Below are 57671 nucleotides of genomic sequence, written 5' to 3' on the forward strand. Positions count from 1 at the left end.
GCCGAGATGACGTACTCCAGGCTGGTGATTCCCGACGACAGCGCCCGCTCGACACCTCGCAGGTTGGCCACCAGCGCCGAAAACTCGATCTCCGGATACATCTCGGCCAGGCCGCGGACGTGGGTCGCCACCTGATCGGCATCTGCCAGCGCGGGCACCGCCGAGGGGAGACGAACGCGGTGGCCTCGATCCGTCGAACCCCGGTTCGCACGATGGCGTCGAGGAACCGGATCTTCTGGTCGATGTCGATCGGTTCCTCGATCTGAAGGCCGTCACGAGGACCGACCTCTCGGATGTTCACCCTGCTTGGCAACGTCGCGTTGCTCACACTGTCCACCTTCCAACAACAAGTCGCTCTTGATCATTCAGCGTACGGACGATACTGCCGTTATGCTGCCGTCATCAGACTGCAACCAATCAGGCAGGTATCCAGATGGCGAGAACGAGACCCAATGAGGTCGACTTCGAATTCAACGACATGGTCGGGTACATGATCCGCGTGTCGCAGCAGGTGCATTATTCTTTGTGGAGCGCCTCAGATCAGGTCAGCAGCCTGACCTCACCCCAGTTCGCTGTGCTCCATGCATTGTCGCGTGAGGAGCCCCTGGACCAGACCGAACTCGGCGAGCGGTCCTCGCTCGACCGTTCGACTCTGGCGAACATCGTCACTAGGCTAGCTGACCGTGGTTTCGTGGCGCGTACACGAGACAAGGACGACGCTCGCCGCAATCTGATCGTGATGACACCTGAGGGTCGCCGTGCTCACCGCATCGCGACCCAGGGCGCATACAAGATCAATGAGGAGCTGCTGGGATCGCTCACCGAGGAGGATCGTGCTGCCCTGCTGCGGATACTGGGGATCTTGATCAGAGAGCACCGCGATCCGTCCGCATAGGATGTGAGCGGGGAAGGCATCGCGCGCCCCGCGACCCCTTCGGCCTCTAGGCGAGCCGGAAGGGGTCACGGGGCTCCGGATGGGTGTCCACCCAGACCGTCTTCTCCTCGGTGTATTCACGCATGACCTCGATGCCATTCTCTTGGCCTAGGCCGCTGGCCTTTAGACCGCCGAAGGGGGCGGCATAGGAGACCCGGCGGTAGCAGTTGACCCACACCGTGCCCGCCCGAACAGCGTTGACCATCCGTTGCGTCCTGCCGAGATTCGTGGTCCAGACAGCCGCCGCCAAGCCATACGGCGTGTCGTTCGCCATCTCGATCGCCTGCTCCTCAGTCGAGAACGGGATAAGCCCTGTGACGGGCCCGAAGATCTCCTCCCTCGCCAGCTCCATCGACATGTTCACATCGGCGAACACGGTCGGTGCCACGTGGAATCCCTTCTCGCTCGGTGCCGTGTCTGGTCGCCCACCGCCGGTCACGAGCCGCGCCCCCTGGACTTGAGCGGTACTGATCCGGCCCAGCACCGCTTCGTACTGGCGGCTCCAGGTGAGAGCACCCATCTCGGAGTTCCAATCGAACGGGTCGCCGATGCGGATGGCCTCGACCCGTCTCACGAGTCTGGCCAGTACCTCGTCGTAGACCGACCGGTGCACCAGCACCCGAGAGCCGGCCGTACACATCTGACCACCTGCCGCGAAGGCGCCCGACAAGATGCCGTTCACGGCCAGATCCAGGTCCGCGTCATCGAAGATGATATTGGGGGACTTCCCACCGAGCTCCAACGACACGCGAGTGAGATTGTCGGCTGCAGAGCGCATCACGCTCCGCCCTGTCGCGGTCGATCCGGTGAACGCGATCTTGTCGACTCCCGGATGCGCGGCAAGCGCCGCGCCCGCCTCTCGCTGTCCGGACACGACGTTCACCACACCCGCGGGAACTCCCGCACGTTCAACCACCCTGGCGAACTCCAGCGTTGACACCGGCGCCACTTCGGAGGGCTTGATCACGACCACGTTCCCTGCCGCCAATGCAGGAGCGAGCTTCCACAGCATCAACAGGATCGGCGAGTTCCACGGTGTGATCGCCGCGACAACTCCGACGGGACCCGGCACCGTGTAGGCGAAAGTCTCGGGCATCGGTACCGGGATCGTGCTGCCCCGATGGCTCTCGGCGAGCCCGGCGAAGTAGTAGCACCAGCCGCTGAAGGCACGGGCGAGACCGATGGTCTCCCTGACGACCTTGCCGGTGTCCAGGAGCTCATGCACAGCCAGTCGCTCGATGACCTCGGGCTTGGCGAGCTCATCGCCGAGCCGACGCAACACCGCTGCGCGCTCCGCCGCGCTCGCCTGTCCCCACCCTCCGTCGAAGGCCCTCCGCGCGGCGCGCACCGCTGCGTCGACATCGGCCGCGTCGGCCTCCGCGACCTCAGCCCAGGGTTCACCCGTGGTCGGGTTGGTAGAGGTGAAGGTGCGGCCCGATCGTGACTCGACCCACCTCCCTCCGATGAAGAGACCGTAGCGAGCGACCCCGTCGTAGGGATTGCTCAATACCGGCTGCTCCGCGGGGTCGCTCATTCGGTTCCCTTCGTCTGGGCTGGAGACGATCCTGATGCTGATCGACAGATGTCGTCGACGAGACCGTCACTGTCTGCGATCTCGGCCAGGATCGCCTGGTTGTGCTCACCGAGCAGCGGCACCTCGCCAATCGGAGCGGTCGGGTCTGCTACGGGCGTGCGTGGCAGAGGAACTCCGGATGGAGTGGTGGCCCACAGTCCCATTGCCTCGAGTTGAGCGTCGCCGATCAATGAGCCGATCGATCGGACCGCTGACGCTGGAACCGTGGCCCCCATCAGGCGTTCGACCACCACGTCGGCCGGCACCTGAGAAATACAGGCCTCGATCTCAGCGATCAGCTCGAGACGATTCCGATTGCGCGACGCGTTGTCGGCGAATCGAGGATCCTCGATCAACCGCTCGGCCCCCAGGGCCACCGCTGCCCGTCGCCACATCGGATCGCTGTTGACCCCGATCATGACCATTCCATCCGCCGCTCGAATGGCCTGGTAGGGCGCGAAGTTGTGCTGTGCGGTGCCCAACCGCTTCGGCTCCACGCCGGCCAGACGCGCCGACAGCAGATGATGCATCATGTAGCCGATTGCCGTGCCCAGCAGTGTCATCTGCACCCGCTGACCTCGTCCGTCACGTTCGCGCTGGAGCAACGCTGCGACGACCCCCAGAGCAGCCCAGGTACCGGTGCCGACGTCCACCACCGCTCCACCCACCCGGGCAGGCTCGCCATCGGGATAGCCGGTGAGCTCCATCAAGCCGGAGTAGGCCTGGATGACGGCATCGAATCCGGCCACACCAGCCAGCGGACCGACATCGCCGAAGGCATTGACACTGCAATAGACGAGACGTTCGTTGATCGCCGAGAGATCCTCCCAGCCCAGTCCCAGCGTCGCCGCCTTGCCGGGCCGCATGCTCTCGACGAAGACGTCGGCCTCGGCCACCAGTCGGTGGATCGTACGACGACCCTCGGCGGTCTTGGCGTCGATCACGATCGACTCCTTGCCGCGGTTGAACGCGGAGAAAACCGTCGAAACGCCCGTCTCATCCCGCGGCGTCCACTCTCGCGAGATGTCGCCGCCCGGCGGCTCGACCTTGATCACTCTGGCGCCGAGGTCGGCGAGCATCAAGGTGGCCGACGGCCCGGCGATGTTCACCGTCAGATCTACGACGGTGACTCCCTTGAGCGGGGCGAGACCGTCGAGGGCCGTATCCATCATGCCCCGTCTTCCCGCAGTCGATCGAACCGTCCCGGTGAACGAGTACCGATGGCGTCTGCCGGCCACTGGCGCGGCGGCCACTTCACCGAACCCCCGGACCCGGTCGCCGGGTAATCATGGGCCCGACTGATCGGTACGTCGATGACATACACCGTCCCTGACGCGACGCCGCGCGCAACGGCCGCATCCAGCTCGCCGGCATCCTCCACCCGCTCACCCTCAGCACCGTAGGCACGTGCGAGGGCGGCGAAGTCCGGGTTGTTGAGCTCGGTCCACGCGGACTGGCCGTAGAGGTGGTTCATGAAGCTGCGATTGGCGCCGAGGCTGGAGTCGTTGAACACGACCACAGTGACCGGGATGTTCTCGCGCAACGCGAGGGCGATCTCGTTGTACGAGTAGCCGAAGCCACCGTCGCCGACACCAACGACGACATTGGACTCAGGACTGGCTAGCTTGGCTCCCAACGCCATCGGCAGCCCCGCCCCGAGCACGCCCGCGCCGAAGGTGGTCACGAGCCGACGGGAGCGCTCGGTGGTGGTGCCCTGGAACACCCACGCGAGGTTATTGCCGGTGTCCGTGGCGATGATGTCTTCGGGGCGCAGCGCCGATTCGATCGCCGACGCAACCCGCCAAGGGCTGATCGGGCTCTCGTCTGATTGGCTCCGCTCCCGGACCGTCGCCTGCCACTCCTTCTTCATCTGCGCCGCTCGCTGGTGGTGCGGTCGGTCCTGGTAGGGAAGCTCCCTGAAGTCCGCATCGCCACGCGTGGCCTCGATGAGCTGCCTCAAGACCGTCCGGGCGTCGCCGATCATGCCGATCTCGGGGAAGTAGAAGTTGCCCAGCTGGGCAGCGTCGGTGTCGACATGGATCAGTCGGCCCGGAAGGGGCGCGGTGTAGGACTGGCTGTAGCCCCATTCCGAGAGTCTGGTTCCGATCGCCAGCACCACGTCCGCTTCGGCCATCCAGTCGTTGGCACAGCGGGTCCCGATCGGGCCGTTGGAACCCAGGGAGAGCGGGTGCGACTCTGGCAAGATGCCCTGCGCGGTGTGCGAGGTCGTCACCGGCAGGCCGATCAACTCAGCGAGCTCACGAACCTCATCGTCTGCGCCGGAGGTGACCGCGCCGCCGCCGACCAGCAGCACAGGTCGCTCGGCGTTGACCAGCAGGCTGATCGCAGCTCGGATCTGTTCGGGGTCCGCACCGGCACGGTACGTCGGCGAGGGGAATCCGGTGGGGATCTCCATCTCAGCGACGTCGACCGTGAGGTCGAACGGAATGTCCACGAACGTGGGTCCCGCCGGTGCGCCGTGAGCCCGCTGGAACGCTCGGTTGATCAGCTCCGGTATCCGGTCCGGACGCTCCGCCCTGGTCGCCCAGCGGGTGACTGGAGCCAGCGAGTCGACGTTCGGCATCTCCTGCATCGCCTCACGCGTCTGGAACGCGCCATCGGTGTTGAAGCCGAGATGCACCGAGGGGATCCTCGAGTACAAGCCCTCATAGAGAGCCATGGGGATCATGAGCGTGCCGCAGGTGTGCCACAAGCCGGCGGCGGCGCCCCGGCCCTTGACGAAGTTGTACCCGTTGATCAGGTGCGCCCCACCCAACTCAGTCGTTGGGTTGATGGTCCGCATTCCCTTGCGCCCGCGTGTGGCGTCGGCCAGTTCTTGCGTGGTGTGCCCGATGTAGCCGACCAGCAGATCAGTTCCGCAGGCCTCAAGGGTGTCCAGGATCGCGTCCGCTCCTCGTATGAGAGCCATCAGTCCTTCTCCTCTGCGTGATATCCAGCGGGTGCGGCCAGGATGGCGTCACCTCTGCGCACTGGAATGTGGGGTCGAGATCTCCTCTCGACCGGGGATGTAGAAGTGCTCAGCGACCTTGATAGGCAGGCGGGCGGCGCTCGGAGAACGCGGCGATGCCCTCGGCGGCGTCATCGGTGAACTTGAGCATCCGGAGCATGGTCTCCTCGAGGCGCAGGCCCGACGTCCGGTCCATGTCACGGGCGCGGATCGCCAGCTCCTTGCACGCCTGGACCGCGAGGGGCGGGAGCTCGGCGAGCCGCCGCGCGTAGCCCAGGGCCGTCTCCAGCAACTCCTCGGCAGGCACCACCTTGTTGATAAGGCCCCATCGCAGCGCCGTCTCGGCGTCGATGGGCTCACCCAGGAGCAGCATCTCCATGGCGATCGGGTGCGGAAGCTGTTCGAGAAGTCGCTGTGTGCCTCCGTTCGCAGGAAGGAGTCCGCGTTTGACCTCACTGAGAGCGAACGTCGCATGCGAGGCCGCCACTCGCAGATCGGTCGCCAGGAGGAGGGTCACGCCGCCACCCATGCAATACCCGTTGACCGCGGCGATCACAGGCTTGTGCACCTCCAGGCCCTTGTTCAGCAACTGGCCCTTCTGGGTGTTCCAGAACTCTGAGAGGTCTCCGGGCGAGCCCACGAACGACTTGAGGTCGGCTCCCGCCGTGAACGACTTCTCACCGGCGCCAGTGATGACGGCGGCACGGATGTCTCCGTCATCGCGAACACGGATCCACGCCTCCGAGAGGGCCTGGTAGGTCGCGCCGTCCATCGCGTTCATCCGCTCGGGCCGGTTGATGGTGATCGTCGCTACGCCCTGGTCTAGCTCGAAATCCAATGACATGAGTCGCGTCCTTACTAGTTCTCGTCGTTGTCGGCGGCCATCGACCGGGCCGCGATCCGTTCAGCCATTGCGATGAGCGGACCGTCGACCATGCGTCCCTCGAAGCTGCTCACGCCGGCTCCATCGAGCGCGACCGTGGCGAGGAGTCGCGCTGCCCAACCCTCCTGGACCTCCGTGGGCCGATAGGCCGCTCGGATCTCCGGGACCTGTGCCGGATGAATCGCGACCTTCGCAGCAAAGCCCATGGCCACGGCATCCGCAGACTCCGCGCGCAGTCCATCGAGATCCTCGATGGCGTGGTAGACGCCATCCCAGGCCTGTACTCCAGCAGCACCCGCGGCAAGAAGGATCCGGCTGCGCGCATATGTCACGTGCGGTAGATAGCCGCCATCGGCTCGACGACTGCTCCACCCGCCGAGGTCGGCGGTGAGGTCCTCGCCACCCCACATCAGGGCGACGCAGTTCTCGACTGCGGCGATGGAATCGGCTGCCTGTACTCCGCGGGCCGTCTCGCAGAGCGCGATGATCCGCCACGGCGCCAGCTCCTCGACGTCGCCGGCCGCCTCGGTCTTGGGAAGCATCAGGAACCGGAGAGCCGAGTCAGCCAGCATCTCTAGGTCGGCTAGACCCTCCTCGGTGCTCGGTGGGTTGATCCGCACCACCGTTCGCTCGGGTGGGAGCAGGTGGATGACGTCTCGGAGCATCTCCCGCGCCGCCTGCTTGCGCTCGGGAGCGACAGCGTCCTCCAGGTCGACGATGAGGACATCGGCACGACTCAGCGCCTTGTCGTACCTGTCCGGCCGATCGGCAGGGCAGAAGAGCACGGCCGGGCACGGCGGGGGCGACACGGTCGCACCTGTCGCCGACACCGGCCCCGATCGCGCGATACCCATCGCTCAGCCCTGCTCGACCTTCGTCGGGCACGGCACTGCGCCCTCGGTGCTCACGGAAACGCGGAGACTCCCACCCAGACCATCGATCGTGACCTCGATCGAGTCCCCGTCCTCGACCGGGCCGACCCCGGCAGGCGTACCCGAGGTGATGACGTCCCCGGGTTCCAGTGTCGTGATCGACGAGGCGTAGCTGACCAGGTCGGCGATACCCCAGATCAGCCTTGCGGTGGAGGAGTCCTGTCGGACGGTCTCGTTGACCCGGCAGGAGAAGGTCAGACTCTCCACTCCGGGGAGCTCGTCCAACGTCACGATCCAGGGCCCCATCGGGGTGAAGGTCTCGAACGACTTGCGAGTGGATCGATCCTCACCGCCGCGCATGGTCATGTCCAGGAGTGCGGTGACGCCGAAGACGTGGTCGAGCGCATCGGACTTGCTGACATGTCGAGCACGTCGACCGATCACGACGGCGACCTCGCCCTCCTGATCGAACCGCCGATCGAGGTAGGGGAGCTGCACTTGCCCGCCGTGCCCGATGACCGACGTGGGCGCCTTGAGGAAGAGGCCGAGGCCAGAGACCTGAACAGCCTCGTCCATCTCGAGCTGGTGATCGCGGTAGTTCACCGGGGCCGCGAAGATCTTGCCGGGGTCCGGTACCGGAGCCATCAGAGTGACGTCGCTGAGCGCGGTCGGGTCGAGAAGGTGGGGGTTCTGCTCGCCTTCGCTCCAGGCATGGATGAATCGCCGCATCGCGCTCGACTGGCCAGGCGCAGCTGGAGGGAACTGGGAGACCTCGCGGACTTGTCCTGCTGCGACGAGTCCGACTCGGCCATCATTGAAACTGGCTACACGCACGGCTGGCTACTCCTTCGAGCTCGGGAGAACGGTGGGGGTGTTCGGCTGCTCCGCTGGTCTGGGCGTTCACAGCGCCTCCTCGCGATAGAGGTTCAATGCCTTCATCACCGGTGTGTTGGAGTAGGCGAAGATGACCGCGTCCTCATCACGGGAGGCGTTGCGGTGTTGGTATGACGACCATCCCGGGATCACGAAGACGTCGTTGGGGTGCCAGTCGAGCGTGACGTCGCCCACCTGCGTCGTGCCGTGTCCTCGGACCACGTGGCAGATCACGCTGGGTGTGTAGCGACGTGGACGACCGACGAACCCCGGCCGGAGCCGCTGGACCTGACATCCGATCGTCGGCAGAACCGGCCCGCCGTTGAGTGGATTGGTGTATTCCAGCGCGACACCATCGTGTTCGCAGCCGTCTACATCGTCACCGATCGCCGCGAGCGCGCGCTCGGTCTCGGCCCACGGATAGTTGCCGATCGGCGTGTTGGGTGAGTCGCGATGCAACCACGTCGGGTTGAGCCGCCCGTGAATGTACTGACGCGTGGACGCGTCATCAGCGACGGTTGATTCCTGGAACTCATCGGGATGCCGCTCATAGAATCCAGCTTCGAGGAGATTGACAAGCGGATAATCGAGGCCGTCGAGCCACATCATCGGCTCATCCGCTGGATGGAAGTGGTCGTGCCATTGGAAGCCGGCTGTCATGAGGAGGTCGCCGGGTCGCATATGCACCCGCTCACCATCAACGGTGGTGTAGACGCCCGAGCCTTCGATGACGAATCGGAAGGCATTCGAAGTGTGCCGATGCGCGGGCGCCTGCTCACCGGGGAGCAGGATCTGGATACCGGCATAGAGCGTGTTGACTGTCGCCGGCGGTTCCTGCAAGCCAGGGTTCACCAACATCAACACCCGCCGTTGAGCATCTTCGATAGGTAGGTGCTCGGCGAAGTACATCGCGTACTTACGCAGCGATTCGTAGTGCCACACCGTCGGAACCGCGACCGACTTCGGCTCGGGCCGGAACAGATCCCCGAGGTATCTCCACAGCGGCGCAGCACCCTCCGCCGCTAGGCCTCGGTAAGCATCTTCATTGTTCGTGATCATCGTCATCTAATGGATCCCTGGTCGCTGTTCGCTGTTCGGCAGGACAGATCTGAGGACATAGCGCAAGGCGCCTAAGACATCGGCAACAGGAGCCGGACCACGTAGGTGGCGACGCGTTTCCCTTTATCGGTGTCTGGCCGATCTCCCCGCCAACGGCGACGAAGTCGGGCGCTTCCGGGCCATGCCGCGGCCAGTCGCGCTATTTCGTCAGTACACGGAGTATTCTAAGGTGGACAACCTGCAACGTCAATGCGCAAAGCCGAGGAACCCATGACCTTCGAACAATCCGACCAGCCCTCCGCCCAGGCGACGGAGGTCCGGACCGGCCCGCTCTCTTCCCTGCGAGTCCTGGAGCTCGGCTCTGTCGTCGCGGGTCCTTTCGCCGGTCGGCTTCTTGCCGATTACGGCGCTGACGTCATCAAGATCGAGGCCCCTGATCGCCCCGATCCGCTACGTGACTGGGGACAGGAGTCTTATCACGGCCACCGCCTCTGGTGGACTGTTCACGCGCGCAACAAGCGTTGCATCACCCTTGATCTCCGTTCGGGCCGGGGCCAGGACATGTTCTTGGATCTCGTGTCCGTCGCCGACGTAGTAATCGAGAACTTCCGTCCGGGCACGCTGGAGCGATGGAATCTCGGTTGGGAGCGTCTCTCCTCGGTGCGCCCCGGCCTAGTTCTCGCTCGGCTGTCGGGCTACGGTCAAACTGGCCCCCACGCGTCCCGGCCTGGTTATGCCTCGGCCGCTGAAGCCGTGGGAGGCCTGCGAGCCATCAACGGCTACCCGGGGAAGCCCCTCCGCGGATGGCCATCTCGTTGGGAGACTCGCTCGGCGGCCTATTCGCCACGCAAGGCATTCTGGCCGCCCTCCTGCACCGTGACCGCACTGGCGAGGGGCAGGTCGTCGATATCGCTTTGACCGAGGCGTGTCTGGCCCTGACCGAGTCAATGATCCCCGAGTACGACAAGGTGGGACGCATACGTCGGCCAGGCGGCAGCCGTCTTGACGGCATCGCCCCGTCCAACCTTTTCCGGACCGCCGACGAACGCTGGGTCATCGTGGCCGCCAACCAAGACACCGTCTTCGGCAGGCTCTGCAACGCGATGGATCGGCCTGACCTAGCGACGGATCCACGGTTCATCGACCATCAGGCACGGGGTCAGAATCAGGACCAAATTGAGGAAATCATCGCGGCCTGGGTGTACGAAAAGACCGCGGCCGAGGTGACCGCGATCCTCCACGAGGCAAGTGTTGTAGTCGGTGGAATCTCTGATGCCGCCGACATCATCAAAGACCCCCAGTTCGCTGCCCGAGGAGCACTGGTCTCTCACTACGACCAACGGTTCGACGAAGCGGTGCTCGGTCCGGGCATTGTGCCTCTCTTCTCCGCGTCACCCGGTTCAGTGCGATGGGCCGGACCACCTGAGCCTGGCAGCCATAACGTTGACGTCTATCGGGACCTGCTCAGCCTGGAGGAGTCCGATCTCACTCAACTCTCTGCAGACGGCATCATCTGAGGGTTCGCCAAAGGACACACGCAACTTTCTCAAGGTAGTCCCGCTAGGCCACGCCTTTTACACTGCCAACACGACTGGCTCAGCATCCGAGAAGAGTGCGCTCCATCAGTGATCGATCCGACACCGGAATCAGAACGTGGGTGTGCGACATTAGGCTGGACGCGTCCAACTCCACTCTGCAACGGAGCAATCTCCCCCTCGCAGCGAGCCCGGCGGGGGCGCGTGCTGTCGGTCGTAAACATCATGCCCGCACTGGCCCGGCTCAGGCATCGGAACAAAGTCGTCACAGTCCGCAACGTTCGCACTCGTCCTGGCCCTACTGCGCATAGGGCATGAAGTTGGATCTTGTTGGCCGATGCATGACAGCTTCAGCGTGCGCGGCCGAGCACTGCATGCCAAGCCGGGCGCAAGGTTTCAGGCTGGGTCGGCTTGGGCAACATCGGGCATCAATGCCTCCTGAAGCGGGAACGGTTCCTAGACAGCTCCACTCCACACCCGGGAGGCCTTCGCCCATCTGCGGGTCAAACGGAGTGTCGTCACAGCGCGGGACCGATCTGCTCGGGCATGACAACTAGTTGTAGTTGCTCATGACGTTGGTGACACCCGCCGGAAGGCGTGAGGCCGGGGCTGGTTGCCGGCGGCGCTGTGGGGTCGATGGTAGTTGTAGTGCAGGTTCAAGGTGGCGATCGCGTCGCGGCGGTCGCGGGCCTGGTCTGAGTTGATGCCGTGGATGCGCCACCCGCCGCCCTCAGGGATGCGGCCGACCTTCTTCACATCGATGTGGATCATGTGCCCGGGCCACCACGCCTTGATGGTGCCGGGCTTGCGCAATGGTTCGCCGTCGAGGTCGAGGTGGTCGAGTCGGTGCAGGCCGAGCTTGTGGAGCCAGCGGGTCACGGTCGCGACCGAGATGGTGATGTCGCGGACCGCGAGCTCGCGCACGATCCGGCGTGCTGACCACTTGTTCTTCCGCATCACCGCGATCTGCTCGACTACCGCCGTCGGGGTCTGGGTCGGGCGATGAGCAGGTGCACTCGAGCGGTCGTCAAGGCCGGCTTCGCCGTGCTCGCGGTAGCGGGCCACCCACTTGCCCAGACGCTGGCAGGAGGCGCCTGCTTCGGCGGGGATGTGCGCGATCGGGCGGTGGCGGCAGCGCAGCACCAACCGCAAACGGCCTTCAGGGGTCAGCGGGGCATTACGGTGGGTCCCAGGGCAGGTCCTTGGTATCGGCGACGGTTGTCTTGGTCGATTTCCATCTTTGCCGCCGGGGACCTGCCCCTCCCTCACGACCTACAGCCCGGTGACACCAACCTCATGAGCAACTACAACTAGTACTCTTCAACCTGGCGATCTACGTATGCTCGCCGACAGCGTGCGAGATCAATTAGGCCGGTCGCTGCGTTCAGTCCGAGGTTGGGTGCGGGCCATGTATCTGGTTCGGCGGCCCGATGAGTCGAGATGTGGCGAGGGGAGATGCCGCCGCGCCACATGGCCAGCCGCGACTACTCATCGGTGTGACTGGGCCGACCCGGAATGGTCCGTGGGGCCGTGATCCAGACGCCGGCAAGAGCGAAGGCGTTGAGCGAGCCGCAGTCGCGCCCCGATCGTGCGACGACGCGTGACCCGACACAGAGGTGAAGGAGAGCGGTGAAATCCTGTGCCGAGCGCACAGGGTTGGGCGCACGTGTCCGCCTGTATGCAAACCGACCGCGAGTCGTGAAGTGGGACAGTCCCGCCCCGGTCAATCCAACTCAAGCACCAGGTCCCCGCCGTCGACCGCGTGCGTGCCGCTGAACGCCAGCCGTCGCACCACACCCGCGAACGGCGCAGTGATCGAGGCCTCCATCTTCATCGCCTCGATGGTAGCGACGGTATCGCCGGCGGCGACCTCGTCGCCTTCGGCGACACTGACGGTGACGACGCCTTGGAAGGGGGCGCCGATGTGGCCGGGCCGGGCGAGGTCGGCCTTCTCCGCGACAGCGACCTCAGCGGAGACGGCGCGGTCGCGGACGGAAATGGGACGGATCTGACCATTGAGGCGAGCCAAGACCGTGCGGTAGCCGCGTTCGTCGGGCTCGCTGATGGCCTCGAGTTCGATCAAGACCCGCTTGCCCTCGTCGATGTCGACGGCATGCTCGGTCTCGGGCTGGAGGCCATACAGAAACTCCGCCGTGGGTACTACGGACAGATCACCCCAGCGGGCTTGGGCCTCGGCGTACTCCCGAGTCGGTCCGGGGAAGAGTAGCTCGTTCAGCGTCCCGCGGCGCTCGGAGACCAGTCCGGCTTGGGCCTCGGGTGAGAGCTCTGGAATCGGTGGGGTCCAGGGGCGGCCAGCGATTGCCTTGGAGCGGAACGGCTCGGGCCAGCCGCCGGGTGGGTCGCCGAGCTCGCCGTGGAGGAAACCAACGACCGAGGCCGGGATGTCGTACGACGACGGATCAGCCGCAAATGCCTGCGGGTCGGCGCCGGTCGCGACCAAGGCGAGGGCGAGGTCGCCGATCACCTTGGACGACGGGGTGACCTTCGGGACACGGCCTAAGATGTCGTTGGCCGCGGCGTACATGTCCTCGATCTGTTCGAACTTCTCACCGAGACCGAGCGCGATCGCCTGCTGGCGCAAGTTCGAAAGCTGACCGCCGGGGATCTCGTGGCGGTACACGCGCCCGGTCGGGGCAGGCAGCCCGGACTCGAAGGGCGCGTAGAGACGTCGAACCGCCTCCCAGTAGGGTTCAAGCGCACTGACGGCCGCCAGCGACAGACCGGTGGGGCGCGGCGAGTGGTCGGTCGCGGCCACCAACGCGGACAGCGGCGGCTGGGACGTGGTTCCGGCCATTGAGGCGGTGGCAGCATCGACCGCGTCGACGCCGGCCCCGATGGCCGCCGCGAGGGTGGCGAGCTGGCCGCCGGTGGTGTCGTGGGTGTGGAGGTGGACCGGCAGGGCGAAGCGTTCCCGTAGCGCGGTCACCAGTGTCGCAGCGGCGGGGGCGCGCAGCAGCCCGGCCATGTCCTTGATCGCCAACACATGCGCGCCGGCATCGACGATCCGCTCAGCCAGGCGAAGGTAATAGTCGAGCGTGTAGAGGTGCTCGCCCGGCGAGGACAGGTCACCTGTGTAGCAGAGGGCAACCTCGGCGACCGAGATACCGGTCGCCCGGACCGCTTCGATCGCGGGCCGCATCTGCTCGACGTCGTTGAGGGCATCGAAGATCCGGAACACGTCGATGCCGGTACCAGCAGCCTCCTCGACAAAGGCATCGGTCACTGCGGTTGGGTACGGCGTGTAGCCGACCGTGTTTCGGCCACGCAGTAGCATCTGCAGGCAGATGTTCGGCACTGCCGCGCGGAGCTTGGCCAGCCGGTCCCACGGATCCTCGGAAAGGAAGCGCAGCGCGACGTCGTACGTCGCGCCGCCCCAGCACTCCAGCGACCACAACTCGGGCGTCATCCGGGCGACGTGACCAGCTACGCTGACCAGGTCGTGAGTGCGCACCCGGGTAGCGAGGAGCGACTGGTGGGCATCGCGGAAGGTGGTGTCGGTGACGGCGACGCTGCGGCGGGCGCGCAGCTCGGCTGCAAAAGCCGCGGGCCCGACCGCGAGCAACCGCTGCCGCGAACCGTCGGGTCCATCGATCGCGAGGTCGAGGGAGGGCAGCTTAGCGACCGGCGCGACAGAGACGTCGATCGCGCCATACGGCTGGTTGACTGTGACGTCGGCCAGGTAAGTGAGCAGTCGGGTGCCACGGTCGCCCGACGCACGCGCGGTCAGTAGCTGCGGATGGGTCTCAATGAACGACGTCGTCACAGTACCCGTGGCCGCGGTTGCGAAGTCAGGGTCATCGAGCAGTGCCTGCAGGAACGGGATGTTGGTGGCCACACCGCGGATTCGGAACTCCGCGACGGCGCGGCGCGCCCGCGCCACGGCGTCCTCGAAGGTGCGGCCACGACAGGTCAGTTTTGCCAGCATCGAATCGAAATGTGGGCTGACCTCGGCGCCGGCGAAGGTCGTACCGCCGTCGACCCGCACACCCGCGCCGCCCGGCGAGCGGTACGCCGTGATGGTGCCCGTGTCGGGACGGAAGCCATTCGCTGGGTCCTCGGTCGTGATCCGGCACTGTAGTGCCGCACCCCGCAGCCGGACGCTGTCCTGCGACAGCCCGAGGTCGGCGAGGGTCTCGCCAGAAGCGATCCGCAGTTGGGCTTGGACCAGATCGATGTCGGTGACCTCCTCGGTCACCGTGTGCTCGACCTGAATCCGCGGGTTCATCTCAATGAACACGTAATTGCCGGCCGGGTCGAGCAGGAACTCCACCGTGCCGGCGCACGAGTAGCCGATCTCGCGGGCGAAGCGCACCGCGTCGGCGCACATCCGGTCCCGCAGCTGAGGGTCCAGCCCGGGAGCTGGGGCGATCTCGACGACCTTCTGATGTCGCCGCTGCACGGAGCAATCCCGCTCGAACAGGTGGATGACCGAACCGGCGCCGTCGGCCAGGATCTGCACCTCGATATGTCGCGGGTCGACCACCGCCTGCTCAATGAAAACCGTCGGGTCGCCGAACGCACCGTCCGCCTCGCGCATGCAGGTCTCGATCGCCTCGCGCAGTTGAGCTCGATCGTCGACTCGGCGCATGCCGCGGCCGCCACCACCCGCGACCGCCTTGACGAACAGGGGCGCCGGGATCGCTTCAGCCTCCGCGACCAGGGCGTCGACGTCGGTCGAAGGCGCGACCGAGGCGAGCGTCGGCACGCCCGCCGCCTTGGCCGCCGCGATCGCCCGCGCCTTGTTGCCGGTCAGGGTCAGCACCTCGGCCGAAGGCCCGACGAAGGCTATCCCGGCCGCCGTACACACCTCAGCGAGCGTCGGGTTCTCCGATAGGAAGCCGTAGCCCGGGTAGACAGCGTCGGCACCGCACGCCACGGCCGCCGCGACGATCGCCTCGGGATCGAGGTATGAGCGCACCGGGTGACCGCGCTCGCCGATCTCGTAGGCCTCGTCGGCCTTCAATCGGTGCTCGGAACCCCGGTCCTCGTGAGGGAACACGGCAACCGTCGCCGCCCCCAGTTCGTACGCCGCGCGAAACGCACGGATCGCGATCTCGCCACGGTTGGCGACCAGAACCTTCGAGAACATGGAACTCCTGCGGGTCATAGTTGGAGCGAAAGGGGTCGTGCGTCACCGGCGGACGAGCGAGGTCGCCGTCAAGCACCGGCGATCGCACTTTCGATCAGTCGATGGTCATAGGACAAGCAGGATGGAGCCATGGACCGGGAACAAAGGTCGCGACATTCCGGAGACGAGTCGCAGGGGCCTCCTCTGCCCGCACCTGGTCCACCAGATTCCTACGCGCCTTGCCTTTGAGATCAGGGACAGCGGTGAGTACTTCGCGCCACCGCTGCGTCACGGCAAACTCGATGTCGGTCAACAGAGCTCCTCGGGCCGGTGGTGATGGACATCACCATCCTGCAGACCGGAGTTGAATGCGTCCAATGCCTAGTTTTCGATGAATCTATGCGCCAGACACATGGATCTTTCTGCTGACCTGAAGCACGTGCTCTCGAAAGAGTGCCGATGCCGGCGGCAAGCTGCGGTCACGGACCCAAGCCAACCCGATTTCCCGGGACGCGCGCACGTCTCTGACCCGGATCGAGGGTCCAGCTGTGGACGCGCCACCGCGCGGCTCGGGCAGCAGAGCAACACCCAGGCCAGCCGACACCAACCCCCGCAGGGTCTCGACCTCCTCACCCTCGAACCCGATCCGCGGTGTGAAGCCGATCTCAGCGCATAGTTCCTCGGTCACCGCCCGCAGACTGAACCCGGATTTGAGCACGATGAACTGCTCGTTCTCGACTTCCTTGAGTCGGGCAGACCGCCGACCAGCGAGCCGGTGGTCCGGAGGTACGACCAGCCGCAGCGGCTCTAGGAACAGCCGCCGACTCTCCAGCTGTGGCAGGTCCGGCCCGGCGCCCGTGATCGCCAGATCGACAGCGCCCCCAAGTAGGTCGTCGATTAGCCCCTCGTCACCGTGTTGTCGTAGGTCGAAACGCACCTGCGGCCGCTCGGTACGAAAGGTCCGGATCAGCTCGGGTACCAGCCAAGTGCCGAGGGTATGCAGGAAGGCGACCGGCACGAAGCCGCCGTCCGGAGCGGTGATGTCCTGCACCGAGCGCACCCCCGCTCGTAGGATTCGATCGTTTCCCGCGCATGCAGCACCAGCTCCCGACCCGCCAGGGTCAGCACCAGCCCGCGCCCTACCCGCTGGAACAGTGGCGTTCCCACCTCCCTCTCGAGGCGGCCCAGAGCCCGCGACACCGTCGGCTGGGTCCGGTGGGCTTGCTCGGCCGCCTCGGTCACGGTACCGCCGTCAGCCACGGTCAGGAATGCGCGAATGGTATCCAGATCCATAGGCCTATGTTCTCAGCGCATGGGTTGCTAGAACAGCATTCGAGAATCTCGGTCATCAACTCGGCCCGGTGCAAGCATCCCACGTGGTGGGCCAGCCGGTGGCGGTCAGATCGAGGACGGCGTGCGGAGCACATCGATCGTCAGTGATAAACCGGACCGGGACGCCGACCTTGGTGCGCCGCGGCACGATCCTGACTAGCTTGCTTCAGCCTGCGGCGGTCATGTCCCCCGACCCCCGTGGTCGCGCCGTCGCACGGCCACACCGACCAACACCAATCGGGCGGACGTGTCAATCATCCAGCCGGGCGTCTCCGCGGACGCCGCTGATGTCCGGACCCGCGGGGGTCGAAGAATCAGTCGGGGCGTACGGCAATCGAGCGCAACAGGTGGGCCGGAAGCGGAGCCGGACATCCGGAGCCCTGAAACGGACGAGGCCCGGATCCGTAGGGAGAATTCCACGGGTCGTCGCAACACCAACTGGTTCTGACTAGATGATTGATTCCAAGGGGTACGGCGGTGCGGTATCGATGAAGTAGGTCGCGGGTGTCCACGAGTCGGTGTTGCGACCAAACTCAAGCTCTGGAGGCCTGGTGGACACCGATCTGGACAGCCTCGCGACCGCACTCTACGTAACGACCGACGACCTGTTGCGCGCCAATCCCGAGCGTGTTCCTGCGCGCCCGAGAATCGGAATCCTCCCGGGGACCACCGACGCCGAGATGCTGACGCTGGTGGTCGTGCAGGCGCCGTTGGGCTTCAACAACGAGACCCAATGGCTGCGGTATGCCCACAAGAACCTTCTCGCGATGTTCCCGACCCTGCCGTTGCCGTCGGGCTAGAACAAGCGCCTACGCAAACCCGCCGCCACGATGACTTGGTTGACCACCGAGCTTGGTCGCCAGACCAGCATCGCCGAAGACGACGTATGGGTTGTGGACTCCACCCCGGTCGAGTGTGCCCGCTCGCGGGAGACCGTGAAGCACTCTGACCTGGCCAGATGGGCCGAGTACGGCTACTGCGCCTCGCGTTCCCGGTTCTTCTGGGGCCTGCGACTGCACCTGATCTGCACGCTGCACGGCCTACCTGTCGGCTAAGCATTGACCGGCGCGAAGGCCGACGAACGCGAGGTCCTGCAAACGATCCTGGCCAATACTCCAGCCCTGAGCAGGACCGGGCGACACGTCGTGATCGCTGACAAGGCCTACTACGGCAAAGCCGCCGAGGCAAGTCTCGAGCAGGCCGGGATCGAACTGCTTCGCAAAGCCCGCAAGGGCGAGAAACGCCGAGCCGGCCGCGAGTTCTTCAAGCCCCTGCGCCAAGTCATCGAGTCCGTCAACGCCGCCCTCAAGACCCAACTCGGCATCCAGCGTCACCGAGGCAAGACCACCGCCGGTGTCTGCACCCGCATCGCCCAACGCATCCTCGCTCTGACCGCGATCTGGCACAACGACAACCTCGGACTCAGCGCGCCACGCTCACTGACGGGCTACGACCACTGACACTCCTTGGAATTTGTCCAGGTAATCGCCTTCTTCACCTCCTCTTCGGTGAGGAACCGCAGCTCCGGTCGGGACTGTTTCACTCACGATACTCATGGGGCCGCGCCGGGCGAGGGGTTCGCGGTGATCCAGCCCCGCTTGAGGGCGTAGGCGAGGATTCCGTGGATCAGGCCGTGGTAGTCGGCGCGCGCCGAAAACTTCGGTCTGGCGGGAGCCGGTGCGCCGCCCGCCGAGCCTCCAGCTGACGCGGGCCGAGAGCCCGCCGTCTTGACGTTTGCGTGTTTCGATCCAAGCCAGGGCAGAACCTCCGAAGTAGGTCCGGCGCCCCCTTGAACTCCGAGGGTCTTCGGGTACGTCCCCGAAACGGACGGAACCCCAGGGTCAGCCCTGGGGTTCCGTCGATCACACTGTGGTGCGCGAGGGGGAGTTGAACCCCCACGCCCTTTCGGGCACACGGACCTGAACCGTGCGCGTCTGCCTATTCCGCCACTCGCGCTTGAAGCGTTGCAAGGTTATCCCACGCGCTTCGAATCGCCCAAACCGCGGGGCGGAAGCAGCGATCTGCAAGGGTTGCACGGATAGCATCGCCGCGAGGCCACCGCAGCCGGTGGTCTCGCATGCGCTCGAACGACCACCCGAAACCGCACGGAAGGAGGAGACATTGGGCGGCTTGCAACGCTTCGAGAACAAGCTTGAGTCAATGATCTCCGGCGTCTTCGCACGCGCCTTCCGCAGCGCGGTGCAACCGGTGGAGATCTCGGCAGCACTCCAACGCGAGCTCGACAACAACGCGCAGATCCTCAGCCGCGACCGGCGCCTGGTGCCCAACTCCTTCCACGTGGAGCTGAGCCCACCCGACCTCGACCGGCTCGCGCCCTACGACTCCACTCTGGCCACCGAGCTCACCACGATGCTCCGCGACCACGCCGAGCAACAGAGCTATGTGTTCCCCGGCCCGGTGCGCATCGAGTTCGAGCGCGCCGACGACCTCACGACCGGGCGCTTCCGGGTCCGCAGCGCCGCCGAGGCCAAGGTGCAGACCAACGCGACGCAGACGCAGATCGGTCGGGCCGACGTACTCCTCGAGGTCAACGGAGTGCGACACCCGCTCAACCCGCCCGGCCTGGTGATCGGCCGCGGCACCGACGCGGACCTGCGCATCAACGATCCCGGCATCAGCCGCCGCCACGTGGAGTTCCGGGTCAACCACACGATCAACGGCCCCGTCGTCACCGCCTACGACCTCGGCTCGACCAACGGCATCATGGTCGACGGGGTGAAGGTCACCGAAGCACAGCTCTCCGACGGCTCCCACGTCCGTGCGGGCAACACCGTCATCACCCTGCGGCTCGTGCGAGGCGGCGAGACATGAGCGAACTGACCCTCTTCCTCATTCGCTTCGCCTACGTGGCGATCCTGTGGATCTTCGTGCTGTCGGCGATCAGCGTGATCCGCACCGACATGTACGGCGCCCGGGTTCCCTCCAACGGACCGGCCCGCGGCAAGGGCAAGCAGCCGAAGGCGCCGCCGCGTCGCCGCGGTTCCCCGACGCACGTCGCCGTCACCGAAGGTCCCAACGCCGGGGCCCGCGCCGACCTCTCCCAGGCACCGATCCTCATCGGCCGCGGGCAGGACGCCGCGATCCGCCTCGACGATGACTACGTGTCCACCCGCCACGCCCGCATCGCGCTCTCGGGCGACCAGTGGTTCGTCGAGGACCTCGGCTCCACCAACGGCACCTACGTCGGGCAGGCTCGGATCACCCAACCCACCACCTTGGCCCTCGGCATCCAGGTGCGCGTGGGCAAGACGGTCCTCGAACTGAGGAAGTGACCCGTGACCACCGACGCACCCTCCTCCCCTGGCCTACGACTGCGCTACTCGGCGCTCTCCGACGTGGGTCGGGTCCGCAAGGACAACCAGGACTCCGGGTACGCCGGCCCATGGCTTCTCGCCGTCTGTGACGGCGTGGGCGGCGCGGCCAGGGGCGACATCGCCTCCAGCACCGCCATCCAGCAGATCCGTCGGATCGACCAACGCCCCACCGGTGACGACCTGATCGGGCTGGTCGCCGGAGCGCTGCACCGCGCACACGACCGGATCAGCGAACTCGTCGATGCCGACACCAGCCTGACCGGCACCAGCACCACCGCGACCCTCGCTCTCTTCGACGGCCAGCAGTTGACGATCGGCCACGTCGGCGACAGCCGTGCCTATCTGGTCCGTGCCGGCACGATCAGCCAGTTGACCCACGACCACACCTTCGTGCAGTCGCTCATCGACGAGGGTCGGATCACCGAGGCCGAGGCGCGCACCCACCCTCACCGCAACCTGATCCTGCGGGCGGTCGACGGCGTCCACGACACCGAGCCCGACCTCTTCACCCTCGAGCTCGCCGAGGGTGACCGGATCATGCTGTGCAGCGACGGCGCTTCCGGATCGCTGGAGGACGAACGTCTCCTCGACATCCTCAGCACCGGCACCCCCGACTACGCCACGGTCGAGCTCGTGCGCGCCAGCCTGGAGGCCGGCAGCACCGACAACGTGACCTGCGTGGTGGCCGACGTTGTCGGTCCCGAGGACGAGGCGTCCGCGGACGGCCCCGACACCGGCGACGGGTCCGAGAGCGCGCCCAGCACCACGCCGCTGCTCGTGGGTGCGGCCGCAGAGCTGCCCCGGCGCGGCCTCGGCCAGATGGCCAGCCGCTTCCTGGGCCACCGCAACGGCGACACCGGCGAGATCGAGCCGGTCCCGGCCGAGGTGCCCGAGCACGCCTTCCTCAACGACCCCATCGACCCCGAGGTCGCCCGCTACGCCCCGCGCCCGCCGGGCCGCTTCCTGTGGCTGAAGGCCATCGGCGTCCTGGCCGTGCTCGTCGGGATGGTGTGGGCCGCCGGAGCTGCGATGTGGGCCGCCTCGCAGCAGCAGTACTACGTCTCGGTGAAGGACGACCGCATCACCATCTTCCGCGGCGTCGACTACGACGTGCCGTTCGTCAGTCTCAGCACCGCCGTCGAGACCTACGACGCGACCGTCGACTCGATGTGCGAGTTCGAGGCCGAGAGCCTGCGCGAGGGCATCGAAGCCGCCAACCTGCAGGCTGCGCAGCGCAAGGTCCAGGAACTGATCACCGAGAACACCTGCGCCGACGACGACCTCGGCAACGGCACCCGTCGAGGCACCGAGGGCAGCCAGTAGTGGCCACTCCCGCACCAGGCAGCTTCCTGGGTTTCGTGCACCGACGCAGGCGCGGGGCCGAGCTCTTCCTGCTCGTCCTCGCACTGGCCGTCGGCCTCGGCGCCTACGCGTCCGTCGGTCTGGGCGTCAACGGTGAGGTGCCCACCAACATCGTCGTGTACGGCGGGTGGCTGGCTGCGCTGGCCATCGCCGGTCACGTGGCGATCCGGTTGACCGCTCCCTACGCGGATCCGGTGCTGTTGCCAGTCGTGACGGCACTCAACGGTCTCGGACTGGCGGTCATCTATCGCCTCGACCTGGCCCGCGACCGCTCACTGGCCCAGCAGCAGCTCACCTGGATGACGATCGGCGTCGTCCTCTTCATCCTCACCCTGGTGCTGCTGCGCGACCACCGCGTCCTGCAGCGGTTCACCTACACGTCGGGCCTGGTCGCCATCGTGCTGCTGATCCTGCCGATGCTGCCGATCATCGGCGTCAACATCCGTGGCGCCCGGATCTGGGTCCAGCTGGGTCCGATCAACTTCCAACCCGGCGAGATCTCGAAGGTGCTGCTGGTGATCACCTTCGCCGGCTACCTGGTGCTGCACCGCGACGCGTTGGCGCTGGCCGGCCGGCGCTTCCTCTTCGTCGACCTCCCACGCGGCCGCGACCTGGGCCCGATCCTGGCGATGTGGGCAGTCAGCCTCAGCATCCTCGTCCTGCAACGCGACCTCGGCTCCTCGCTGCTCTTCTTCGGCCTCTTCCTGACGATGCTCTACATCGCCACCGAACGCCCCGGCTGGCTGATCGTGGGCAGCGCCCTGTTCGCAGCCGGCGCCTTCACGGCGTGGCGGCTCTTCGGACATGTGCAGAACCGCGTCGACTCCTGGCTCGACCCGTTCGCCAGCTGGGAGACCGGTTCCCAGCAGGTCGGCAACGGTCTCTTCGGCATGGCTTGGGGCGGCCTCCTCGGCCGTGGCCTGGGCCTCGGACGTCCTGAGCTGACCTCGATCTCCGAATCCGACTTCATCATCTCCGCGATCGGTGAGGAGCTCGGCCTCACCGGAGTCATGGCCGTGATCCTGCTCTACGGTCTCATCGTCGAGCGCGGTCTGCGTGCCGCACTCGTGTGCCGTGACGGCTTCGGCAAGCTGATGGCGAGCGGTCTCGCCCTGGTCTTCTGCCTGCAGGTCTTCGTGGTCATCGGCGGGGTCACCCGCCTCATCCCCCTGACGGGTCTGACCACACCGTTCCTCTCCTACGGCGGCTCGTCGTTGGTGGCCAACTGGGTGATCATCGCCCTGCTCCTGCGCATCTCCGACCAGGCCCGGCGTCCGGTGCCGAACCTGGCAGCGGAAGCGCCCGACGACGACAATGAGCACACTCAGGTGGTGAAGCTGTGAACAAGCCGATCCGCACGATGTCGATCTTCTGCATGCTGTTGCTCGTGACGCTGCTGGCCAACGTCACCTACCTGCAGTACTTCAAGGCAGAGAACTACAACGACAACCCGCTCAACGCCCGGGTCAAGGTGGAAACGCTCTCGCGTGAGCGGGGCGCGATCCTGGTCAACGGCAAGGCCGTCGCCGAGTCGGTGCCGAGCGACGACCGTTACAAGTTCCAGCGGAAGTACAGCCAGCCCTTCCTCTACGCCCCCGTCACCGGCTACTTCGCGCTCGTCCGCGCCACTCAGCTCGAGGCCAGCCAGAACAAGCTCCTCAACGGCGACGACAACAGGCTCTTCGTGACCCGATTGGTCGACCTCGTCAACAACACCTCGCCCAAGGGCGGCAACATCGAGCTCACCATCAACGCGAAGGCGCAGAAGGCGGCGTACGACGGGCTGGTCGCGCTGGGTGAGGACGTCCAGGGCGGCGCGGTGGCGATCGAGCCCGACACCGGCAAGATCCTCGCGATGGTGTCGCTGCCGAGCTTCAACCCCAACAAGTACGCCAGTCACGACCAGGCAGCCGTGGACGCCTACGACAAGATGCTGCAGACCCGAGCCGACAAGCCGCGGCTGAGCCGGGCCACGCAGGTCACCCTGCCGCCGGGCTCGACCTTCAAGCTGGTGACCGCGGCCGCCGCCATGGAGGCCGAGAACTACAAGGCGGACTCGCTGGTGCCCGGTGGGTCGTCGTACCGACTGCCCGGTTCGTCGGTCACCATCGGCAACGGCGGGCGCAACTGCGGCAGCAACCAGATCCCGCTGACGCAGGCGCTGGAGCAGTCCTGCAACACCACGTTCCTCGCCCTGGCCAACCAGGTGGGGCAGGACAAGATGCGTGAGCAGTCCGAGAAGTTCGGCTTCAACTCCACCGTGCTCGACGAGTTCGCCGACTCCGAGCAGTCCGCGAGCGTCTACCCGACCGAGGAGATGTCGGACGACTTCGTCGCCAAGACCGGCATGGGCCAGCAGGACGTGCGCGCCACCCCGCTGCAGATGGCGATGGTCGTGGCGGGAATCTTCAACGACGGGGTCGTGATGAAGCCCTACCTCGTCGACAAGGTGCGCTCGGCCGATCTCGACGTACTGGAGTCGACCGATCCGGCCGAGCTGAGCAGGGCCGTCTCCTCCGACACCGCCAGTGAGCTGCGCAAGATGATGGTCTCCGTCGTCGAGCGCGGCACCGCCACGGTGGGCGCGATCCCCAATGTCGAGGTGGGCGCGAAGACCGGCACGGCGGAGACCTGTGACGGATGCCAGAACTACTCCTGGTTCGTGTCGTTCGCCTCCTCCGGGGGCAAGGACGTCGCGGTCGCGGTGATGGTGCAGAAGTCGGACGCGGACTACGTGTCCGGAAGTGGACAGGCCGGGCCGATCGCCCGGGCAATCATGGAAGCAGTGGTTCAGTGAGGACTCGCACGTGGATGGAGCCGCAGCACCCGCTGCGTCGGCTCGCGGGAGCCTCGAGCACTCGAGAGGGTATGTGAGATGACGGACGACGAACCGACCCTGATCGGCGGCCGCTACGAGCTCGCAGAGCTGCTCGGTCGTGGCGGGATGGCAGAGGTCCGCAAGGGCACCGACACCCGTCTGGGGCGCGTGGTCGCCGTCAAGCGACTGCGCACCGACTTGGCCAGTGATGCGACCTTCCAAGCTCGTTTCCGACGCGAGGCGCAGTCCTCGGCCTCCCTCAACCACCCCTCGATCGTGGCCGTCTACGACACGGGTGAGGAGATGTCGGACGAGGGCATCGCCCAGCCCTACATCGTGATGGAGTACGTCGCCGGCCGCACCCTGCGCGACATCCTGCGGGAGGGTCGCAAGATCCTGCCCGACCGCGCCCTGGAGATCACCTCCGGCGTCCTCTCCGCCCTCGACTACTCCCACCGCGCCGGCATCATCCACCGCGACATCAAACCGGCCAACGTCATGCTCACCCCGGGCGGCGACGTGAAGGTGATGGACTTCGGCATCGCCCGCGCCGTCTCGGACGCCTCCACCACGATGACCCAGACCGCTGCCGTGGTGGGCACCGCGCAGTACCTCTCTCCCGAGCAGGCTCGCGGCGAGACCGTCGACTCCCGCTCCGACGTCTACTCCACCGGCTGCCTGCTCTACGAGCTCCTCACCGGCCGGCCGCCCTTCGTGGGTGAGTCCCCGGTGGCCGTGGCCTACCAGCACGTTCGCGAACCCGCCACGCCTCCGTCTGCCCATGACGCGGAGCTGCCTGCTGAGATCGATGCGATCGTCATGAAGGCGCTCGCGAAGCGCCTGGAGGACCGCTACCAGTCGGCCGCAGCGATGCGCTCCGACATCGAGCGCTATCTCGCCGGACGTCCGGTCTCCGCCCCGGCGGTGCCGCTGACGCCACCGCCCCCGCGGAGGCCACCAGCTATCTCCCGACCTCGGGAGCGGCCGCTGCCGTGGACCCGGAGAAGGAGGAGGACGAGAAGAAGAAGACCGGCCTCTGGATCCTGGTCGGGTTGCTCCTCATCGCCCTGATCGCGGCGGGCATCTGGTTCCTCAACCGAGACGGCGACGACGACCCTGCCGACGTACAGGTGCCCTCGGCGCTGGTCGGGAAGCAGGTCGACCGGGCCACGCGGATGGTCGAGAACGCAGGCCTCACCCCCAAGGTGACCGAGACACCGCACGAGAGTGCCGAACCGGGCGAGGTCTACGACGTCGCCCCGGAGCAGGGAGCGTGGGTCGCTCCCGACACCGTGGTGGAGCTCTTCGTCTCCACCGGCCCCGAACCGGTCGAGGTGCCCTCGGTGGTGGGGCTGCAACGCAATGCGGCCGCCCAGTCGTTGCGGGAACGCGGCCTCAAGGTGCGCTTCGAGGAGCAGGACTCCGACGAGACCAAGGGCAAGGTGCTCGCCCAGGACCGTGAAGCCGGAGAGGTGGTCGACCCCGGCACCGTGGTGACCATCGTGATCTCCAACGGTCCGCAGGAGGTCCCCTTCGTCGTCGGCATGGACAAGGCAAGCGCCATCCGGGCCATCGAGGGCGCCGGATTCAAGGTCTACATCGTCGAGAGCGACGACACCACCAGGCCCGAGGGCGAGGTCATCGACCAGTCGACGGAGGAGGGACAGACCAAGAACCAGGGCGACGAGATCCGGATCACCGTCTCGACCTACGTCGAGCCCGAGGAGACGGAGTCACCCACGGAGTCGGACTCGCCGACCGAGTCGGAGTCGCCCACCGACGACGAGAGCGACGACCTCCCGATCCCCTGACCCTGCGTGCCGTTGGTCGACCCCACGTTCGTTGGTCGAGCCTGTCGAGACCCGCGTCGCACCACCCGTTGGTCGAGCCTGTACTCCGGTGGTCGAGCTTGTCGAGACGTCGTTCCGGCAGCCCGGCTGGTGGTTGTCCACAGGTTGAGTTCGTGATCCCCGGGTTGTGTCGGAGCCAAATGTTGGACTGGTTCCATGATCGAAATCGACGCCCGCCACCAGCCCTACGAGGTCACCGACCTCGACGGCGGGACCCTGCTCGGCTTCCTGGCTGAGAACCGCGTCGTGGAACTCAAGGCAATCCGCAGCAAGCTGCGGTTGGCTTACCAGTGGGCGATCATGCACCCACCGTCCCCCGACAAGCCGAAAGCAGTGGTGGGTGACGAAACCCTGTTTCCCACCGACTGTGAAGACAGGATCTCGGGTGACGGCACCCCTGATGTCGCGTTGTTCGCGGTCGAGGAGCTCGCCGCATCGGCCGGGATCTCGCGTGCTGCTGGGTTCGCGTTGATCGCCGACGCCCTCGACCTGGTCCACCGGTTGCCCCACTTGTGGGCGAAGGTCGAAGCCCTGGAGGTTCCGGGGTGGAACGCCCGCCGCGTCGCACTCCTCACCAGGAAACTGTCGTACGCCGCTGCACGGTGGTTCGACGACCACCTCGCGGCCACCGGCCTCACCGGGTGGCCGACGATTGAGAAGTGGTTGGCGATGGCGATCGCCAAGTTCCACCCCGAACTGGTGAAGGACCCCACCACGCCGAAGGGGAAGGCTGATTGGGGTGTGTGGTTGCACCACCCCCACGCCGGACACGAAGAAGGTGCCGGCGGTGTTGCTGGTACTTCGGAGTTGCAGGCCGTTGGTGACTCGTTGGATCTCACCAGGTTCATGGACCTGCTCAACTCCGAGGCCGAAGCCATGCGGCGCCTGGGTGACACCGACACCATCGACCAACGCCGTGCGAAAGCGATCGGGCGGCTCACCGACGACACCGACCAACCCACCCTCGACTACACCAACGCCGACAGCGCCACCGGCGGCGACAGCAGTACCGACGTCACCGACGGAAGCGACAGCACCGGCATCGGTACCGGCGGCACCGGCAGCACCTCGTCCGCCGTTGCGGCGACGGGTGGCGAGCCGGTGCTGGGAGAGCCGGGGGTCGGGGTGAAGCCGGGTCGGTTGGTGACGACACCGGGCCCGTTCGGGCGTCGTCGTGGGTTGCGGGTGATGGCCCACGTGAACCTTGCGGACCTGTTCGCGTTGGGCCTCGACCCCCACGAACTCGGCCTTGATGGCGACGGCATCACGTCCACCGACCGGTTGGGGCAGGTCCTCACCAGCCAACTACGCGACTGGATCACCCGCCACGGTTCCCTTGCGACCATCACCCCGGTCATCGATTTGAACCGCACCGATGCAGTGGATCGGCATGATCCACCCGAATGGATGGACACCCTGGTCCGACTCCGTGACCCGCACTGTGTGTATCCCAACTGTGAACGCTCCAGCTGGGACGCCGACCTCGACCACATCGACCCCTACCAACCACCCGGTGAGGGTGGCCCACCCGGACAAACCCGGCCGGAGAATCTGGCGCCGTTGTGTCGACGTCACCACCTCATGAAGACCCACGGTAGGTGGCGTTATCGCCGGGCCAGGGACGGAACCTATATCTGGACCAGCCAGCACGGCAGGACCTGGCTGGTCACACCCCAAGGCACCCACGACACCAGCGACACCAGCTGAGCCCCGCTGAGCACCACCAGCCATCGGCCAACAGCACGGGGCACAAGCAGCGCCTGCCAAACACGCACCACCCGCCCACCCCGGGAGAACACACGCTCTCCCGGGGCACAGGCACGCCACCAGCCTGGGAGAGGTCTCGACAAGCTCGACCAGCGGCGTACTGGCTCGACCAGCGGGGGTGCGGGTCTCGACAGGCTCGACCAACGGGACTTGGGTCTGGTCTCGACAAGCTCGACCAACGGCGGGTCACGATGGGCCCGACCAACGAACGCGGCTCGAAACTCGCGGTCAGGAGGCGTCGAGTGCGCTGGCGTGGGTGAGGCGGCGTACACCCTCGTAGGGGGCGCGACGACGTGCTCGTCCTGCTGCAGTTCCCAGCCGATCTGTACAGCGGGGTCGGCGGCCTGGCTGCGGTAGAGGTTGAGATAGGCGTCGGAGTCGATGCCGGCCTGGATCCGCTCCGGATCACCCACCGCCTGGATGACGAAGGGCTGCGGATAGGGGATGCCCTGCAGCTCCACTGAGTTGCCGGCGCACTTGATGCCGGTGGTGGAGATCAGTCGCTGGCCCTGGATGGTGATCGCCTCGGCACCGGAGCGCCACATCGCATTGACGACGGCCTGGATGTCCTGCTGGTGCACGATCAGCAGGTTGATGTTCTCGTCCGACTCCTCGCGGACGTCGCTGGGCGCGTCGGCGAGGGTGACGGTGATTCCCTGACCACTCACCTGCTCGAAGCCCGCGGGGCCCTCCAGCCGGGTCGCCTGGTTGCGGGCACGACGTACGCCCTTGTCGTCGACCTGACCGGAGAGGCGGTCGACGTCACGCGAGAGCGTGGCCGCCCGGTCCTGGATCGCCTGGTACTGGTCGGACTCGGACTGCACCAACGAGGCAAGGCTCTCGTTGCGCCCCGGACGCAGGTCGATGCCGTCGGAGGAGATCGCGCTGGCCACGAAGATCATGCCTGCGCAGCCGAAGGCCACGGGCGTTGCAAAGCGCCAACCACCCTTCTTCTGGCGGTGGCCGTGGGGCACGGGACTCATGGCGACTACGCTAACCCGGGGGCGCAAAGCGTCGTCGCGCACACCGCGTGTAGATCAGAGGAGATTGTGGTGGCCAAAGACAAGGACGAGATCGACCTGCTCGACGTCAAGACCGGACCGGTCCTGTCGGCGCGGTTCATCGTGTCGCTGTTGTTGATAGCAGTCGGCATCGCCTACGTCGTGCTGTGGACGCTCTACACGCGTGAGATGCGCCTCGAGGGCACCGACCCCGACACGCTGATCCCCGGCATGAAGAAGCTCGACGACTGGAACTGGGCGATCGGCTTCGGCCTCGCCTTCATCGGTCTCGCGCTCAGCGCCCACCCGAAGACGCCCCTGGGCCGCGGCCGCGGCGTCGTGGTCGGGATGCTCGGCTGCTTCCTGATCGGCCTGCTGTGGATCTGCACCTTCTACGTCTTCGCCGACAACAGCCACGACCTGTGGCTGCTGACCGACCTCGGCCAGCTCAACCTGGTCGTCGGCATCGGCTTCATGGCGGTCGGCTTCACCTTCGCCACCCGCTGGGAGTGAGCCACTCCCGCCCCTGAGCGACGAACGGCCCGGTCCCCGCTGCGGGGACCGGGCCGTTCTCGTTAGTTGTGGCGACCACTGCACGGCATCTGACCTGCGGAATCACATCCCTGTAAGTTCTCCACAGGAGTTATCCACAGTGTGAATAACTTCGATGTAACTCAGGTGAGGGCGTTCACCCGGAGTACGCCGATCACCGCGGCCACGAGCAGCACGGCCAGCACCGCGCTCCACTGGACCAGGCTGCGGCGCGGCCCCCTGGGGGCATAGACGATGCCGGTGGTCAGCAACGTGCCGCCGACGAATCCGCCGAGGTGGCCCTGCCACGAGATCGAGCTGGACCACATGATCGTGGTCAGCACCATGAGCCCGATCCAGAGCATGAGCTGCTGCAGGTCGGCGCCCACCTTGCGACCCACGATGAGGTGTCCGGCGAGAAGGCCGCAGATGGCACCCGAGGCGCCGAGCGTGATGCTGCTGGGGCTCGCCAGCACCAGGACGGTGACCGACGCGACGAGGCCCGAGCCGAGATAGATCGCCAGGAACCGCACCCGACCGACGGCCGCCTCCAGCATCGGCCCGAGGAACCACAGCGCCATCATGTTGAAGAGGATGTGGAAGACCTCGACATGGGTGAACATGTTCGTGACGAGCAGCCACGGGGCACCGTCGGCGACACCGGGGACCCAGTGAGCGGCCTGGTCGACGTTGGAGCACGTGGCCTCCGGGATCCCCGGGAAGTACATGCCGGGGTCGCTGTCGGGCACGCACTTGCCCACCGGCATCAGGGAGAGCCGGTTGATCAGCTCACTGGCAGACCCGCCGGTTGCCCGGATGGCGCCCCAGATCACCACGCAGATCCCGATGAGCACCATGGAGGTGAGCCGGGGGTCCGCAGAGCGAGTGCCGCCGTACGCCGCCCGGCCCGACCGGGTCTCCTTGGCGCCCTTCGTCACGCAGTCGGGGCACTGGAAGCCCACGGCAGCGTCGCGCATGCAGTCGGGACAGATCGGCTTCTCGCAACGCTGGCAGCGGATCCAGGTCTCCCGCCCCGGGTGCCGGTAGCACTCGGGGCCGCCCGGAGCGGGATGACCCTCAGCCATCGGTCAGGCCCGAACGATCTCGACGGACTCGATGACGACCGGCTCGACGGGACGGTCCATCGCGCCGGTGGCGGTGGTGCCGATGGCATCCACGACGTCGCGCGACGACTGGTCGGCGACCTCACCAAAGATGGTGTGGCGCTGGTTGAGGTGCGGCGTCTGCGCGGTCGTGATGAAGAACTGCGAGCCGTTGGTGCCCGGGCCGGCGTTGGCCATGGCGAGCAGGTAGGGCTTGTTGAAGGCCAGCTCCGGGTGGAACTCGTCCTTGAACGTGTAGCCCGGGCCGCCGGTACCGGTGCCGAGCGGGCAGCCACCCTGGATCATGAAGTTGTCGATCACGCGGTGGAAGCCCAGGCCGTCATAGAACGGACCCGTCTTGCCGTTGCCGGCGTCGTACTCCTTGGTGCCCTCGGCAAGGCCGACGAAGTTCTCCACCGTGAGGGGAGCGTGGTTGGGGAACAGGTTGATGGTGATGTCGCCCTTGTTGGTCTTCAGGACGGCCTGCAGGTCGGACATGTGTGTCCTCTCCTCATGAACGGATGGATTTGTCCCCCTGATCTTCGCAGGCAGAGCAACCGGCACCGGGATGCACCCATGGGTCCCCTTGGTTCCGGCTCCCTGATCGTGTTTGATCGAGAGGTCCAGTCATCCACGGGAGGCGACACACACATGTCGAAGCGCAAGTCCAAGAGCCTGCTCGACCAGGCGTCCGACGCCGTCGAGGAGATCGTTCCCGTCGTCGAGCAGTCGCTCGAGTCGGCCTATGAGACCGCCAAGGAGGCCTTCAGCGACGGCCGGGAGGCGGCATCCAACGCATTCGACGAGGTCGCCAGCGAGACCAAGCGTCGCGTCGGCCGGGACAAGAAGAAGGGCAAGAAGAAGAAGCTGCGTACGGCGCTGCTGCTGAGCGTGCTGGTGGGCGTCGGTGCGGTCGTCTTCAAGAAGCTGCGCGGCAAGTCCGAGCAGCCGCCGTGGGCCGCCAGCGCCGCCCCCGCCAACACACCGGCACCGAAGCCTGCCCCGCCGGCCACCAACCAGGAGGCACCGGCTCACGATGAGGCTGGCGCCACCCCGGGCGAGGCGCTCTCCGACGCGACGGAGGAGCCGCACCCCGACACCACGCCGGACGCGCCTGCCGACGTCGTCGAGCTCGACGACAAGGAGTGACCCAGAGGTTCCGCGGGCAGCGGCCGGTTCGCCCGGCCCCTGCCCGCGGAACCCTCAGTCGGTCGCGGCTGCCGCGGCTGCTTCGTCCTCAGCCTCGTCAGCGCGGTAGCGCAGGACGGCCCGGTGCTCGGCCCAGAAGCTGGCGAACGGGATCGTGCCGCAGATCAGCACGACCACCGTGAAGCCAAGGTCCCACATCTGTTGCCGCGAGAGCAGGAACGCGAAGACGAAGAAGATCATGTAGAGCCAACCGTGCAGGAAGGCGAGCGGACCGGTGAGGAACTCACCGATGTCCTTGGCGGTGCTGCCCTCCGCCCACACGTCAGGCGTGCTGGAGAAGATGTGCCACATGCCGGTGCCGTCGAAGTTGGCCAGCGGGACACCGATGGTGATCAGGACCAGAAGGATGCCGACCACCGTGGCCATGACCCGGTAACCGGTGAAGACAGGGTTGCTCACGCTTCGAATGTACTCAGCCGTCGATGGGCGGCGGCTCGGGACCCTCGTCAGCGGTGATCTGGCTCTCCCGCTTCTTGAGTTCGTCACGCACCCAGACCCACCAGATGTAGGCGGCGAACAGGCCGAAGACCCACCACTCGATGGCATAGAGCAGGTTGCGCAGGGCGGTGGAGCCCTTGGTCTTGGGAAGCTGGTCGAGCTCGGCCGCTCTCAGGTCGTCCGTACCGGCGTTGACCGCTGCATCCCCCACCGGGAAGTCGCCCTCGATCTCCGTGGTCACCACCCCGTAGCCGCCGTAGAGGTCGCGGTCGACATGGTTGAGCGCGTCCGCGATGCGCAACTGCGGCAAGACGTTGTCGGTGGGATCGTCGTCGACCGCTCCGGTTCCTTCTCCGGGCTGGAGGTTCACCACGAACTCGGCCTCGCCCGTGGGCGCCTCGGGCACGTGCTCGACGTCGGTGGTCCAGCCGCGAACGATCATCAGCGCCGGGGCGTCGGGTTCCCCGATGGCGAGCGGGGTGACCACCCAGTGGCCGCCCTTCGCGCTCTTGCTGCGATTCCCGACCAGCACCGTGCTCTCGGGAAGCCAGGTGCCCTTGACCAGGACCGGCTGTCCGACCATGTCGGCAGGGAACGGCTGGTCGGGCCCGAGGGCATCGTCCAAGGGGATCGGGGTGACCTTCGTCAGGTCGACGGCCTCGGACTCGCGCTGGTGGTTCCACGAGTCGAGCTGCCAGTTGCCGAACCAGAACGCGATGCCCACGCACACGACCGCGAAGAGGTGGATTCCCCAGTAGCGCGGGCGGAGCATCCAAGACGTCGGTGACACCCGATCACTCTACGGAGCGGGCCGCAACCAGCTAGCGTCAGGTCCGTGACCGACACCTTCGTCCACCACCTCAACTGCGGCACCATGCGTCCGGTCGGAGCCCGATGGGCGAGCGAGCTGGTCGTCGCCCACGTGCTGCTGGTCGAGCGCGACGACGCTCTGCTGCTGGTCGACACCGGCTTCGGTACGGCGGACCTCGCCTCCCCGCGCCGGCTCGGCACTCCGTTCGTGACCATGATGCGCCCGGAACTCGACGAGGCCGAGACCGCCGTGCGGCAGGTGGAGGCGTTGGGCTACGCGGCCTCCGACGTGCGCGACATCGTCGTCACCCACATGGACCTCGACCACGTCGGTGGTATCGGCGACTTCCCCGACGCCAGGATCCACGTCGATCTCGCCGAACTCGACGCGGCTCGCAATCCGTCCCTGCGGGAACGCAGCCGCTACCGCAACGTCCAGTGGTCCCACGGGCCACGGTTCGTGCCCCACAGCACCGGTGGTGATCGGTGGTTCGGGTTCGACTCCGTGCGGGCCGTGGGTGACGACGTACTGCTGGTGCCCCTGCGGGGCCACTCCCGCGGCCACTGCGGCGTCGCCGTCCGCGAGTCGGTGGACGGCGAGGACCGCTGGCTGCTGCATGCCGGCGACTCGCACTTCTTCCACGGCGAGATCGCGACCCCGCCTCACACCAGGCCCGGGCTCACGTTCTTCCAGAAGATCATGGCCGCTGACGAGAAGGCCCGCCGTCACAACCAGGCCCGACTCGCTGAACTCGCCACCGCCCACCCCGAGGTCCGCGTCTTCTCCGCCCACGATCCCGCCGACCTGACAAGATTTGCACGTTGAGTTCACGAAAGCTGTCAGTCGAGAGCGCCCACATGTCAGCCGACGGCGCCCAGATGATGGCCGAGGTCGGTCAGAGGCCGGTGGGGTCGGCCATCGGTTCCACCTCGTTGCAGACCGCGAATGGAAGGCGGCCGGACAGGACCAGGTTGACGGCCGCGACGGGGTTGCGCACCTGCAGGCCGATCCGCCCCGAGCTGCTGTCGCCGACGGGCATCCCCTGGAACCCGTCGCTCCAGTTCACCGGGCCGGTCGCGGGCCAGCTGTCGACGAGGTCGACCCGGTCGTGCAGGTCCAGTCGTCCGGCGCCGATCCGCGCTGTCACGACCGGCCCGGTGAAGCTCACGCTGAACACCTCCAGCGGGCGGAGGTAGCGGATGTCGTGCTCGGCCAGCACCGCATCGAGGTCGTCGACGGTCGCGTCGTCACCGAGTGCCTCGGAGGTGCCCACGCACGACGTACGCAGATAGGTCGACTCGGCATCGGCCTCCAACAGATCGAGCACACCGGGCGCCGAGGCCAACACCTCCTCGCCCTCCTCCGCGATGCCGTCGACGAGCAGGTGCTCCGCCTCGAGTACGTCGCCACGCAGCTTCGTCTCGGAATCCTGCACCGCCGCGCGCACCCGGCCCATGTCGAGATCGCGGCGGAACATCAGCACGAAGCCGGCGCCCTCCGGCGTCCGGAAGCGGGCCTCCCACTGCACGTCGTCCTGGCTGATGTCGTGGTCGAGCCACAACCGCGACGCCTCGGCGCGCAGCAGTCCCTCGGTGAGGGCCATCCCCTCCCGGCGCGCCCGCTCCCAGAACGCGATGCGATCGGTCATCAGGGAGTCGCTGGTCAATCCGGGGTGGCCGAGCCGATCCCGCATCTCGCGCCAGTCGGTGAGCGTCACCTCGGTGGCATCGGCCGGAATGAGTGCCAGCGCCTGCCGCGGGTCGCGAGCCGGTTCGTCGGGCTGCACCTGCAACGACGCGGGCACCTCGACCAGTGAAGGCCCCGAATCCGGGGCGCGGTTGGGAGTGCTGCCGCCGCACGCGGAGACGAACAAGGTCAGCAGCAGACCGACGATGATCCCGGGACGGCTGCGCATGGATCCATTCTCACCGGCGGTGCGGCCGCCGGCGAAAACTCCTCGCTCCGTTGCACCGGGCCGGGCACCATGGAGGCAGCGACGACGCGATCGAGGGAGGTCCCATGGGTGAGGAACGATCAGCGCGGGAGCGGATGCTCGCAGGCGAGTCCTATCGCGCCGACGACCCCGAGCTCATCGGCATGGCCAAACGGGCAGCCCACCTGTTGGCCGACCACAACACACCTGGCACGGCGCGGGAGCTCCGTGGCGAGTTGCTCCGTGAGCTCCTCGCTCACGTTGGCGCCGACGTGTCGATCCGGCCGCCCCTGCACGTCGACTACGGCACCCACCTGAGCATCGGTGACCGGGTCTTCGTCAACTTCGGCCTCACCGCCCTCGACTGCGCCACGATCACGATCGGCGACGACACACAGATCGGCCCGCAGGTGCAGCTGCTCACCGCGACCCACCCGCTCGATCCCGACGAGCGTCGAGCCGGATGGGAGTCAGCAGCGCCGATCACGATCGGTCGCAACGTGTGGATCGGCGGAGGTGCGATCGTGCTCGGCGGGGTCACCGTGGGTGACGACGCGGTGGTGGGCGCAGGCGCGGTGGTGACCGACGACGTACCTGCCCGCACGCTCGTCGTGGGTACCCCTGCCCGAGCCGTCAAGCAGCTCTGAGGCTCCCGCAGCCGGCTTCGCTCACCAGCAGAGCCAGAGTCCGATCGGGATCACGGGGAGGCCGAGCAGGAGCCACCAGGACAGCACCCTCCTGCCATGGATCAGGAGCCACGACGCCACGGCGATCACGCCGAAGGCGCCGGCGATCACGTTGAGCCCGACCATGGCGGACGTCTTCTCGTCCGGGACGACCATCGCCGCCAACACCAGTCCGGCCACCAGGTGCAGGATCGTGGTCACGGCGAGGGTGGAGGCGACCCAGCGCTGCACGTTGGTCAGTGACGCGTCATTGCTGGTCCGGACCGGGTTGTCCCGGATCCATCAGATGACGCCGGCGCCGCACGGGCTGGGCGGGATCGGTTGTCATCGTGAGACCTCCGGAATTGGTTTGTGCAGCAATCGTTTGTACACAAATCATTGTTACACTAACGGCATGACGCCGCCAAACCCCCGACCGACGCTGGAGAACCCACTCGCCCTGGACCAGCAGGTCTGCTTTGCCCTCGCGATCGCCTCGCGCACGGTCATCTCGCTCTACCGCCCGCTGCTGGAGCCGATGGGGCTGACCCACCCGCAGTACCTGGTGATGCTGGCCCTGTGGGAGCACGAGCCGCTGCGCGTCAACGAGCTCTCCCGGCTGCTGCAGCTCGACCCGGGCACGCTGTCGCCGCTGCTGAAGCGCCTGGAGGCAGCCGGCTACGTGCGGCGCGAGCGGGACCGCAACGACGAGCGCGCACTCGCCGTGGTGCTCACCGAGCAGGGCAGGGCACTGCGCGACGATGCGGAGGCCGTGCCCCCGCCATCGTCGAACGACTGGGCATGCCGGTCGAGGAGCTCCTCGACCTGCACGCCCAGCTGACAAGAGTGATCGCCGCCGCCACCACGGTGGTCGACGACCCGGACTGACGACGCCTTCGATCAGTCGGAGAACTGCTCGCGCACCAACCGGCGCATGACCTTGCCGATCTGCGAGCGCGGCAGCTCGTCGACCACGCGTATGTCGCGGGGCAGCGCATAACGCGGCACCCGCTGTTGCGCGTGGTCCCGGACCTCCTCGAGCGTCGGCTCCGCGACCCCCTCCGCCAGCACGAAGGCAGCCAGCACCCGGTCGTCACCCGCCTCGGTGGCGATGCCGACGACGGCGACGTCCTCGACACCGGGCATGGTGCGCAGGTGGTCCTCGACCTGGGAGGGATAGACCTTGAACCCGCCGACGATGATCATCTCCTTGACGCGGTCGACCAACGTGATCCACCCGGTCGCGTCGACCTCGACGACGTCACCGGTGCGCAGCCACCCGTCGTCGAGCAGTTGTCCGGCGGTCTCCTCGGGTCGATTCCAGTAGCCGGAGAAGACCTGTGGCCCACGCACCAGCAGCTCGCCGCGGCGTACGCCGCCCTCGTCGGGCTCGACCGTGACCGTGTGGTCGTCGATGCTGACGACGCGGATGTCGGTGTTGGGGAACGGCACCCCCAGGGTGCCGGGTCGCCGCGTCGGCGCACACGGGTTGCCGAGCGCGATGGGCGCGCACTCGGTCATCCCGTAGCCCTCGATCAGCAGTCCACCGGTCAGCGCCTCCCAACGCTCCACGGTCTGGGCCGGGATCGGCATCGCGCCCGCGAAGCCGAGGCGAATCCTGCGCAGTCCCTCGACCGGCGGCTTCGGGCTCGCCTGCGCCGCCTTCGCGATGCGGTCGAACATCGGTGCGACACCGGCCATGAAGGTCGCCGGGCGCCGATGCATGGTCTTGAGCACCGTGTCGGCATCGAAGTTGGGAAACATCACCAGCGTCGCGCCCAGCTGCCCGGGCAGGTTGAGGCTGAAGGTCAGGCCGAACGCGTGGAAGAACGGCAGCACGCCGTAGACGGTCTCCTCGCCGAGCTCGAAGTCGGCCCACGCCTGGCCGTGCACGAGATTCGCGACGAGGTTGCGGTGGGTGAGCACGGCCGCCTTCGGCGTACCCGTCGTGCCGCCGGTGTATTGCAGCAGTGCCACGTCGTCACCACTGCGCTCGGCGACAGGCACGTCGGTGCGTGCCGACTTCAGCAGGTCGTGCCAGTCGGGCACCTCCGCGGGTACGACGCCCCGCAGCGCCGCCTTCTTCTCCCGGGCCGGGGCGAGCGGCAGCTTGAGCAGGAACTGCGCCGAGCGCGGGAGATCGCGCACGATGTCGGCGCTGACCACGGTCGTGAGCTCAGTGCCCGCACGCGCCTCGAGGACGGCCGCGACGGCCTTGTGCCACACGACCGCATGCGTGGCGCCGGAGTCGGTCAACAGGTGGTGCAGCTCGTCGGCTGTGTAGGTGGGGTTGAGCTCTGCGACGATCGCGCCCAGGCGCAGGGCCGCGTGGTAGGCCACGAAGTGGCTGGTGCTGTTGGGCATCACCAGCGCGACCCGGGCACCGACGGTGACCCCGAGCTCGTGCAGGGCCCCCATCGCGCGCCGGATCTGCTGCTCGGTCTCGGCGTAGGTCAGCGTGGCACCCATGAAGTCGAGGGCAATCCGGTCGGGCCAACGCTCGACCGCACGCCGGAGCGCGGCGGTGACCGGCTCGTCGGGGATCTCGATGTCGATCGGGACGCCGGGCGTGTAGTGCATCGCCCATGGACGATCCTCGTGTCGCTCCATGCTCACTCTCCTTGGCTCGGTTCCATTGTCGTCCCTGCCTCCGACAGGACCCGAGCAGGGCGGATCCGAGTGATCAGTAGTCGGCGTCCAGGGCCAGCAGCTCGGCCAGGAAGGCATCCGGCGGAGGCGCGGCCTGGCGCGAACGCACGAAGCGCCGTACCCGCTGCCGGGCCTCGCGCGACTCGCCGGCAGCAGCCCCGATGTGCACCTGCGTCGACGCCCAGTCGAGGTTCCACGCAGCCGACTCGGCCAACCGCAGGGGCAGCATCGCCCGGCCGCCTTCGTCGAGCTCGCCCGCGGCTGCGAGCTGGCCGCACTGCAACCGCACGGCGATGCCGGGCACGAGCAGGTGGCCCTCCGCGGGATCGGCGAGCGCGGCCTGCACCCGAGCGACGACCTCGGTGGGGATCTCGTCGGAGCCGGCAACCGACCAGGTCACGGTGTCCTCGGCGGCGTCGAACACGCCCGGCGGCACGGCACTCCAACTGATGGAGGAGACGCCGGAGGCGATCGCGTCGGAGGCCGGCCGGCCGTCCGCGCCGGCCACCAGGGCGAAGTCGGCGCGCCAGGTCGGCGCCTTCGCCGTGAGCGGCAGCTCGCCGACCTCGGCACACGCCTCGAGCAGGGCAACCACCCGTGGATCGTCGCGGAGGTGGAGGGGCGGAGCACCCGCGCCGGCGAGCAGCGCGTCGACATCGGAGTCGAAGGTCGCCTCGGCGAGGAACTCCTCGGCGGCCGCGGTGAGCACGGCGAGCTCGGCGTCCAGCACCGAGGGTTCGAGTGCCGCGATGCCGTCGCGGGCACTGGCCGGCCACCACCGACGCATCCAGTGGCCCAACGCCAGCCTGCGCAACGGCTCCAGCACTTCGCGGTCCACGGTGGCCTCGACGCTGCCAGTGGCCGCCTCGACGAGCTCGACGTGTGCGTCGGTCCCGACGAGCCGCCACAACCAGTCCGCCGCTTCGACGTCGGTGAGCGTGATCCGCGGAGTGGTCGCCGGTTCGTCGACGGTCCACTCGAGGATCGCGCCACTCACCTCGAGCACTGCGGCCAACGGCGGTGCCGCCACCGGGGCGTCGTACGTCCAGAGACCCTGCTGCCGAGTGAACCTCATGCTGCCGCCTCCGGTTCGAGCATCGCCTTGATCCGTTGACGATGGTCGAGACTGACCGATCGCGCAATGCCGGTCAGCAGGGAGCGCACGTCCTCGACGTCGGAGCACGACTCCTGCCAGACGTCGCGCCCGTGCAGCCGGGCCCAGAGGCGTCCGAGATAGGGCCGGGCGAACGCGTCGAGATCGTCCACCACCTGGCGCTGCCTCGGGTGCAGCGCCGTGACGTCGGCCAGGAGCCGCCGCGCGTGCAACACATAGGCCTCCTTGCGCAGCTTGGCCTGGATCGTGGCGGCGAAGGGGGTGTCCGGTTCGGTCCGCGGATCCAATGGCTTCAGCTGCACGGCGACCACGATCCCGTTCACCAACGTGGCTTGGAGATCCTCGGCCATCAGGCCCCACGGGGCGCACGCGCGATCCGCCTCCTCCGCGCACAGCATCGGCACCACGGGCAGATCGTCCCGGTCGCGCGAGCGGCGCAGCGTCGCCCGGACCCGGTCGACCACGCCCCGATCGAGCGGGCGACCGGCGGCGGCGACCACGGGCGGCCGCTGTTGGGGAGCCTCCGCACAGAGCCCCAGGTCGCTCACCGTCCAAGGAACCACCCCGGTCGTACGCCGGACCCGCACCCCCAGCTCATGGGGCGCGTCCTCGGCCACGAGCGACTCCCAGGCCTGCTGCCTGGCCCGGCGCTCAGGGCGGGTCGAGGCGTCGGCGTGGACGGCGCGGAGCCTCTCGAAGAACCCCGCGACGTCGGCGTTCGTCGGCTGCACGTCGGCCCAGCTGCGCTCGACCTGGTCGTCGAGCTTCGCAAGCGCCTGCTGGTCGTCGAGCAGGTCGTCGAGCACCTCGATCCCGTGCCGGTCGCGGCCGTCGTGGATGTCCCGGAGCACGCTCGCCGCGACGTCCGCCCCGTCGGTGGCGGGCGCACCGCGGGTGACGGCGAGCTCGAAGCACACCGTGAAGTAGAGCTCCTGAGCGTTTCCGGCGGTGATCCTGAGTGCCCGCCTCTGGGCCTTCAGCACGCTGAACCACGCGGCACACGCACGCAGGGTGTCCGCGTGGTCGAGGAGCTCGTCGCCCATCGCATCGGCGACCTCGGCCGAGACCACGGGCGAGGAGAAGTCGGGGTTGGCCCGCAGCCGGAACACCAACGGATCGAGGATCCGCTTGACCGTCCGGCTCAACGGCCCGCCGTCGCGGCTGCTCAACACCTCGACCCCGGCACCGATCTGCCGCCACGCCCGGTCGATGACGGCGCGCCGTGGCAGGGCTGCTCGTACGTCGACCGCGGTCACCGCGCCCACCCTCACCGAAGCGGTAGGTCACGATCGCTGCCCAGTGGACAGGGCTGGCGGTCAGGTCACCGTCGCGCCACCGCCGCATCTGGGCCCGCTGCCACTGGTTGACGGCACGGCCGGGGGTCGCGACCCTGGTGGGCCTCGTCGACCCCGATGACCAGCTCGGCCATCGGGTCCTCGGTCACCGAGAGCGGGTCGGGTGCCGCCTGCCGGTGACCGGCTGCGGTGGGCAACGACCACAACGTGGCGGTCACGACCTCGGCGCCACCGATCACCAGGGCCGCCACCAGGCCGGCCGCCTCGTCGAAGCGGTAGTCCCCTCCCGATGCGCAGGCCACCAGCGCCACCCGGGACGGGATCGGGGCGTCGAGCTCCAGCAGGTCACGCACCTGGAGCGGCCGGTGCGCGCCGACCGGGTCGGCATGGCCCGCCACCTCGGCCGGGCAGGCGAGGTGCAGCGCGGCCCCCTCGGCACCGCCGCCGTCGACGGCCGTACTGACGTGGCCGACGAACACCATCCGGCTCGGACGTTGCGCAAGCAGTTCGGCCAACCAGTGACGGTCGGCGTCGGTGCGTCGGAACAGCTCGACCGGGTCCGCGACCACGGGAAGCACGGGTTGCCGAGCAAGTACGCCTGCATAGTGACGACTCAGCGCGGTGTCCGGGCTCGGCCGTCCCAGCACCGATCCCAGCGGACCGTCGGCGCGCTGTCCCGGCACCCGGGGTCGAGCACCAACAGCGGCCGCTCGCCGTCCGGCCCGGGCTGGCGGCGGTGCCGGGCCGCGATGTTGGTGGGCACGGCCATGGCCACGTCGGCCAGCTCCATCAGCCGGAACCCCTCGGGGAAGGTCCCCTTCCTCGCATCGAGCCAGTCGATCCGGGCCGCGCCGGTGCCCTCGGTGGTGATCGCCTCCGCGCTCGCCCTCAGCAACGTCTCGAGGTCCGGCACCACCAGGGGTACGGCGAGCTGTCCCCAGGGCACCCGACCCAGCCGGGCGCTCGGGGTGACGAAGAGGTCCGCGCGCGGGTCGGAGACACAGTCGAGCAGCAGGTGCCAGGCCGGCATCGAGATCAGCAGGGCCCCGAGGTGATAGGCGAGGGCGAGCTCGGAGTCGGGGTCGCTGAAGGCGCCGTACGTGCGGGCACGTGACACGGCCTCGGCAGCCGACTCACCACCCCGTGGCTCGGGCAGCGCGTCGTCGAGCTCCTCCAGAGCGGCGAGCAACCAGGGCTCCTCGACCACCCAGGTGACCGTGCGTTCGGGCGCGCCCACCACCCGCAGGCTGGCATAGGTCGCCACCCCGACATCGGCATAACGCAGGACGAGGGTGGTCATGGCCAGGTCCGCCACACGGGTTCGTCGGTCGTGACGGTGCGGCCGTAGCGTGACGCGGCCAGTTCGCGGTAGTGCCGCAGGATCGGTTGCGCACCGGGGTCCATCTGCAGCTCCGGCGCCGGCCCGAGGCGCGTCAACGTCGCCTCCCTCGTCAGCACGTCCGTGGTGCGGCTGGCCTCCGGGAGTACGGCGACCGGGAGGTCGGTGGGCGACGGTGCGGGACCGCTGGCCTCGTCGCGGAACGCGCCGCGCACGCTCTGGTGCTCGATCAGCTCGGAGATGAGCGTGGTGTTGTCCCAGGAATAGGCCACCGCAAAGGCACCGGCCAGCATCGGGGCCGAGATGCTGGTGGCCCAGCGAGCCCGGGCCGCCGGGTCCGCCATCGCGTGTCGCTCGGCATCGACCGCGAGCGCTGCCGGCACGATCAGGTCAGCGGCCTGCTCCAGCTTGCGCATCGCCCGCCTGTGCTTGCGGGTGCCCGGCACGGAGTGGAGGGTGGCCAGCTCGCCGTTGGGGTCGAAGCCCATGTCCGCCAGGGCGTCGGCTCGCCAGATCGACCCGAGCTGGAAGTCCAGTCGTGCGTGTTGCAGCCAGGTGCTGCGAGGCCACTCGTCCAGCACGTCCCGGGCCCGGGCGACGTATTCGACCGCCTCGGCGAAGTTGCTGCGGAAGATCGGGATCCAGCTGCGCTGCAGCAGGAGTCGGTGCACGTGGAGAGGCTTGCCGAGCTCACGCCAGTGCCGCTCGGCGTGCTCCCAGGACTCCTCGACCGCGGGGAGGTCACCGACCGCCAGCCGGACCAGGCCGCGGTGGTACCAGACCCGGGAGACGTCGTGGGCACGTGAGTGCTCGGCGATGGCGGGGTAGGACTCATGGAGGAGGTGCTCGGCCCCGATGTGGTCGCCGACCGTCCACCGGGCAATGCCTCGCTCGAGCTGGGTCCTGGACACATCGAGCCTCCAGCCACGGGCCTCGGCGCGAGCGCCGGCTCGACGCAGCCAGGGTTCCGCCTCGGCCAGTCGGCCGGTCTCGATGCAGAAGCCGCCGAACCCCACCCCTGCCGTGACCAGGAGCCGGTCGCTCCAGAGGTCGTCGCCGTCCATCCGTTCGACCTCCTCCATCACCTGCTCCCAGAAGGGGATCGCCGCCGCATAGCGATCGTCCTCGCACAGCGCCGCCGCGCAGCGGATCCGAGCGACGCCCACCAGATAGCGACGCTCCTCGGGTCGGCCCGGCATCGGCTCGGCGATCAGGGCATCCAACGCCGTCCGGGCGGCTTCGTGATCGCCACGGGCGGCGGCCAGCCCGGACTCGAGGCAACGCGCCCACGCGACGTACTGCTCGAGGATGGCGCGCAGCGCCGGCGCCGACAAGGTCGGCTCGTCGAGCCTTGCCGGGTCGCCCGCGAGGGCTGCGGCGATCTGGTCGAGTTGATGGGCCAGTTCACGCGTGCACTCGACGGCCTGGTCATGGGCGGAGCGGACCAGGTAGATCTCGCCGACCTGGGCAAACACCTCAGCCATCCAGTCGTCGCGGTCGGCCTCCTCGATGGCCGGCACGAGCGACATCAGCAGGGCGTGGGCTTCCACCTCGTCACTCGCGAAGGCCAACTGCCGGGCCCGAGCCAGGTCAGCAAGCATTTCCTCATCCTAGGGATCAGGCCAACGGCACTGGTCCCCGACATCTGGCGGCGGGCCAGAGATCGGGGACCAGGAGGGGATGGTCAGTCGCAGCTGACGGTGATCTCGAACTTCTTGGTGATCATCCCGGCGGTGGGGTCCTCCATGTCGGCGCCGGCGGCCTCTCCGGTCACCGTGTAGGTGTTGCCGTCCACCGAGACCTCGGCCGAGCCGACCTCGGCACCACCCATGGACGAGACGGCGAGAGCGGTGCCGTCGACCATCAACGAGAGCGCCTCGACCGTCGGCTGCTCCTCGTCGGTCATGACGATGGCCAAGCCCTCCTGGCCGCCGACCGAGCCGCTGGCCACGTTGATCTTGCCACCCTGCTTGACGCAGGTGACGGTGTCGAGATCGACCCCGGCGAGATCCTTGCCCTCCACCTTGACGGAGGTGTCGCCGCCGGTGCTGACCTCGCTCTCGTCGACACCGTCGTCCGCGCCGTCGCCGGGAGTGGTCTCCTCAGCAGACTCGTCGGCGGGCGTCTCGGCCTCGGTCTCCTCGGTCGTCTCGCTCGCGTTGTTCGACGACTTGCTGTCGCTGTCGTCGTCCGAGCAGGCGGTCATGCTGCCCGCAAGAGCGAGCACGGCGATCCCGGCGGCGAGGGTCTTCTTGATGTTCATGGGTGTGGTCCCTTCCTCTGCACGTCGCCCGAGTGGCTTCGTCATGACGCCAGTCCACCGGTCGCTCTTGGCTACCGATCCCAACTTTCGGCGACGGGTCAGGCGATGGCCGCGCCCTCTTCGTCGAATCGCTCCGGGTGCTCGAGGTGCTCCTCGGCATCGCGGCTCGCGCGCCCGGGGATGCAGAGCGCGATGACGGCGGCGAGGGCAGCGACACCGGCACCGATCAGGAGCCCGGTACGGAAGCCCGCCTCACTCGGCAGGGCGATCCCGCCGAAGTCGGTGGTCATCTGGGCGAGGACCACGCCGACAACCGCAGCGGAGACCGACGTACCGATCGAGCGCATCAGGGTGTTGAAGGCATTGGCCGAGCCGGTCTCGGAGACCGGCACCGAACCCATGATGAGCGCCGGCATCGCGCCGTAGGCCAGGCCCACGCCGCCGTTGATGATGCAGACCGCGATCAGCACCCCGAGGGCCGAACCCATCAGCAGTGTTGAGGAGACGTAGCCGATGGCGATGACGATCGCGCCGAGCGCCAACGTCGTCTTCGGACCCTTGGCGTGCGAGACCTTCGCCCCTGCCACGGAGAGCGCCATCATGCAGAAGCCACCCGGCATCATCCACAGGCCCATGTGGAGCATGTCCTGGCCGAGGCCGTAGCCGGTCTCCTCAGGCAGCTGCAACAGCTGCGGGAGGATGAGGTTGGAGGCATACATCGAGAAGCCGACCACCAGCGACGCAGCGTTGGTGAGGAGTACGACGGGTCGCGCGGTGACGCGGAGATCGACCAGCGGGTCGTCGGTGCGGAGCTCGAAGACTCCCCAGAGGAAGATGACGACCGCAGCCGTGACGAGCAGGCTGATGGTCGTCGCGCTGCCCCACCCCAGTCGGCACCCTTCGAGACGCCGAGCAGCAGGCAGATCAGACCGACACCCAGACCTACGGCACCGATCGGGTCGAACTTGCCCTGGGCGGTGACGGGCGTGGCCGGGACGAGCAGGAAGATCAGCACCGCCACGGCGATGGAGAGCCCGAAGGACGCCCAGAAGAGGGCGTGCCAGTTGCCGTACTCGGCGATCGCGGCGGCGATCGGCAGACCGAGCGCACCACCGATGCCCATCGAGGCGCTCATCAGGGCGACCGCGCTGCCGAGCTTCTCCTGGGGAAGCAGGTCGCGCATGGCGCTGATACCGAGCGGCACCAGGCCCATCGCCATGCCCTGGAGGGCGCGGCCGGTGATCATCATCTCGACGTTGGTGGCGAGCGCTGCGACCAGCGAGCCGACGATGAGGATGCCGGAACAGATGACCATGATCCGGCGCTTGCCGAAGAGGTCGCCCAGGCGTCCGCTGACCGGCACCGCGACGGCTGAGGCCAGCAGGGTCGCGGTGATCACCCAGGCGGCGTTCGAGGCGCTCGTGTCGAAGAGCTCGGGCAGGTCACCGATGATCGGCACGACCAGCGTCTGCATGAGTGCGGCAACGATGCCGGCAAAGGACAGGACGATGACGATGGCGTTCGGTCCGCCGAGGGCCTGGGGCGGCTCAGGGGCCGACGACGCATCGCTCGGGGGTGGAGCAACGGTCGAAGTCATGATGTGCACTCTACACATTGCATGTAGCAGACACCATCGCCAGAAGCGTGACGATCACCACCTGCCGGACGATCCAGCCCGGGCAGACGCTGGTAATCTGCACCTGTTGTGCAGCGACGACGCTGCACCTCCACTCGGCTGTGTGGCGCGAGAGTGCGTGGCCCCGGCCGGTGGTGATCGAACCGCCAGGCTGCGCGGGCGCCTCACCTTCGGCGTACCTGAAGTCGCAGTGCCTGGCGCTACCCCGGGCCGTGAGGCCGGAGAGGAACGCTTGACCGCACGCGTCGCAATCATCGGAGCCGGACCCAGCGGCATGGCCCAGTTGAGGGCCTTCGAATCGGCCAGGACAGCCGGTCGCCCGGTCCCGGAGGTCGTCTGCTTCGAGAAGCAGGCCGACTGGGGAGGACAGTGGAACTACAGCTGGCGCACCGGCACCGACGAATACGGCGAACCCGTGCACTCGAGCATGTACCGCAACCTGTGGTCCAACGGCCCCAAGGAGGCCTTGGAGTTCGCCGACTACACCTTCGACGAGCACTTCGGCCGTCCGATCTCCTCCTACCCTCCACGCGTCGTCCTGTGGGACTACATCAACGGCCGGGTCGAGAAGGCAGGCGTCCGGAAGTACATGCGGTTCTCCACCGTCGTACGTTGGGTGCAGTACGACGCTGCGACCGAACTCTTCACCGTCACCGTCGAGGACCTGAAGACCGGCCAGACCGAATCCAGCGACTTCACCCATGTGATCGTCGGCTCAGGGCACTTCAGCTTCCCCAACGTGCCCGACTTCCCGGGCATCGAGACCTTTCCCGGGGCGCTGTGCCATGCGCACGACTTCCGTGGCGCCGAAGCACTGGCGGGCAAGGACGTGCTGCTGATCGGCGCGAGCTACTCCGCCGAGGACATCGGCGTCCAGGCACACAAGATGGGTGCCCGGTCGGTCACCTTCAGCTATCGCACCGCGCCGATGGGCTTCGACTGGCCCGAGGGCCTCGAGGAGCAGCCGATGGTGGCGCGCTTCGACGGCTCCGTCGCGCACTTCGTCAACGGCGAGTCACGCCGCTTCGATGCGGTGATCCTGTGCACGGGCTACCTGCACCACTACCCCTTCCTGCCCTCCGACCTGGCGCTGGACTCCCCCAACTGCCTCTACCCGGCCGGGCTCTACCGCGGGGTGGTCTCGGAGCAGAACGACCGGCTCTTCTACCTCGGCGCGCAGGACCAGTGGTTCACGTTCAACATGTTCGACGCCCAGGCGTGGTTCGTGCGCGACGTCGTCCTCGGTGACCTCGAGCTCCCCGATGCACCGGCCCAGCGGGCCGACATGGACTCCTGGCTGGCCCGCGCCGCGGCCGCCGACACCAAGGCTGACCAGATCAGGTTCCAGGCCGACTACATCCGCGACCTGATCGAGCTCACCGACTATCCGATGTTCGACCTCGACCGGGTCGTGGAGCACTTCTTGGGCTGGGTCCAGGACAAGTACGCCGACATCCTCACCTATCGCGACGTCGCCTACCCCTCGGTGCTGACCGGCACGATGGCGACCGTCCACCACACCCCCTGGCTGCACGAACTCGACGACAGCCTGGAGCGCTATCTCTCCACTCCGGGCGCCGACGAGCGCGAGGCACGGCCGCTCCACGTGGCATCCGACAGCCGCTGATCCGCTGATCGAGGGTGAAGGCCGGGTGCGTTGCGCCCGGCCTTCACCATCTCCCCACCTCGACGCGTCCCCTGGGCAACCGGATCCTCCTTCGCTGCGTGTAGACAGTGAAGGAGGGCGAGATGCACTCGACGATCACTTCCGGTCAGGGCACCATCGCGCACGGCGGAGAACAGGGAGGAGGCCGAATGGCTGAGCTCCGTGACCGTGAGTTCACCGCGTGGATGACGGCACGCCAAGGCGTCATGTTCCGGACCGCCTACCTGGTCGCCGGCGACAGGCAGACCGCGGAGGACCTCGTCCAGACCGCTGCCGCGAAGCTCTACCTGGCGTGGGACCGCGTGAGCGCCCACGGCAACGTCGACGCCTACATGCGCCGCATCATCATCAACGAGCACAACTCGTTGTGGCGGCGCCCGTGGAAGAGACGCGAGGACGTTGCCGAAGAGCTCCCCGAGAGCTCGTACGTCGACGAACCTGCTGACCCGCTCGAGGCCGAGGAGTTGTGGCGGGCGGTGCGGGCCCTTCCCGCCCGGCAACGGGCGGTGATCGTCCTCCGCTACTACGAGGACCTCTCCGAGGCCGAGATCGCCGAGACGCTCGACATCAGCCGCGGGACCGTGAAGTCCCAGGCCAGCAAGGCCATCGGATCCCTCCGAGCACGTCTCGGCACCACCTTCCAGTTCGAGGAGAAGCGATGAGCGACAACGACAAGCTTCGTCACGAGCTGACCCGGCGTAGCGGTGTGATGGCCGATGCACAACTCGACTTCGACGCGATGCGCGACGAAGCGCGCAGCATCCGTCGCAGGCGGCGCATCGGCACCGGCATCGCGGCAGCCGCTGTTCTCGCTGTCATCGCGGTGCCGACCACGCTGGTCATCAACGAGACCCGCAACGACAGCTCGCCGGGCCCGGCCGACACCATCACGCGGACTCCCGACCAGGACCCCTCACCCCCGGCGCCCGATCGCCCGACCTCGGTTCCCGACGACAAGGAGGCCTCGGTCCAGGCGCTCGAGGACATGCCCGTCGGAGAGGCACCCACCGTCGAATACCTCCACGGCGACACGATCCACCTGCGCGACGGCAGCGAGGTGCCTGCTCCCGAGACGGCGCAGCGCATCACCGCGATCTCCGGCTACCACGGCGGTTGGCTGGTCGCCGAGGAAGGATCCGACGACGACCACGCCGACGCCACGTTCCGTCAGTACGACGCCTCGGGCTCGGAGGTCTCCACGACGCCGGGCAACCCGATGTTCGCGGTCAGCAACGACGGCACCCAGCTGGCCTGGTGGACGTGGAACTCAGACGAGGAGGTCGGTGAGCTGCACTCGGCCAGCCCGAGCGGCATGGGAGAGGGCGACGGGCCGGTGCAGGAGACCGGTGACGCCAGCTGGGTCGTCCCCATCGGCTACCTGGCTTCCGGGGAGTTGGTCTACGGAGCGACGAAGGAGGGCGGTGGCCAGGTCACCCGCGTCACCGACTTCGCCGGCAAGGTCCGCGACATCGACGGACTGGCGAGCGTGAGCTCCACCGACCAGCTGGGCAACAGGATTGCCGGCCAGACCACCCGCGGCCAGCGGGGCGACGAGCTCAGAGCCATCGTGGTCGACGGGACGACCGGTGAGGAGCTCTGGCACAAGGACGGCTGGTCCCTCGGCAGGTTCAGCCCCGACGGCGAGCACGTGATCGGCTACGAGTCGGGTCCGGATCCCATGAAGGTCGCGATCCTCGATGCCGATGACGGCACGGTGGTGACCCAGGTGGACCTGCACGGCGACCACGGTCTCGGCTACGACGAGGTGGTGTGGAACGACGACTCATCGCTGGCGATCGAGGCCTACGTCTTCGCCGGCACCGATGCCGAGCCGCACCCGGGCGCCGTACTGCTCCTCGACACCGAAGACACGCTGACCCGGGCCACGGACGTCGATGCGGGTGACGACGGCTGGGTCTTCCTGCCGACGCCCTGACCCTGCCTGCGCGACCGGGGTCGTCAGGGCTGGATCGCCCGTTCCTCACTCTCGTGCCCCGGGTCGAGGTGGCTGGCGTCGGAGAGGCGCAGTGGCGCGAAGTCGGCTCCGGACTCGGCCGACAGCACCCGCGTGGTGAGGCAGACGTGGTCTCCACCGTCGTCGAGGATCGTGACGCGCTCCAGTGCCATCCGGTTCGGGCAGGCGGTGAGCAGCGGTACACCGCCCGCGCCCGTCTCGAGGTCGAGGCCGGCGAACTTGTCGGTGTCCTCGCCCGAGAGGGTGCCGAACCGCTCAGCGAGGGCCATGTCGGCATCGGTCAGGAAGTGCACCGCGAAGTGCGTGGCACGCAGGCCGACGCGATAGGTGTGGTTGGCCTTGGACAGCCACACGCAGTAACCCGCCGGGCCGATGCTCGACTGGGTGTGGAAACCGGCCAGGCAACCCGCCTTCTCGCCGTCGAGAGCGGTGGTCACCACGATCAGGGGTGCGTCGACCGCGGCCATCAGCTGGTCGAAGGAGCGCTTGTTCATCGTGCCTGCCTCTCATAACGGAGGAAGAGGGTGTGATCCTCTGCCATCACCTGCAACAGGTCGAACCCCGCGAGCGGAGCACCGGGTGGTGCCACGCTGACCGGCAGCGGATCGCCGCCCATGAGCGGCGAGAGGGAGAGACAGAGCTCGTCGAGACGATCCGCGGCGACCAACTCGCCCAGCCACCGGGGGCCGCCCTCACAGAGCACCACGCGGTGGCCGAGATCCGCCAGCGCCTGCAGTGCCGCCGCCGGGTCGACCCGCTCCTCCCCCGCCACGACCACCGTCGCGTGCTTCTCGGCCTCAGCCCGCCGCCCGGGGTCGGCCGCCTCGCACGTGATGACGAGGGTGCGTGCGGTCGGGGGCGCAGCGGAGAACACCTTCGCCGACCAGTCGAACTCCAGGCTGCGACTCACCACCGCGACGGCTGGCACGGCTGATTGGCCCAGCTGCCGTCGGGCCTGCTGGGCTGCAGCGCTCAGCCGCACGGGGCTGTATCCCTCACGACGTACGGTCTCCGCACCGACCAGCACGATGTCGGCGATCTGGCGCATCCGGCGGAAGAGCTCCTGGTCGGGCGCGGTGGAGAGCGATCCCACCCGGCCGTCGATCGCCGCCGTCCCGTCGATCCCGGCGACCATGTGTCCCGTCACCCAGCACTCGTGCCGCGGCTGGGTCCGGTCCACCGTCAGGTACGGCGCGAGCGGGTCAGCGATCTCCGCGCCGCGCTGGAGTTGGTGCATCTCCTCACCCTATGACCGTGGTCCATGGAGCCGCGAGGTCCCTTGCGGGACGGACTGGGTCAAGACCCAGCCCGCGCCGGACTGCCCGCGGCGTCATCCCTTTGGCTGATTTCCGCCGACGTGCCGTCAGCCAAAGGCATGGAATCCGCCCATCCCCTATCCGCGACGGGGAGCCGTTGCGAAGGTGGACGCCCGCTCGTGACGAGAGCGGTCCGTCTAGCGAATCGAGCAGTCAACGATGTCCCATCCTCCGACGGCGGCACGACGTACCCGAATCATCGCCGCCATGGCTGCGGTCGGTCTGATCACCGGCCTCGGCGCCCTCACGGCACCCACTCACGCCGAGCAGCCGGCCACCCCGGACCCACTCACCATGGCGAAGTCGAGTTCCTCCAGCTCCATCTCGGCAGCGGCGACGCTGAAGTCGAACAAGGGCAAGAAGCTGCGCGTCGCGCTGTCCGCCTCGTCGGGCTCCTCCGGCGGTTTCCTGGCCGTGTCCCTGGTCGACAAGGCCGGAGAGCAGCACAGCTGGTCGTTCAAGGTCCCCAAGAAGACCCTCAAACTGAACGGCAAGGGCAAGGGCAAGCTGGTGACCAAGAAGATCAAGCCCTTCGGAAAGATCAAGATCACGATCAAACCGGCGAAGAAATGGAAGGCCACGAAGTGCAAGGGCAAGCTGATCAGCAAGAAGCGCCCACTGAAGATCACCGGACTCTTCCAGTTCGACTCGAAGTCGGCGTGGGGCAAGGTCGGCGGCAAGAAGGTCAAGTTCAAGGGCGGTCAGCTGGTCAAGTTCACCGGCAAGGACGGCAGCGCGTGCGCCAAGGGCGGTGACGGTGGCGATGGTGGCGACGGCGACAAGTGCCCCACTGCGAGCGCGAGCTGGGCGTCGTACGTCGGCGGACAGGGCATGAGCAGCCAGTGGAACATCGGTGCCAGCCAGACCACCCTGATGGCGTCACGAACGGTGAACCTGGCCAAGCCCAAGGGTGCGGTGCGGTCGGACTTCCGGTCCGCCGTGGTCCCGGTGCCGACGACCACCGCTGGCGAGAGCATCTCGATGGCGGTCAAGTCCAAGGGTGCGGTGACGGGGACGGCGACGCTGACCAGCGCCACCGGTTACGCCATTCCACGCCCGTGCGCGGGAGGAAAGTCCTACGAGGAGACCTTCTGGTACGACGTCGCCTACCAGAACGGCACCAAGCCCCTGGCGATGAAGATGTCGGCGTACGGCGCGATCAAGCTCCCGAACAGCAGCGGCACCGCGGTCATCCAGATGCGGTCCAACGCCTCCTGACCGCGCAACTCTCCGCGAGGCTGCTGAACGACTCCGTTCAGCAGCCTCGCGGTGTTTGGTTGGCGCAGCGGTCGACGCGACGGTCGGAGCGAGCCGACCTTTGCACACACTGACCAAGCCGAGGGCTTCACCCGACGAACCATACTTATGCATAGTTATGGTGATTCCGATAGCGCCCACTTGAAACATCCATAACTATGCATAACTCCTGGCGGCTTTCCAGCAGGCATCCGCGCAAGTCGCGACTGACGGTCATTGGACTCACGCATCGGAGCGAAGCCGCCCACTCCCCTTTCAACCGACCTGCTTCATACCCGCCCGGTCAGGTGCCGGCGAGCTCCAGCCGCGCGGCGTCCTCGGGGCTGACCTCGAGGGCGTCATCCCCCGGAGCGATGGTCACCGTGTGCACGATGCCGCTGTAGGGGTTGCCGTCTCCCGCGGCGTAGTCCTGGGCCACCGGCGAGCCGCGGTCGATGCCGACGTTGGTGGTCTCGTTGGTGCTGAACAGGAAGGGCACGGTCTGCTCGACGCGTCCCTTGCCGAACGGCTGCCCGTCGACGTGGAACTCGACCTCGGCGCCCAGACCGAAGCCGCCGCCGTCGTAGCGGAAGAGCAGGTCGAGGGTGTGCCGGCCAGCAGGCACCGTAGCGTCGGCAGCGACCACCGACCAGTCGATCCCACAACGGTTGTGGGCATAACGCAGCTGGCCGTCGACGAGGTGGATCGACCATCCGCCCACGGTGCCGCCTTGGGCCACGATGACGCCGTTGCTGGCGTCGGAGTCGGCCTCGAAGTCGGCAGTCACGCGGAAGGAGCGAGACGCCACCGCGGGGACGCCACGCATCGTCACGAACCGGTCGGCGGGTGTCAGCGTCACCCCGAGCTCGCTGCGCAGGTGCGGCGAGCCGGTCTCGCCCTCGGCCGGCGGACGGAACATGCGGTCGTCCAGCGGCAGTACGTCGTACCGGCGCGCCTCCTCGAGGAAGAGCTGCTGCAGCTCGGCCAGCTTCTCGGGGTGTGACTCGGCCAGGTTGCGGGCCTGCGCGAAGTCGACGTTGGTGTCATAGAGTTCCCACACGTCGTCGGCGAACGCCTTCGGGCCTTCGGTGCGCGTCATCAGCACCCACGGCAGGTGGTGTTGCGCCACCGCGGTCCAGCCCTCGTGATAGATCGCGCGGCTCCCGAAGATCTCGAAGTACTGCGTCGTGTGCTTGTCCTCCGCATCGCCGTCGGAGAGGACGTCGATGAACGACGTACCCTCCAGCGGCTGCTGGATGATCCCGTTGACCGCCTCGGGCTCGGGCAGCCCGATGGCGTCGAGCACGGTCGGGAGTACGTCGATCACGTGGGTGAACTGGTCGCGCACGGCTCCGGCGTCGGCGACGCGTTCAGGCCAGTGGATGATCGCGCCGTTGCGGGTGCCGCCGAAGTGGGAGGCGATCTGCTTGGTGTACATGAACGGGGCGTTCATCGCGACGGCCCAGCCGACGGGGTAGGCCGGGTAGGTCTCGGGGCCGCCGATCTTGTCCGCTGAGGCGACGACCCGCGCGGGATCCTCGGCCAGACCGTTGAAGGTCAGCAGCTCGTTGAGGCCGCCGGCCAAGCCGCCCTCGGCAGCCGCTCCGTTGTCGCCGAGGAGATAGATGACGAGGGTGTTGTCGAGCTCCCCGGTCTCGCGCAGGAAGTCGACCAGGCGACCGACCTGGGTGTCGGTGTGCTCGGCGAAGGAGTCGTAGGCCTCCATCAGGAGCTGCGCGGACTCCTTCTCGACCTCGCTCAGGTCGTCCCACTCGGGTACGCCGGGGGTCCACGGCGCGAGCTCGGTGTCGGCCGGGACGATGCCCAGCTCCTTCTGGCGCTCGAGGGTGAGCCGCCGCTGCTCGTTCCAGCCGTGTGCGTACTTGCCGCGGTTGCGGCCGCGCCACGACTCGGGCAGGTGGAAGGGCGCGTGGGTGGCGCCGAAGGAGAGGTAGGTGAACCACGGCTTGTCGGAGGCCCGCCGCAGGGAGGTGAGCCACTGCTTGGCCTGGTCGACCAGGTCCTCGGAGAGGTGGTAGCCCTCTGTTTCCGTGGCCGGCGGAGCGACGGGCGTGGTGCCGTCGTACAGGGTCGGAGTGAACTGACTCGACTCGCCGGCGTTGATGCCGTAGAACTTCTCGAACCCCTCCCCCGTCGGCCAGCGGTCGAACGGCCCGGCCGGGGTGATCTCCCAGTCCGGCGTCTGGTGCCACTTGCCGAAGCAGGCGGTGGCATAGCCGTTGTGCTTGAGGATCTGCGCGATCGTTGCCTGGTCCGGCCCGCGGCGGCCGTCGTACCCGGGCACGCTGGTGGCGAAGTTGACGAGGTTGCCCATCCCGACGCTGTGGTGGTTGCGGCCGGTCATGAGGGCTGCGCGCGTAGGCGAGCAGATCGCGGTGGTGTGGAAGCGGTTGAGCCGCAACCCGTCCGCCGCCAACTGCTCCGCCACCGGCATCGAGCACGGGCCACCGAAGGCCGACGATGCGCCGAAGCCCATGTCGTCGAGCATGATCAGCAAGACGTTGGGCGCACCCTCCGGCGCGGTGACCTGCTGAGGCTCGACGAACCGCTCACGTTGCTCGTGGATCGTCTCCGCCACCTCCACCCGGTGTCGCCCGTGGTGGTGCGGGAGTCTCGTGCGATCCATCGTTCCTCCTGAGGTCAGGCGTATGGCGGCCCCGCGGCTCGCCGGGGTGGCCCACTGCCTGGTGGCTGTACTTGGGTTGTTCATCCAAGTACGCCGGCAGCCCCTCGTGGCGACTTCCGCTCGCCGTGGGAGAAACGGCGTGGGCAGGAAGTTGATCCACATCGCATGCGGGCCTCAGCGGTCACGTGATCTCGATGAACGCAACGGTCGAGCTAAGATCGGCCGAGGCTTGCGTGTCAGAACGGCAACCATTCCTCTCCGTTGAGAAGCACCTGAACATTATTGTAGTTCTCAGAGATTCTTTGTTCGAACAGTGAAATCGCTTCATGCCCATGCAGAGAATCTGGCCCCTTGATCAAGCAAGTGGGCCTTCCGTCAATCCAAGAGAATCGAGTGTTAATATCATGATTAGGAAATGAGTTCTTCAGATCGTGCGTGAGTCGGTTCATGGCCTTATGGAATCGCTCTGCCTCACGTTCGGATTCAGGCAGCGTGGATGCATGCTTTTGACGCACCAATTCAAGGATTTCTTCGATCATGTCATCGGTGCTGCGCTTGGACTGGCGACTGGGTTGTTGTTGACGCGACTTCGCGAAACTCACCCTTCCCAAGAACTCCTCCCACTCAGCCGACAGGCGCCTATCAACAACCTCTGGGCTGACTCCCACTGCTGTTCCGAGAGCCTTCAGTAATTCCCCGAGGCCGTCTCGGTTGAGAACCTTTGCTTGGAACTGGGTCAGCGGCCCCGTCAACTCGGCCACTGAGTCCATGTCGACAAGCAGTGGGACGACGTGAGTCATTTCGTCCCCGCCAAATTTTTTCGACAGCGCACCCGCTTCAAAGTTGAGCCACTGACTGCTCTGGTTGTCCCGAGTCACGACAATGATGCCGAATCGAGTGTCGTCTAACTCGCTGGCGATGTTCGCTAAGCCGCGAGACCCTGCTGCGATGTCATGGTCGGACATCCAGGGCCGCACCAAATCGAAGACGGTCGGAATCAGACCGCGGAGTTCGCTTGCGACCTGCTTCGCCAAGTCACCAGACCAACTTAAGAAAACCTTGAGTTCTTTCGGATCGGACATGAATCGGAGACTACCTAGATTCCAGTCTTTCGTCCGCGAAACCCACCGATCGCGTCCGTCGATCACCTCCGATCCCGGCAAGACACCGATCCTTCGGTCGAGTGTTTAGTAGCCGCGAAGGCCAAGGCGATGCCTGGGGCCGTCTGTCCCTCGTGGCACGCCACCAGTCCTTGGCCGACGCACCGGAAACACCATCACTTCCAAGTCATCGGTTTTGATCCGGATCGTCTTTCCGCATCGTTGGGCGCGCAGCTCGCCGGCCGCGATCTTTGCGGCGGATGGTCTCGGCAGTGAGGGCTCACCCAGCGCGCGGCGCCGCAGATGCTGAGCGAGCATGGTCGGGCGACCCGGCCATGGTCGACATCTCACTCGCCCGCCCTCAGGAAGCGCGGCGCAACTCGGCGACGGTTATGTAGAGGCGGCCGTTGTCCTTGCACCGACACCACTGTGGGCCGCGCCGCAGCCTGCGCCACTCCCTCGCGCCAAGAGATCCGTCAGCGCCCGATCCCAGAAGGAGCTGACAGCCCAAGGACAGGCTCGGGTTGGCGGCGTACGCCGGTCGGCAGCGTCGCGACTTGGAGGGCCGACGGGGGCGCCGCGGTTCGCGGGGGCCGTAGCGCTAAATGTCCTCCTTCGCGACATAGACAACGCTGGCGAGAAGTCGAGGTCGACGCTGCAGCGGCTGAACATCTCGATCCAGTGCGGACGAGTCTCGTCGATGAAGTCGATGGCGCGGCGGACGACGTTCATCGCGACGTATGCCGCTTCGGCACCTGTGCTCTCGCCGGCGACGAGGTGAGCGGAGTCGACCGTCTGGCCTTGGGTGCCGCGGCGGTCGAGGCGCAGGCGAGCCGGACGTGGTCGCTGACGTAGTGATGAGGCACGGTACGCTCGCCGGCGCGGCTCATGCGCGATCTGGTGTGTCGCACGTACCGTTCCGACGGTTCGCGAGCTGCCACGCTTCCTTTGCAGACGCTAGGGCGAGGACCTGGTACCCTGGCTTGGACAACGACTCCATCCGAGCCTTGCACGAAGGATAGGTTTCCACTTATGGGTCACCCAGTGTGTCAGTGGGGTTGTGTCGAGCCCTTGGGTCAAGATGACGGCGGCACCAAGCCAACCATGAGAGGCAGCACCGTTCGTGACGCGCAATGACTTCACCTTCGTCGATCTGTTCGCGGGCATCGGCGGTATCCGCCAGGCGTTCGAAGGGGTTGACGGCCAATGCGTCATGACGTCCGAATGGGACTCCTACGCTCGTAGAACCTACGAAACGAACTTCCCCTTGGATGAGGGGTCGGATCACGTCTTCAACGGAGACATCACCCAAGTTCATGCCGCCGAGGTGCCGGACCATGACGTTCTACTCGGAGGTTTTCCGTGTCAACCATTCTCAATCGCAGGAGTGTCGAAGAAGAACGCCCTTGGTAGGGCACACGGATTCGCGGATCCAACCCAAGGCACGCTATTCTTCGACATCAAGCGCATCATTGAGGAAAAGCGTCCGAAGGC

Annotated in this window: 50 protein-coding genes, 1 tRNA gene and 3 pseudogenes (2 of these 54 only partly in view); 21 read left to right on the forward strand and 33 right to left on the reverse strand. The window is 67.3% G+C overall.

All coding sequences use genetic code 11. The features are described from left to right. A protein-coding gene (locus tag L1066_RS07065) for a hydroxymethylglutaryl-CoA lyase-like TIM-barrel protein (protein WP_235735648.1) crosses the window boundary here: on the reverse strand, positions 1–158 show its beginning. The gene continues 1324 nt to the left of window position 1, outside the view; 158 of the gene's 1482 nt are visible here — the first part of the coding sequence; its start codon is at positions 156–158; its stop codon lies beyond the left edge, outside the window. 332 nt (positions 159–490) lie between these two features. Between L1066_RS07065 and L1066_RS07070 the strand changes: the two genes are divergently transcribed. After that, entirely contained in the window at positions 491–895 is a 405-nt protein-coding gene (locus L1066_RS07070) for a MarR family winged helix-turn-helix transcriptional regulator (protein ID WP_235735649.1), read from the forward strand. A gap of 46 nt (positions 896–941) precedes the next feature. Here L1066_RS07070 and L1066_RS07075 read toward each other — a convergent pair whose 3' ends face one another. From L1066_RS07075 to L1066_RS07105, 7 genes are all read right to left on the reverse strand, one after another. Continuing rightward, on the reverse strand, positions 942–2468 hold the full coding sequence (locus L1066_RS07075; protein WP_235735650.1) for an aldehyde dehydrogenase: 1527 nt from the start codon (positions 2466–2468) through the stop codon (positions 942–944). Then, positions 2465–3679: a CaiB/BaiF CoA transferase family protein gene (locus L1066_RS07080; RefSeq protein ID WP_235735651.1), complete on the reverse strand. Its 1215-nt coding sequence runs from the start codon at positions 3677–3679 to the stop codon at positions 2465–2467. Before L1066_RS07080 ends, L1066_RS07075 begins: the two co-directional genes overlap by 4 nt. Continuing rightward, complete coding sequence (locus tag L1066_RS07085; RefSeq protein ID WP_235735652.1) at positions 3676–5436, reverse strand: thiamine pyrophosphate-binding protein; 1761 nt, start codon at positions 5434–5436, stop codon at positions 3676–3678. The genes L1066_RS07080 and L1066_RS07085 overlap by 4 nt, the downstream gene beginning before the upstream one ends. A gap of 109 nt (positions 5437–5545) precedes the next feature. Then, positions 5546–6313: an enoyl-CoA hydratase/isomerase family protein gene (locus L1066_RS07090; RefSeq protein ID WP_235735653.1), complete on the reverse strand. Its 768-nt coding sequence runs from the start codon at positions 6311–6313 to the stop codon at positions 5546–5548. A gap of 20 nt (positions 6314–6333) precedes the next feature. Further along, positions 6334–7167 carry an HpcH/HpaI aldolase/citrate lyase family protein gene (locus tag L1066_RS07095; protein WP_235735655.1) on the reverse strand — a complete coding sequence of 278 codons (834 nt, stop codon included), beginning with the start codon at positions 7165–7167 and terminating at the stop codon, positions 6334–6336. A 48-nt stretch (positions 7168–7215) separates the two neighbouring features. Continuing rightward, positions 7216–7959 (reverse strand): fumarylacetoacetate hydrolase family protein, encoded by a 744-nt coding sequence (locus L1066_RS07100; RefSeq protein WP_235735656.1) that lies wholly within the window; start codon positions 7957–7959, stop codon positions 7216–7218. A gap of 171 nt (positions 7960–8130) precedes the next feature. Further along, positions 8131–9168, reverse strand: coding sequence for a cupin domain-containing protein (locus tag L1066_RS07105; RefSeq protein WP_235735658.1), 1038 nt, complete (start codon positions 9166–9168; stop codon positions 8131–8133). A 264-nt stretch (positions 9169–9432) separates the two neighbouring features. On the opposite strand from L1066_RS07105, the pseudogene L1066_RS07110 reads away from it, so the two are divergent. Then, positions 9433–10679 (forward strand): annotated as a pseudogene (locus L1066_RS07110) (CaiB/BaiF CoA transferase family protein). Between the two features lie 571 nt (positions 10680–11250). Here the strand turns inward: L1066_RS07110 and L1066_RS07115 are convergent. The 4 genes and pseudogenes from L1066_RS07115 to L1066_RS28500 all read right to left on the reverse strand — a co-directional run bounded on the left by L1066_RS07115 (position 11251) and on the right by L1066_RS28500 (position 17079). Continuing rightward, a pseudogene (locus L1066_RS07115) lies at positions 11251–11906 on the reverse strand (helix-turn-helix domain-containing protein). A gap of 514 nt (positions 11907–12420) precedes the next feature. Next, positions 12421–15807, reverse strand: a complete 3387-nt coding sequence (locus tag L1066_RS07120; protein WP_235735659.1) for a pyruvate carboxylase — start codon at positions 15805–15807, stop codon at positions 12421–12423. Positions 15808–16183: 376 nt separating this feature from the next. Beyond that, positions 16184–16837, reverse strand: a complete 654-nt coding sequence (locus L1066_RS07125; RefSeq protein ID WP_235735661.1) for a LysR substrate-binding domain-containing protein — start codon at positions 16835–16837, stop codon at positions 16184–16186. Then, on the reverse strand, positions 16753–17079 hold the full coding sequence (locus tag L1066_RS28500) for a LysR family transcriptional regulator (protein ID WP_376707655.1): 327 nt from the start codon (positions 17077–17079) through the stop codon (positions 16753–16755). Before L1066_RS28500 ends, L1066_RS07125 begins: the two co-directional genes overlap by 85 nt. A gap of 590 nt (positions 17080–17669) precedes the next feature. Between L1066_RS28500 and L1066_RS29110 the strand changes: the two are divergent. Beyond that, positions 17670–18578: pseudogene (locus L1066_RS29110) on the forward strand (IS982 family transposase). A gap of 410 nt (positions 18579–18988) precedes the next feature. Here L1066_RS29110 and L1066_RS07145 read toward each other — a convergent pair. Further along, positions 18989–19074 (reverse strand) — tRNA-Leu (locus tag L1066_RS07145). 165 nt (positions 19075–19239) lie between these two features. Between L1066_RS07145 and L1066_RS07150 the strand changes: the two genes are divergently transcribed. The 8 genes from L1066_RS07150 (at position 19240) to L1066_RS07185 (ending at position 28190) form a co-directional block, all read left to right on the forward strand. Next, on the forward strand, positions 19240–19950 hold the full coding sequence (locus L1066_RS07150) for an FHA domain-containing protein (RefSeq protein ID WP_235735668.1): 711 nt from the start codon (positions 19240–19242) through the stop codon (positions 19948–19950). Beyond that, a complete protein-coding gene (locus L1066_RS07155; RefSeq protein WP_235735670.1) occupies positions 19947–20411 on the forward strand; it encodes an FHA domain-containing protein FhaB/FipA in 465 nt (154 codons plus the stop codon). Before L1066_RS07150 ends, L1066_RS07155 begins: the two co-directional genes overlap by 4 nt. A gap of 3 nt (positions 20412–20414) precedes the next feature. Next, the gene (locus L1066_RS07160; protein WP_235735671.1) at positions 20415–21776 is read left to right on the forward strand and encodes a PP2C family protein-serine/threonine phosphatase; all 1362 of its coding nucleotides are present in this window, start codon (positions 20415–20417) and stop codon (positions 21774–21776) included. A 35-nt stretch (positions 21777–21811) separates the two neighbouring features. Further along, positions 21812–23158 carry an FtsW/RodA/SpoVE family cell cycle protein gene (locus tag L1066_RS07165; protein WP_235735674.1) on the forward strand — a complete coding sequence of 449 codons (1347 nt, stop codon included), beginning with the start codon at positions 21812–21814 and terminating at the stop codon, positions 23156–23158. After that, positions 23155–24612, forward strand: a complete 1458-nt coding sequence (locus L1066_RS07170; RefSeq protein WP_235735675.1) for a peptidoglycan D,D-transpeptidase FtsI family protein — start codon at positions 23155–23157, stop codon at positions 24610–24612. Before L1066_RS07165 ends, L1066_RS07170 begins: the two co-directional genes overlap by 4 nt. Before the next feature lie 78 nt (positions 24613–24690). Further along, positions 24691–25704: a Stk1 family PASTA domain-containing Ser/Thr kinase gene (pknB, locus tag L1066_RS07175; protein WP_235735676.1), complete on the forward strand. Its 1014-nt coding sequence runs from the start codon at positions 24691–24693 to the stop codon at positions 25702–25704. Next, positions 25626–26444, forward strand: a complete 819-nt coding sequence (locus L1066_RS07180) for a PASTA domain-containing protein (protein WP_235735677.1) — start codon at positions 25626–25628, stop codon at positions 26442–26444. The genes pknB and L1066_RS07180 overlap by 79 nt, the downstream gene beginning before the upstream one ends. Positions 26445–26639: 195 nt before the next feature. Next, complete coding sequence (locus L1066_RS07185) at positions 26640–28190, forward strand: HNH endonuclease signature motif containing protein (RefSeq protein ID WP_235735678.1); 1551 nt, start codon at positions 26640–26642, stop codon at positions 28188–28190. Here the strand turns inward: L1066_RS07185 and L1066_RS07190 are convergent. Continuing rightward, positions 28112–29233: a DUF881 domain-containing protein gene (locus L1066_RS07190; RefSeq protein ID WP_235735682.1), complete on the reverse strand. Its 1122-nt coding sequence runs from the start codon at positions 29231–29233 to the stop codon at positions 28112–28114. The two genes, L1066_RS07185 and L1066_RS07190, sit on opposite strands and share 79 nt — an antisense overlap. A 69-nt stretch (positions 29234–29302) precedes the next feature. Between L1066_RS07190 and L1066_RS07195 the strand changes: the two genes are divergently transcribed. Further along, positions 29303–29764 carry a cell division protein CrgA gene (locus L1066_RS07195; RefSeq protein ID WP_235735683.1) on the forward strand — a complete coding sequence of 154 codons (462 nt, stop codon included), beginning with the start codon at positions 29303–29305 and terminating at the stop codon, positions 29762–29764. Positions 29765–29925: 161 nt separating this feature from the next. Here the strand turns inward: L1066_RS07195 and L1066_RS07200 are convergent, their stop codons facing one another. Both L1066_RS07200 and L1066_RS07205 read right to left on the reverse strand, forming a co-directional pair. Beyond that, entirely contained in the window at positions 29926–30867 is a 942-nt protein-coding gene (locus L1066_RS07200; protein WP_235735684.1) for a rhomboid family intramembrane serine protease, read from the reverse strand. A gap of 3 nt (positions 30868–30870) precedes the next feature. Then, complete coding sequence (locus tag L1066_RS07205) at positions 30871–31383, reverse strand: peptidylprolyl isomerase (protein WP_235735685.1); 513 nt, start codon at positions 31381–31383, stop codon at positions 30871–30873. A gap of 153 nt (positions 31384–31536) precedes the next feature. On the opposite strand from L1066_RS07205, the gene L1066_RS07210 reads away from it, so the two are divergent. Beyond that, positions 31537–32034: a hypothetical protein gene (locus tag L1066_RS07210; RefSeq protein ID WP_235735686.1), complete on the forward strand. Its 498-nt coding sequence runs from the start codon at positions 31537–31539 to the stop codon at positions 32032–32034. 54 nt (positions 32035–32088) lie between these two features. On the opposite strand, the gene L1066_RS07215 is transcribed toward L1066_RS07210, so the two are convergent. Together L1066_RS07215 and L1066_RS07220 are read right to left on the reverse strand one after the other, a co-directional pair. Continuing rightward, positions 32089–32493 (reverse strand): DUF3817 domain-containing protein, encoded by a 405-nt coding sequence (locus L1066_RS07215; RefSeq protein WP_235735687.1) that lies wholly within the window; start codon positions 32491–32493, stop codon positions 32089–32091. A 13-nt stretch (positions 32494–32506) separates the two neighbouring features. After that, entirely contained in the window at positions 32507–33322 is an 816-nt protein-coding gene (locus L1066_RS07220) for an SURF1 family protein (protein ID WP_235735688.1), read from the reverse strand. A 45-nt stretch (positions 33323–33367) separates the two neighbouring features. Here L1066_RS07220 and L1066_RS07225 point away from each other — a divergent pair, with 45 nt between their 5' ends. After that, positions 33368–34168: an MBL fold metallo-hydrolase gene (locus tag L1066_RS07225; protein ID WP_235735689.1), complete on the forward strand. Its 801-nt coding sequence runs from the start codon at positions 33368–33370 to the stop codon at positions 34166–34168. Between the two features lie 70 nt (positions 34169–34238). On the opposite strand, the gene L1066_RS07230 is transcribed toward L1066_RS07225, so the two are convergent. Next, positions 34239–35258, reverse strand: coding sequence for a hypothetical protein (locus tag L1066_RS07230; RefSeq protein WP_235735690.1), 1020 nt, complete (start codon positions 35256–35258; stop codon positions 34239–34241). A gap of 104 nt (positions 35259–35362) precedes the next feature. On the opposite strand from L1066_RS07230, the gene L1066_RS07235 reads away from it, so the two are divergent. Then, complete coding sequence (locus tag L1066_RS07235) at positions 35363–35923, forward strand: sugar O-acetyltransferase (RefSeq protein WP_235735691.1); 561 nt, start codon at positions 35363–35365, stop codon at positions 35921–35923. 21 nt (positions 35924–35944) lie between these two features. On the opposite strand, the gene L1066_RS07240 is transcribed toward L1066_RS07235, so the two are convergent. Then, positions 35945–36193 carry a hypothetical protein gene (locus tag L1066_RS07240; protein WP_235735692.1) on the reverse strand — a complete coding sequence of 83 codons (249 nt, stop codon included), beginning with the start codon at positions 36191–36193 and terminating at the stop codon, positions 35945–35947. A 163-nt stretch (positions 36194–36356) separates the two neighbouring features. Between L1066_RS07240 and L1066_RS07245 the strand changes: the two genes are divergently transcribed. After that, a complete protein-coding gene (locus tag L1066_RS07245) occupies positions 36357–36782 on the forward strand; it encodes a MarR family winged helix-turn-helix transcriptional regulator (protein ID WP_235735694.1) in 426 nt (141 codons plus the stop codon). A 59-nt stretch (positions 36783–36841) separates the two neighbouring features. Here L1066_RS07245 and L1066_RS07250 read toward each other — a convergent pair whose 3' ends face one another. The 9 genes from L1066_RS07250 to L1066_RS07290 form a co-directional block, all read right to left on the reverse strand. Beyond that, the gene (locus L1066_RS07250; RefSeq protein ID WP_235735695.1) at positions 36842–38551 is read right to left on the reverse strand and encodes an AMP-binding protein; all 1710 of its coding nucleotides are present in this window, start codon (positions 38549–38551) and stop codon (positions 36842–36844) included. A gap of 73 nt (positions 38552–38624) precedes the next feature. Then, positions 38625–39665: a hypothetical protein gene (locus L1066_RS07255; RefSeq protein WP_235735696.1), complete on the reverse strand. Its 1041-nt coding sequence runs from the start codon at positions 39663–39665 to the stop codon at positions 38625–38627. Further along, positions 39662–40960 (reverse strand): hypothetical protein, encoded by a 1299-nt coding sequence (locus tag L1066_RS07260; protein WP_235735697.1) that lies wholly within the window; start codon positions 40958–40960, stop codon positions 39662–39664. The genes L1066_RS07255 and L1066_RS07260 overlap by 4 nt, the downstream gene beginning before the upstream one ends. A gap of 65 nt (positions 40961–41025) precedes the next feature. Further along, a complete protein-coding gene (locus tag L1066_RS07265; protein WP_235735698.1) occupies positions 41026–41646 on the reverse strand; it encodes a CHAT domain-containing protein in 621 nt (206 codons plus the stop codon). Next, positions 41613–42299, reverse strand: coding sequence for a hypothetical protein (locus L1066_RS07270; protein WP_235735699.1), 687 nt, complete (start codon positions 42297–42299; stop codon positions 41613–41615). Before L1066_RS07270 ends, L1066_RS07265 begins: the two co-directional genes overlap by 34 nt. After that, a complete protein-coding gene (locus tag L1066_RS07275) occupies positions 42296–43939 on the reverse strand; it encodes a hypothetical protein (RefSeq protein WP_235735700.1) in 1644 nt (547 codons plus the stop codon). Before L1066_RS07275 ends, L1066_RS07270 begins: the two co-directional genes overlap by 4 nt. Before the next feature lie 83 nt (positions 43940–44022). Further along, the gene (locus tag L1066_RS07280; protein ID WP_235735701.1) at positions 44023–44601 is read right to left on the reverse strand and encodes a lipoprotein LpqH; all 579 of its coding nucleotides are present in this window, start codon (positions 44599–44601) and stop codon (positions 44023–44025) included. 98 nt (positions 44602–44699) lie between these two features. Next, entirely contained in the window at positions 44700–45335 is a 636-nt protein-coding gene (locus L1066_RS07285; RefSeq protein ID WP_376707656.1) for an MFS transporter, read from the reverse strand. After that, positions 45221–46198: an MFS transporter gene (locus L1066_RS07290; RefSeq protein ID WP_235735703.1), complete on the reverse strand. Its 978-nt coding sequence runs from the start codon at positions 46196–46198 to the stop codon at positions 45221–45223. Before L1066_RS07290 ends, L1066_RS07285 begins: the two co-directional genes overlap by 115 nt. A 271-nt stretch (positions 46199–46469) precedes the next feature. On the opposite strand from L1066_RS07290, the gene L1066_RS07295 reads away from it, so the two are divergent. The 3 genes from L1066_RS07295 to L1066_RS07305 all read left to right on the forward strand — a co-directional run bounded on the left by L1066_RS07295 (position 46470) and on the right by L1066_RS07305 (position 49839). Continuing rightward, entirely contained in the window at positions 46470–47864 is a 1395-nt protein-coding gene (locus L1066_RS07295) for a trimethylamine monooxygenase (RefSeq protein WP_235735707.1), read from the forward strand. Between the two features lie 188 nt (positions 47865–48052). Beyond that, complete coding sequence (locus L1066_RS07300; protein WP_235735708.1) at positions 48053–48565, forward strand: SigE family RNA polymerase sigma factor; 513 nt, start codon at positions 48053–48055, stop codon at positions 48563–48565. Continuing rightward, the gene (locus L1066_RS07305) at positions 48562–49839 is read left to right on the forward strand and encodes a hypothetical protein (protein WP_235735709.1); all 1278 of its coding nucleotides are present in this window, start codon (positions 48562–48564) and stop codon (positions 49837–49839) included. Before L1066_RS07300 ends, L1066_RS07305 begins: the two co-directional genes overlap by 4 nt. A 23-nt stretch (positions 49840–49862) precedes the next feature. On the opposite strand, the gene L1066_RS07310 is transcribed toward L1066_RS07305, so the two are convergent. Continuing rightward, the gene (locus tag L1066_RS07310) at positions 49863–50372 is read right to left on the reverse strand and encodes a flavin reductase family protein (protein ID WP_235735710.1); all 510 of its coding nucleotides are present in this window, start codon (positions 50370–50372) and stop codon (positions 49863–49865) included. Next, positions 50369–51115 (reverse strand): pyrimidine reductase family protein, encoded by a 747-nt coding sequence (locus L1066_RS07315; RefSeq protein ID WP_235735711.1) that lies wholly within the window; start codon positions 51113–51115, stop codon positions 50369–50371. Before L1066_RS07315 ends, L1066_RS07310 begins: the two co-directional genes overlap by 4 nt. 238 nt (positions 51116–51353) lie before the next feature. On the opposite strand from L1066_RS07315, the gene L1066_RS07320 reads away from it, so the two are divergent. Beyond that, a complete protein-coding gene (locus L1066_RS07320) occupies positions 51354–52412 on the forward strand; it encodes a hypothetical protein (RefSeq protein WP_235735712.1) in 1059 nt (352 codons plus the stop codon). A gap of 322 nt (positions 52413–52734) precedes the next feature. On the opposite strand, the gene L1066_RS07325 is transcribed toward L1066_RS07320, so the two are convergent. Then, on the reverse strand, positions 52735–55077 hold the full coding sequence (locus L1066_RS07325; RefSeq protein WP_235735713.1) for an arylsulfatase: 2343 nt from the start codon (positions 55075–55077) through the stop codon (positions 52735–52737). 236 nt (positions 55078–55313) lie between these two features. Continuing rightward, positions 55314–56159 (reverse strand): toll/interleukin-1 receptor domain-containing protein, encoded by an 846-nt coding sequence (locus L1066_RS07330; RefSeq protein ID WP_235735714.1) that lies wholly within the window; start codon positions 56157–56159, stop codon positions 55314–55316. 1141 nt (positions 56160–57300) lie between these two features. Between L1066_RS07330 and dcm the strand changes: the two genes are divergently transcribed. Then, positions 57301–57671 carry the 5' end (the start) of a DNA (cytosine-5-)-methyltransferase gene (dcm, locus tag L1066_RS07335; protein ID WP_312007239.1) on the forward strand. The gene runs 685 nt beyond the window's last position, so only the first 371 of its 1056 coding nucleotides appear in the window; it begins with the start codon at positions 57301–57303; its stop codon lies off the right edge, out of view.

Source organism: Nocardioides alcanivorans (genome assembly GCF_021555175.1).
GTDB classification, from domain to species: domain Bacteria; phylum Actinomycetota; class Actinomycetes; order Propionibacteriales; family Nocardioidaceae; genus Nocardioides; species Nocardioides alcanivorans.

What these genes read in the sequence shown, in the direction of transcription:
- L1066_RS07070 (WP_235735649.1), top strand. Translation starts at nt 491, where the DNA reads ATGATCCGCGTGTCGCAGCAGGTGCATTATTCTTTGTGGAGCGCCTCA.
- L1066_RS07075 (WP_235735650.1), bottom strand. Translation starts at nt 2,468, where the DNA reads ATGAGCGACCCCGCGGAGCAGCCGGTATTGAGCAATCCCTACGACGGG.
- L1066_RS07080 (WP_235735651.1), bottom strand. Translation starts at nt 3,679, where the DNA reads ATGATGGATACGGCCCTCGACGGTCTCGCCCCGCTCAAGGGAGTCACC.
- L1066_RS07085 (WP_235735652.1), bottom strand. Translation starts at nt 5,436, where the DNA reads ATGGCTCTCATACGAGGAGCGGACGCGATCCTGGACACCCTTGAGGCC.
- L1066_RS07100 (WP_235735656.1), bottom strand. Translation starts at nt 7,959, where the DNA reads ATGCGGCGATTCATCCATGCCTGGAGCGAAGGCGAGCAGAACCCCCAC.
- L1066_RS07105 (WP_235735658.1), bottom strand. Translation starts at nt 9,168, where the DNA reads ATGACGATGATCACGAACAATGAAGATGCTTACCGAGGCCTAGCGGCG.
- L1066_RS07120 (WP_235735659.1), bottom strand. Translation starts at nt 15,807, where the DNA reads ATGTTCTCGAAGGTTCTGGTCGCCAACCGTGGCGAGATCGCGATCCGT.
- L1066_RS28500 (WP_376707655.1), bottom strand. Translation starts at nt 17,079, where the DNA reads ATGGATCTGGATACCATTCGCGCATTCCTGACCGTGGCTGACGGCGGT.
- L1066_RS07155 (WP_235735670.1), top strand. Translation starts at nt 19,947, where the DNA reads ATGAGCGAACTGACCCTCTTCCTCATTCGCTTCGCCTACGTGGCGATC.
- pknB (WP_235735676.1), top strand. Translation starts at nt 24,691, where the DNA reads ATGACGGACGACGAACCGACCCTGATCGGCGGCCGCTACGAGCTCGCA.
- L1066_RS07185 (WP_235735678.1), top strand. Translation starts at nt 26,640, where the DNA reads ATGATCGAAATCGACGCCCGCCACCAGCCCTACGAGGTCACCGACCTC.
- L1066_RS07190 (WP_235735682.1), bottom strand. Translation starts at nt 29,233, where the DNA reads ATGAGTCCCGTGCCCCACGGCCACCGCCAGAAGAAGGGTGGTTGGCGC.
- L1066_RS07200 (WP_235735684.1), bottom strand. Translation starts at nt 30,867, where the DNA reads ATGGCTGAGGGTCATCCCGCTCCGGGCGGCCCCGAGTGCTACCGGCAC.
- L1066_RS07205 (WP_235735685.1), bottom strand. Translation starts at nt 31,383, where the DNA reads ATGTCCGACCTGCAGGCCGTCCTGAAGACCAACAAGGGCGACATCACC.
- L1066_RS07210 (WP_235735686.1), top strand. Translation starts at nt 31,537, where the DNA reads ATGTCGAAGCGCAAGTCCAAGAGCCTGCTCGACCAGGCGTCCGACGCC.
- L1066_RS07230 (WP_235735690.1), bottom strand. Translation starts at nt 35,258, where the DNA reads ATGCGCAGCCGTCCCGGGATCATCGTCGGTCTGCTGCTGACCTTGTTC.
- L1066_RS07235 (WP_235735691.1), top strand. Translation starts at nt 35,363, where the DNA reads ATGGGTGAGGAACGATCAGCGCGGGAGCGGATGCTCGCAGGCGAGTCC.
- L1066_RS07245 (WP_235735694.1), top strand. Translation starts at nt 36,357, where the DNA reads ATGACGCCGCCAAACCCCCGACCGACGCTGGAGAACCCACTCGCCCTG.
- L1066_RS07250 (WP_235735695.1), bottom strand. Translation starts at nt 38,551, where the DNA reads ATGGAGCGACACGAGGATCGTCCATGGGCGATGCACTACACGCCCGGC.
- L1066_RS07255 (WP_235735696.1), bottom strand. Translation starts at nt 39,665, where the DNA reads ATGAGGTTCACTCGGCAGCAGGGTCTCTGGACGTACGACGCCCCGGTG.
- L1066_RS07270 (WP_235735699.1), bottom strand. Translation starts at nt 42,299, where the DNA reads ATGACCACCCTCGTCCTGCGTTATGCCGATGTCGGGGTGGCGACCTAT.
- L1066_RS07275 (WP_235735700.1), bottom strand. Translation starts at nt 43,939, where the DNA reads ATGCTTGCTGACCTGGCTCGGGCCCGGCAGTTGGCCTTCGCGAGTGAC.
- L1066_RS07280 (WP_235735701.1), bottom strand. Translation starts at nt 44,601, where the DNA reads ATGAACATCAAGAAGACCCTCGCCGCCGGGATCGCCGTGCTCGCTCTT.
- L1066_RS07290 (WP_235735703.1), bottom strand. Translation starts at nt 46,198, where the DNA reads ATGACTTCGACCGTTGCTCCACCCCCGAGCGATGCGTCGTCGGCCCCT.
- L1066_RS07300 (WP_235735708.1), top strand. Translation starts at nt 48,053, where the DNA reads ATGGCTGAGCTCCGTGACCGTGAGTTCACCGCGTGGATGACGGCACGC.
- L1066_RS07305 (WP_235735709.1), top strand. Translation starts at nt 48,562, where the DNA reads ATGAGCGACAACGACAAGCTTCGTCACGAGCTGACCCGGCGTAGCGGT.
- L1066_RS07310 (WP_235735710.1), bottom strand. Translation starts at nt 50,372, where the DNA reads ATGAACAAGCGCTCCTTCGACCAGCTGATGGCCGCGGTCGACGCACCC.
- L1066_RS07315 (WP_235735711.1), bottom strand. Translation starts at nt 51,115, where the DNA reads ATGCACCAACTCCAGCGCGGCGCGGAGATCGCTGACCCGCTCGCGCCG.
- L1066_RS07320 (WP_235735712.1), top strand. Translation starts at nt 51,354, where the DNA reads ATGTCCCATCCTCCGACGGCGGCACGACGTACCCGAATCATCGCCGCC.
- L1066_RS07325 (WP_235735713.1), bottom strand. Translation starts at nt 55,077, where the DNA reads ATGGATCGCACGAGACTCCCGCACCACCACGGGCGACACCGGGTGGAG.
- L1066_RS07330 (WP_235735714.1), bottom strand. Translation starts at nt 56,159, where the DNA reads ATGTCCGATCCGAAAGAACTCAAGGTTTTCTTAAGTTGGTCTGGTGAC.